A 57,671-nucleotide genomic window follows, 5' to 3' on the forward strand; every position below is an offset into this window, starting at 1 on the left:
GCTACGATCGTGTATTTCACCATGTCTCCTACAGCTACTTCTTCTTTTCCATTCGCATTCTCAACACTCTTATCTACTACTAGATGCGGAGTTGTTGGGTCTACTGGTGGAATTCCTGCCGTATCTGTTGCTTCTGTAGATCCTCCATCTGGAATATTTCCACCAATTACAGCTACGTTTTCTAATACTTTTCCTTCTGCTTCTGGTAATACTTGCGTTTCAAATGTTAATGTAACTTTTTCATTTCCTGCTAAGTCACCTATATTTACTTCAAGTTTACGTGTTGTAGGATCATATGCTGTTGATGCAATCGGAATTGGTACACCATTTGCTTGTGTTAACACAATATTAGTTGGTGCTCCTAACCCTTCTGGCAACGTATCTGTGATATATCCATTGGTTAATACTGATTCAGCCACTTCATTTGTTCCAACAATTGTATATTTTAATATATCGTCAACTTTGACTTCTTTTTTTCCATTAGTATTCTCTACACTTTTTTCTACCTTAGGTGCAGGATTAATTTTTACATTTGTTTTTGATACTTGAATTGGAGTCTGTTGATTCTGAACAATTGTAAAAGTTATTGGCGTAGAATCTAATTCATAACCGCTTGGTGCTTTAGTCTCTACTAATTGATAATTTCCTATTGCTAAATTATCAATTTTCAATTTCCCATTATTATCCGTTTTTAATCCCGATTGTAATACTTCCCCTGTTTCACTTTGTAAATCAAATATTGCACCTGCTAAAGGATTGTTAGTAAGTTTATCTGTTTTGAGTAATTCCACACTACCAGGTGTTAGAGTATAATAATAAGTTACTACTTGTGGTGTTAAAGCAAACGTCCCTGTATCAGTTGATTCATCGTAATTAGCAGGTATAGAAGATTTAACAGAATCGTACGTATACCCCATGCTAGTTACTTGTCCATTTAAATTTTTTAAATTATCTTTAGTTTTTCCAACTAGATCCGTAAATTCTTTTCCTGGTACAATTTCTTTATTAGTTGCTTTATCTACATACTTTGTCTGAATAACCCCAGATGGATTATAACTAAACGAATCAATTTTAAATTGTTGGAGATTATGTCTTGATCCCGTAGATGCTGTGATAAGAAATGCAAGTTCATTACTAGATGAGAAGTTAGAAACATTATCTTGCCAACTTTTCCCATCATAATTAATTGTCATAGTTCTTAAACTACCGTTATAACTAAAAGTAATTGGTTTAAAATTATTATTGGATGGTTCTGTAATCTGTTGTCCAGGTAATACTGTTTCAGTATATTTCTTTTCATCATTGTAACGCATAAACGCGCCAAAAGCTTTCCCATTTCCTATACTCGATCCAAAAGCAGGTGGATCAGTACTATTCCACCAAGTATCTGCTTTCCATCCAAAAGCTCCTTTTATTCCACCAATTCCAAGATCTCCACCCGCTAAACCGACAGTATTTATTCCTTGTGCATGAAACCCAAACCCTATGCCATCAGCTCCACCTTGAATTTGAGACTTGTCTCCTAAGTTGATTTCACCTTCCAAAGAAAAATCAGTATTCATATCTATTTTATTTTGCAAAGTTACATTTCCTACTTGAGCTACTGCATCTTCAGTCAGTGTAACAATTCCTGTTCCTTGATCATACTTCACTTGATTTCCATTTAACTTAAAGAAATCTAAAAAATTGTCTTTATTTACAGTAACCCCGCCAACAGCCTTGACTCCCGTAGATAGCCCTTGTAGAGTTTCTTCTTCACTATTTAAAGAGCTATTCGAATTACTTTCGGTCAAATTACTCTGATCAGACTCTCCATCAGATGAGTCATTACTAGCTTCAGTATTAGCTTCTTCAGTTGAACTCTCCGTAGCAGCACTATCGTTGCTTGAAGTGTCCGTTGTTACTGCTTTGGAATTAACAATTAAATCTGTTGATTTATAATCATGTCCCCCTCGTGTAACTCCTGCATAAAATTTTTGTGTTCCTACATTTTTTGAAGTTACTGCAATTTTTACATTTCGTTCAGCTTTTTCTTTTGACCATGAAACATACATCGTATTTGTACTTTCTTGATACCCAATTGTCACATCTTCACGATCTTTATTTAACTCTTTTGTTTTTTCTTCGTTATAACTGTAGTCTGTTCCTAACGGAACTTTAACCATTTCATCTGTTTCATTGCTATCTGCCAACTCAAACAAAACAGTTTCTCCAACTGTAGTTTCTGTAGGCTCTAAAGTTACTTTATTTTGTTCTTCATCAACGATACGCTTTAACGTAACTTCTGATACTTCTGTTGGTAAAGAATCCCCAATTGCTTTAAGAAACGATGTTTGACTCAAAATCATAACCGCTAAAGCAAAGACAGTAATTCCTTTTTTTAATGTATTTTTTTTCATTAGTCAACTTCCTATCTCTGTTTATATTATTCTCCAGAATCACTTTTGGGTTGAACAATAGGTGTTTTAGCTACATTGCTTTTTGCTTTGATTTCATTTTGTGTTCGATTTGTTGTTTGCTCAGTTGCAACTTTATCATCGGAAGAATTGGTTGCCGCATAGACTCCAAAAGAAACACCTAATAACACAACTAGACCTACGATGCCTGCCATTACTTTCATATTAATATTTTTTTTCATATTAACTCCTCCTTTATAATTTTGTTTTTCAACATGTTGTTTAGACACTCTTTTCACCTCCTTTCAATAAAAGCGCTTCTTCCCAATAATCAACAGCTTGAACTGTTTTAACTTCTGAAAAACGTTTAGTCACGATGCTAATTACTTCCTCCTCAGTCATTCCAGAAGGAAGAACAATCGTTTTGTTGATCTGTCTTAATCCAATTAAGTTATTCCCTTCCTTTTTCACTTCAAAAGACACATGATAAATATCAATATCTACCCAAAAGTCCTCTATTTTCATCCTAATCCCCTCCTATTTTCTAGTTATAATCATTTAGTTAATCTTGGTGAAAATAGTCATTTTATAACTTTGATTTTCTAAATAATCATAAGAACTATCTATTTTTTTTAGTTCAAAAATAATTTTATTATTTTCAATTGATAACGTTCCATTATTCACTACTGACTGACCATCTTGATTGTGTACTTCTACTTTTTTAATAGTTAACTTTTCATCCACCTGATCCACAATTTTGATACCTTCATTTTTTGGTAATGGATAGCCAAAATTTACAATCACATTCCATTTAACAAGTTGATCTAAGGATGTTACTTTTATAGCTTGTTGATTTTCAATGTTTTTTTCAATCGTCGTTTTCCCAATTTTTTCATAATTTTGATTTTCTTCATTAACTGAATCTAACTCAATCGCTCTCACTTTATGAATAGAACTAACTGATAGAAAACTTAAAAGAGAAATAAACAAGAGTCGTTTCAATAAACTTCTTGATTCTTTTTTTTTCCCCTTCTCACTCATTCGAATCATCAAAGTACCTTCTTTACTAAAAATTTATCTTACTATAAATAGAACTGGATTACTCATCAATCGATACCCTCTAGGTGATTGTTTTTCTATTAAATAATAGGTACCTGGAGCTAATTTTATTAACAGTTCCCCATTTTTTGATATCTTTAAATTTGTTTTAACAATTTTTCTTTGTTCATTTTCAACTTCAAAAACTGCATCGTTTAAAAGCATTCGACTCTCTTGATCTATTTTTTTAATCACAACTTCCTTTTCTTTAAAAAGACTATTCTGATTTTCAATAATCAAAGTTGGTGTTTCTGAATATAAAACAGTTTCGGTCCCCATAATTAATTGTGCTTGGTTCGTTATTTCTTGCATGCTAGAAACAGGATGCTCTTTCTTATCGTGGACTAATTTTAAATAGTCTTGCTTTTCATTCAAAAAAGAATGACTCATCAAGACAAGAAAAAGTGGAAAAAAAATCATAATGATTACACTAATTAAGCATCCTAATTTTTTCATTTTTATACTCTCCTTAATAGTAATCTATGGCTGATTTCTCCCCATACAACATGGTCCCTGTTAGAACGGCCATTCGTTTTCCAACTCTCGTTCGTTTTGATTTAGCTGATTGAACCTTAGGAGGTTTAACATAATTAACTAATTTATTTTGAATAGATTCAGTTAACTGTTCTTTTTGATTCGAAATGTAAAGGATGGATTGATTTTCATTTTCTACCACTAAAGCATTTTCACTAGTCCTAATTCTTGAATTTTTAGTTACAGATCCATCTATAAAAAGTTCGTTTGCAAAATGACTGATAAAAAAATTAGGCTGAACAATATCTTGGTATAAAAACAACCCTACTAGTAACGTTCCTATTCTTAAATAGTGCATCATAATTGCCCTCCTTTTACAGAAACAATAGCATCACCTAATATTGCCCAATCATCATCTGTAGGAGGATTTTTCCAAATAATTTGTTCTAATCGATTGTTCTCAATCATAAAATCTGAGACAAATAACTGAGTTTCATTATCTATTCTTTTTTGAATTACCACGTTTAACTGTTTAAAAGCACGAATATTTTCAGAAATATATTCTGTATAGCTATCTCCTCTAGAAAAATCAACACAAATATAAGTTTTGTCATTTAAAAGACTAATAGGGAGACATGAAATAAGCGCAAACATGTAATCGTAGTACAAACTTGCTTCATTTGTGCTATTTAAATGAATTATTTTTTCCAACTCATCCATCTTTAAAAGTTTACAAACCAATTTATGAAATTGTGGGTAAGCTTCTTTAAAATAGGTAATTTGATAATCTGTATTAAAGGTCAAAATAGTATGAAGAGCATAATATCTTTGGAAATGAATCATTGTAAAAGAACGTTTTAGTCTCTTTTTTAGTTTTATTTTGTTCCCCTTGGTAACAGTATCGTTGAATTTAATTTCCATGAATGTCTTTTTTACAAGTTGATTGCTTACTTTTTTTATTTCGTCATTTAGTTTTTTTACTATAAATTTATTCTTTAAAGACAAACATTCTTCACTTACTAAAAATAAAAAAATAGAATCAAGTTCATTTAATGCTTCTTTTCTTAATTCTCCTCCTGAGATAGAAAGCAGTATCTCACTAAATTCTTCTTTTTTCGAATCATATTTTTCGCTTAAACTGTCATCTAATAAGATAGATGGCTGATCAATTAAAAAATTTTTTCGTGAAATTCGAATACTTAAAATAGATAAAAATAGATCTACTTTTATTTTTTTTGTTAAGACTAAATCTAAATCAATTAGTTTTTCTAACTCTTTTTTCAACTTATTCTTTAGTTCTATAACTTTTTTTGGAAATGAAACCTTCGATCCATTAAAATAAAAATAATGCACTTCGAAGGCTACTTTCCTAAGTTGCTCTTCGTTTCCAACAAACATGCCATCTTTGATTGTAATGGAATAATTTTCCAATAACTTCGTCAACTGATTTCTCAATACATTTGTTTTACTTCGACTTATATAGTATTTATTTGAAAATTGACCTAACGAAACTCTTCCATAGAGCATTTCATTAAATAACAGAAAAATTTTTGATTTTTGGATATACATGAACCTTAAATGCCTGATAGTGGTTGCAGATATATACAAATCATTTAACTCCCCTTGAGAAAAAGACCTGATTTCTAATATTTCATATTCATCTGCCATATCTTCACTTAACTCTTGAATATATTTTGTTACCTTGAATTTAGAAATTCCTAACAATTCAACTAATAGTTCGACTGACGTATATTCTTCTCGTCTTGAATTTAGTATCTCTGCTATTTCTAACTTCACACTGTCATTTACCTCTAAAAAATCTTTTATTTTCAATTCCAGTTCTTACACCTCCTTATGAGTGGATTAAATTATGATTTCTATCAATTTATTTTAATTTTTTATTTACCATAAGTTTAATCTACAAAAATAGTGCATTCAATATGCTTTCAATGATTTTTGTTCTTTTTTTTCTCTATATTTTAAAAAAAATAAAACAACATTAAAAACACGATTGATTCACTAGTTTACATGTATTTATATAGCATTAATATAACAGGTTTCAATTAATTAAGAAAAAGATATGTCTTTTCTAAGAATTTCTTTATAAAATGAAAAATTCATTTACGTCACTGCCATTTTTTATTAGTTCAGTTTATATATATACAAAAAAAATCTCTAGAAAAAACTAGAGAAATTACATTGTATGGTAAAACATTAAAAGATATTCTATTTCTATTTGATAAAAAAAATACTTAATAACTAAAAATTTACAACTTCTTAACGATTTTTTGACACAATTGATGGCAGATTAAAGCTGGTTTAGTATGTACAAAAAGAGCTAGATTCGAAATCCAGCTCTTTTTGTCTACAGTTTGAAACTCCTTAATGGAATTTTTTTATAAGTCATTTTAGCTTTTTTTTATTTCCATTCAGTAATTTTTTCGATTGGCAAACGAACAGAAGCATAACCTTCTTCATTCGCTTTTCCTATTGACAATACCATCACCGGTACATAACGATTTGCATCTAATCCAAAAGCTTCAGCTAACTGATCTTCTTCAAAGCCACCGATTGGATTTGTATCGTACCCATATTTGCGGGCAACGAGCATTAACTGCATTGCGACAATTCCGCCATCCACTAATAAAATTTCTTTTAATTTATCATCTGAAATGGTATTGTAGTGATTCGTTAACGCTGCAATTTGACGGTCTTTTACTTCTTGGGGCATTAAACCACGTTCAACTGCGGTGCCGTAAATTTCTTCACCAAAATCAAAACAATCACGATCGCCAAAAATTAAAATCATCGCTGCTGATGTATCGTTTTGTAGAGTATTAAAACGGATAATTGGTTTTAACGTTTCTTTTCCTTCGTCACTTTCTACAACTACAAAGCGCCATGGTTGCATATTCACTGATGAGGGTGCTAAAGTTGCTTCTGTTAAGATTGCATTCATTTCTTCTTTTGATATTTTAACAGCAGGATCGTAATTTCGGATTGAACGGCGACCCGCTAAAATAGTATTAAAATCGTTCGTTAACATTTTTTCTGACACAATTTATTCCTTCTTTCAGTTTGGTTTTAATTCAGTTAGTAATGTAATGCTTAAAGGAGCAGCTAACCAGCTTGCTGCTTGTTGTTGAAATGTTTTAAAATGTTCACTTTGGTTGTGTGCCTCAATTGCAGCTTGATCTTCCCAAGTTTCTAACATCTTAAATTTATTTTCTTCACCTACAACTGCAACTAGCTCATATTGATGGTTTCCTGCTTCTTTTTTTGAAGCATTCACTAACAACTTAATCTCTTTTAAGAATTCAGCTTTTGCTTCTGGTTTTAGAGACATCTTTGCTTGGATATGAATCATTCTCACATTACTCCCTCGTTTATATTGTTCGATTTTTTTCGAACTAAAAGCATCATATCATAGTTTACTATTCATTTGCAAGTGACTAATTTTAAAGAATGAAATTTACTATCACTTTTTCCTAAAATATGATAAAGTGACTATATGAAAAATCAACCTAAAGCTATTGAACCCACTAAAGAGTCGGACTTACTTCATATTTTTCAAGCTTTGGGTGATCCCCTTCGATTAAATATTGTGATGTGCCTGTTAGATACAGATGGAAAGGGTTTGAAAAAAGAAGATTATCCAATTGCAAAATCAACGTTGTCACATCATATTAAAATTTTAAGAGAAGCTGGCTTGATTCATTGTGAAAAATCTGGAACTGCTCATTATTATTCTGTTCAAAAAGCAGAATTAAACAACAAATTCCCAGGTTTACTAGAATTGATTCGCCAAGAAAAAATAGGAAAGCATTGAAAAATTTTTCAATGCTTTTTTGTTTTATTTTTTACTTAAATGATGACATAAAAAAAGCACTGACAAAAGTCAGTGCTTCTTCGACAGTATTTATTTGCATAAATAGGTCCCGTGAATTCCACAAAACAGAGGGGTCCAAACATCTACATCTTGTAGTTGTACTCGAAGTACATATGCCCTGCCTTTGTTCAATCACTAGTCGCCGCAGCGAAATAACTAAAAGTTATCTGATTGAGTCAACTCATCGCATGTAAGTAATATACCATGTTCTGATTGTGATTACAAGCTTTCCTTTTCAATCTCATTCGATTGTTGCTCTACTGCTAAGGTTTTTACTAATTCAGCAAATCTAGGGTCTTCATTAAAAGGATGAATGTAATGAAACTCAATTCCTCCGTTTTCCATAAAATAACCATAATTTTCAGATTCTATTTCTTCAATTGTCTCTAGACAGTCTGAAACGAAGCCTGGTGTAATCACCATTACTCGTTTAATCCCTTTACTCGGCAATGCTTTTAAAGTCGCATCAGTTGCTGGCGTTAGCCATTCAGAAGGACCAAATTTCGATTGATAGGTTTCAATATAAGGAATTTCTCCCACCAACTGCATCACAGCTTTAGTGGTCTGTTGACATTTAATCGGATAATCATCGCCTTTTTCTACATAGGAAACCGGGATGCCATGATAGGAAAAGAGTAATTGGTCAATTTCGTGTTCTTTTAAAGCTTCTTTAATTTGGCTTGCTACTAATTGAATATACAGCGGATGATCACTATAATCACTTACAAAATGAATCGTCGGGATTTTCTGACTGTTCAAATAGTACTTTGCAATCGAGTCGTAAATTGAAGCCGTCGTTGTTGTTGAGTATTGTGGGTATAGTGGAATAACCGTCAAATCGGTTACGCCTTCTGCTTCCATTTCGGCTAAAACGCTTGGGATATCTGGATGGCTATAAGACATAGCAAAACGCACAACTTGATTTGGTACTAGATTTTGCAATAATTCTGCTTGAGCTTTGGTGTAAATAAGTAAGGGAGAGCCTGCTTCTCGCCATATTTCTTTATAAAGTAATGCCGACTTTTTAGGTCGTGTGTTTAAAATAATGCCATGTAAAAGCGGCAACCACAGCCAGCGTGGCGTGTCAATGACACGAGAATCCCCTAAGAAACGTTTCAAAAAGGCACGTACTTCTTTTTTTTCTGGTTTATCAGGTGTCCCCAAATTGGCAATCAAAATTCCTTTTTTATGGATAGGCTGTTCCATTTTCCCACTCCTTTTCTTTTAACTTTATTAAGTATATCACAATGTTTTTATTGTTCTCAAAAAAAGTCGTCGTTTAGAAACTAAACGACGACTGCTACTTTTTTATTGGTTTACAACAGTTTCTTCAATTGATGCTTTTTTCACTTTTTGTTTTTGAATGCCAATTCCTGTGAACCCACAGAAAACGGTAATCACTGGACAAAGCAAGCAGAAAAATGCAAATGGCAAGTAATCGACGGTTGGAATACTCAAAGCACCTGCAATAAATACCCCACTAACACTCCACGGAACAAGTGAATTAACGACAGCTCCCGCATCTTCTAACACTCTCGACATCGCTAATGGGTGCAACCCTGCGTCATCAAATGATTTTTTAAAGGCTTTACCTGGTAAGATAATCGACAGGTATTGTTCTCCAACTAACAGATTCACTCCAATACAAGAAAGTGCAGTTGCTAGAATTAATTTACCTGTTGAATTTAATGAAGTTGATAAAGGTTTCATTACTGAATCAATGACTTTAAATTCCACTAAAAGTCCACCTAATGCTAAGGCTAAAATAATAAGAGAGATGGACCACATCATACTTTGAACCCCTCCACGTGTTAGCAAAGCATCAATGCTAGCATCTCCCGTTTGAGAAACAAAGCCATCTTGTAAAATAGACGATAATTCACCAAACTTGGTCATTGGTTTTTCAATAAAGAGCATTACAACGGCTACAATGATGCTTAGAAGTAGTGTTGGAATTGCTGGGATTTTTCGCCACGAACAAATGAACATGACAAGAATTGGAATTAAGGCAAAGAAATTAACTGAAAAATTTTCTTTTAGAGTTTGAACAAGTTTCGTAATATCTGCTGTATCCGCATGCTGTTGACCATTTCCTAATATAAAGAATAAAACTAAGGCAATTAGCAATGCTGGAATTGTTGTCCACATTAGGTTTTTAATGTGACGGAATAAATCCACACCTGAAACAGCTGCTGATAAATTCGTACTGTCTGACAAAGGCGACATTTTATCGCCAAATACGGCTCCTGAAACAATTGCTCCTGCTACTAAGGCTGGATTAAAACCCATTGTTGTTCCCATTCCCAGTAAGGCAATTCCAACGGTTGATACGGTTGTAAAAGCACTCCCAATTGACGTTCCGACAATGGCACAAATAATAAAAACCGATGGGACAAAGATACTTGGATTTAAAATTTTAAACCCAAATACCATCATTGAAGGAATAATTCCTGCAGCAATCCAAACACCGATCAAAGCTCCAATTAAGATAAAGATAATCATTGGTACAAGACCAGTGGAGATCCCTTCTTGAATTCCTTTGTGGATATCATCCCAAGAATGTTTCTTGATTCTCCCCCATAAGATTAATAATCCAATGGATATAATTAAAGGCGTTTGAGGTGCCACGCCAAACTTAATGACACTTACCCCAATAATCAGTAAAATTAAAACCAGTATTCCTAATGCTTCTTTAAAACTTTTTTTTGTTTTCATCTTCTATCGCTCCTAAATAATTTTTTTGTGTTCTACTATGAATTATTTAGTCAAACGATAACTTGTTAATCCTCCATTGGTACATCTTAAACTTTCCATTTTACTAACCCCTTTCGTGAAACGCCCTTTATATTTTTTACTCGTTCCATTTTTTACGCTAAAAAGCCCCTGCTGTAATTTCTTACAACAGGGACGAATTTGATTATTCGCGGTACCACCCAGTTTAGAAATGAATAGATCATTTCTCGCTTCATTGGTGTAACGGACCTCTCCGTCTTTAGTTTCCTAAAGATGCTCCAAGTTTGTACTTCAAATAAAAATCCCGATTGGTTCGCAGCGTCCACCAATTTTCTGAACTAAGATTTAGATTCTACTGTAACTCTTCAACGCGTTAAAGTATTGATGTTGATAAATTGTATTTTAGCACGTTCCATTCTAAAGGTCAATTTATTTTAATTTCTTTTTTGTTAATGGGAGGCCTCCCCCTTAATTTAAAAGCTTTTCAGTTTCTTTATTTAATCAATTTGTTATACTTAAACGTATCTAGCCTATTCGTTAATGGAGGTGTAAAAATGGCAACTAACAAAAAAATACTGATTATTGGTGGAAGTGGTTTTTTAGGACAAGAACTCTGTCTTGCGGCATTAAAAAAAGGGTTTACGGTAGCTAGCCTTTCTAAACACGGCAAACCAACCCAGTTGTCAAAAGAGCTATCAGACGCGCCTATCGATTGGATTACTTGTGATCTTTTTGCTACCGATCAACTGGAATCGATTATCAATCAATACGATATCGTTATTCATCTTGTAGCTATTCTTAAAGAAAAACCTAAAAAAGGACTTACGTATCAAAAAATGATTTTAGATGCAGCAATGATTGTTGGAAATGCTAGTAAAAATACAGCAATTGAACGATTTGTTTTTTTATCTGCAAATGCTGGTAGCCCCTTTATCCCTAAAAAATACCTTGAAAATAAACGGCTTGCTGAAAATTACTTAAAACGTCTTCCTTTTCCGTTAACAGTCGTTAGACCGGGTCTTTTATACGGAAAAGGTCGCCCTTCTTCTTTAACTCTAGCAAATTTACTTTTTTTCTTGTTGAAAATCCCTCTGTTGAAACAGCTTTTCATTTCAATTAAACCAACTCCTGTAAAGGTTTGTGCAACGAAAATTATTGCTAGTTTGGATGAAGTTCCTAAAAAAGCTTATCGTGTCCTAAGCCTTGATGAATTACAAAGTAAACACTAAAACCCAACCAAAAGTTAGACAATTTTCTGACTTTTGGTTGGGTTTTAATTGTTTTTTTTGATGGTAACGGATTGAATCCCTTTGCCTAAATAGAGCGGTGTATCTTTTTCTTGATAGCCACTCAGTACATGATGAGCTATCAACACCTCTCTTGCACGGAATTGAATGGCTATGCCAACTCTTTTTTCTAAATCTGAACATTGGGTTGTTCCTACAAAATAATTAATGACTACTCCTTGATAAGCTGAAACGACTAAATTTCTAGGACTTGATTCCTCGTACAATGGTGTAGGTTGTGGATTAATAGATACTAAAAAGGTTCCTCTAATTCCTTTAGCCGTTTTTGAAGGTCTGTCGTCACCTTGATGATGGCCAATGTGTCTAAAGTTATATGAACGGTTATCTAACGACGAGTAATGCCCGATAATTTGAACATCGCTAGCAGCTGAGCTCTCTTCATGCGCTTTAATTTCAATCCCCCCAAAGCACGCTTCCGTGCGATTATTAACTAAGATTACATGACTTGAACCATCATCGATTTCAATGCCATTTGAATTAGAAAAGCCTTTTTGATGGGCTCTGCCACTTGGGTGGTGGAGATAGGAATTGCTGATAAGTAGATAGTCGCTGTGATGGGTTGTGATTCCATCATCGCCAAAACCAACCGCTTCAATTTCATCTGCCCAAATAAATTTGCTTCCTAATCTTGAACGGGTTCCATCTCCTCGATAACTATAGTAAGCAGCTGTTAAATCGACACCATGAAGTCCAGCGTTTAGTGCTTTGATGTTTTGAATCACGCCGTAAGTGACATGTGCAAAAGTTAAACAACTAGAGGTCGTTCCCCCTTTTGCAGTCGTTTTACTGTTTCCTAAACGTTCTACGTTCCAGTCTAATGTCATATTTTTGATGACAAGATGATGATTGCCTCGTAATCGATTTTTATTACGGACTACTCGTTCTCCAATTGGCGCATTAGGATGTAATTTGATAGTGGTTTGATCAACTCCACTTCCTACCAAGCTAGTATTGGAAGGCATTCTCAACTCTCTAGTTAGATATGTTCCTGGTGGAATGATAATTTTACGATTGCCTTTTTTTAAAGCTCGGCGAAAGGCTTTCGTTGAATCTGTCACGCCATCCCCTACGCCACCAAATTCTTCAATTGAGTACACTTTTTGTTTTAATTTTTGTTGTTTGATTTCCTCTTTTAAAATTTGAAACCACCATGGAACTAAAAAGCGAGATTCGCCAATCGCAACTGGAGGATCCGCTTTAAAGGGTGCATTTTTTTTGGTGACAAATGAGTAAGAAACGCTTTTTTTTAATGGGGATTCTACTAGCTTATTTTGTTGTAATTCTTGAAAGTATGCTTCCGTTTCTTTGACTGCTTGCAACTGTTTCGTACGTGTTTGATATGCTGGAAAATAGTTGGTTAGGAGTTCTTTGGTCTTTTCTCCTAAGTGCATTTCTTTTCTTCCCTTCTAATTTGATTTTTTCTTCTTGTTTTTTAAAATTAAGCATGCAATCACGATTAGTAAAACAATGATGATTCCACCCATTAGCCAGTACGTCCAAGGGGTTGATTTTTGAGCAATATGAACAGCTGAATCATTGTATTTTTTTGCCTCTTCGACTTTGATTTTAAAGTCCTTTTTTAAATGCCAATTTTGATTGCCATCTGTAGCTGTAATTTCAATGCGGTAATCGCCTGTTTTAAAAGCTTCATTTCCCCAAGAAACGCTGTAATTGAAATTTGAATTTGGTGCCATTCGTAAGCTTGTTTGTTTTTCCTCGTGAAGCAATTGATTGCTATCTGCTTCATAAACTTTAGCATCAACTGTTAAGTTACTAAGTAATGCGGCTTTTGGATTTTGAAGATTAGCTGTGACCACATTACGTCCTACTTTTTGAGTGGCTTTCACGTCATTTAAAACTAAATCAGGTAGTACCGTTTCTGGCGACTCTGCTAGCAAGACACCAATCGTATAAGAGAATTTATTTTCAATTTGAACATCGTCTTTACTTTTTTTTGTTTCTTGGTCCGTTTCTTTTTCTTTAAAGTATAAACCACCTAAGATAACACCATCAAATGATTTTTCTGGAATTTTTAATGTGACTGGTAACTGAAGGCTACTTTGTTTAGGGATCGTGATATCTGATTGAACGGAAGCTATTTTACTGAATGGAATCGCTAAACTTTTATCCAATTTTGGTTTTTCATTCGTGTATTCCACAATTCCATTATCGTTGGTAACTGCCGTATTTGCAACTGTTTGAACTGTTACATCGTTATCTGTTTCGTTTTTTAGTTCTACTTCTATTACTTGAGTCGTGCCTGGTACGACATTTAAATCAAAATAAGTATGAGTTTGATCTCGTTGATTTTCAGGTAAAATTGCTTTAACAGAAAAATTCATTTCATTTGCATCTGCTAGCTTTGGCATAACAATTATCATGCTTGCTATTAATAAAAATAAGTAGCTAAATCGTTTCATATCTAATCCTCTTTTCAATTAAATTAGTAAAAAAGCCAAAGGCAATCGTATCTTAAGCTGATTTATTCCCTTTGGCTAATTTTTTTAGTTTGGGCTATCTTCAAGGTTCCAAGTTAGTGTTGTTTTATATTGAACATTGGATACTTTCGAACTTGCCATCGGTATATTCAGTGAAACACCTGTCAAACCGCCTACGTTATCGGCGCCAAATGAAGAAGTCCACGTTCCAAAACCTTTATTCGCAACAGCAGTCATCACAGTTGAAGAGGCCGCTCCTGTTGGATCAAGATTAACAGCTGTCGTTGTTGGACTAAATAAAATCGGGACAACTGATAAGGGGGTTCCTGCACTTAAATGAAGCTGTGCATTGTCTAATGGTGTTGTGTTCGTATCGGTTGTTTTAAACTGACCATTTTGTTTCACAAGTAGTTTCCAGCCGGCATTGTTCCCACGCTTATCTGTTACTTGCACATAGTTTGGCACTTGTAAGGGTAAGCCTGTTGTTTTATCTACAACAGAATCTAGTTGAGCATAATAAATTTTATCCATATCATCAATCGTTGCTGTTCCAAAATGAAAATTAGAAACATAATCGATACTTAAGGGCCCAGCTGTTCCAGGTTCATGAGGATCAGATGGATTAGGAGTAACTGGAGCTCCTGGAATAAGTGGGTTGGTAGGATCTGTAATAGAAGTCTCTGCCTGGAAAATAATATCTGTATTCGAGTTCATCACTCCAGCAGTTGCAGCAAATACAGGAGCACCTCCAAGTGTTACTGTAGCAAAGGTAGCCAAACTAAAAATTACTGTTTTTGTCATTTTCATTTTTTATTCCTTCTCTCTTTTTTATTTTCCCCTTTGAGCCTTGCTTTGATTTTTTAAATCGGTGCGTCGGATAAATTCCATTCCAGTTTTCCTTGATAACTTTGACCCGATTTAACATTCGGATTCGGGCCTATTTTAAGTCGAATCCCCTCACCTTTTGGCCATTGGATTACTGTTGCATTATCGTCGGTTGATGTAGCGGTGTAAATTTCTTGGTTGCTTTGATTTAATGGAATATCTTGACCAGCCTTGCTATAAATTAACACTTGATTTAACACGTTGGCTCCAGCTGTTAGTGGTTGGGTTTCACGAACATATAAATGCCATTGGGCTTTTTGGACGCGTCCGTCGGCAACAGAAAGTGAATTTGTAACAGTCGTTGGATTGTAAATCTTTGTAGCAGTTGGAACCGATAATGTGCCGAAGCTAATTTGACTAGGGGCACTCACTAAGCGCAACGTTCCATCTCCAATTGGTAAAGTTGCAACTAGTGATTGCTGGGCAATCGCTGTTCCTCCTCCATTTGTTCCATTCACGAAAAAGCTATTTACTAAAGTGGTGTTGGCAACATTTGGCGCGATGGTTGCAGAATATTGAAGAGTAAGGGCCTCATTGGCGGTTACCAAATTATTTCCAGCAAGTAAATTTTGAAACTGATACGCTGAACCTGATGGGCTTGAACTTTGTGGAACGACTACTGGAGTACCTATTACAGTCGAAACACCAGTTGCGCTCACCTTACTAACTTGTGGATTTGTTAGATTGGTTACTCCGCTAGGAATCCAGTTTAGTAAAAGTTGATTATCCCAAATGGCGTTGCTATTTTGTAATTGGACTTTGATTGTGAAGCGTACTTTTTGGTTTGTGACAGCAGATATAGCTGGAATCCACGTCCCATCTTTTGACCATTTTTCAACAATTTGAGTTACAGCTAATTGGGGTGTTACAAAGGCAACCGTGCTTGAAACATTATTGCTACTCACTAAGATTTTATTAGCTGTTCGACTACTGATGCCTTGAATAACAACACTAACTTGATCACCTCCTTTCAATGGAGCTAAACCTGTCAAAGCGAATGTGCCATTTGCATTTAGGGGGACATTCGTCGTTTGATTATTTACGGTCACGGCAACTTGATACAAACCTGTGGTAACTGTTTGGATGGCGCTTCCTGTAATTTGAGTATTTCCGACTACGGGTGTGGTTAATGTTGGAACAACAATAGGCCATTTTACAGTTGCTATATTACTGAGGGTACTTTGATATTGATCAGTTCCTGTAATGGCTTTTGCATGGAGAATCGCCGTCACAGTATCACCATATTCATAGGCATTAGCTGCGTTTATTGAAAAATTTCCACTGCTGTCTACTAAAACACCTGTTGTAACAATGGGGGCATGACTACCGTCTGGCGCAGATAACGTAATATCAGCTGTATAGGTGTAGCCTGGGTCTTTTATTTGGTTAATCGTTCCTGTAATACTTTTATTTCCATGCTGCATCGTGTCGTTGATTACTGGGGGCTTGATTGCGAGTATTGGACAGGTTCCTAGTCCCATTGAAGGGGTGTTGATACTTCCTGCTTTTGTATTTCCTAAACCTACTGTTAAATTAATCCCTTGCGAGGCAGACGTCATCGTTCCTTTAATTGGATAGTTCGCACCATTTGCAGCTGGCGGAATAATAATCCCATTCTTATAAAGGGCGACCGTATCAATAGCCATATTTAAAGACCATTCAATTAATAAACCTAAGCTTAAACCTGTTTTTGGGAACGTGATTACTACTGCTGATAAGCTCTCATTGTAAGTTAAAGTAAATCCTTTATCCGTTGCTTGAATGGAGGCTGTACTCGTTCCACCTAAAATCGATTGAGTAGGATAAGTGACATTTCCAGTTAAATTTTTTAAAAATAAGGTTTGCTTAGCTGTATTTCCTGCTAATTGCGCTGCTATTTCAGGAGGAATTTGGACAGCTAGTATTGGAACCGTATTCAATCCAACTGCTACTAACGGAACATATTTATAATTAATCGTCGTTATCCCTTGTCCACAAGCTCCAGTTGTGTAACTTCCTGTTAATGTGCTTGTTCCAACATCAAGATCTAGTAAGCGAGGACTGATTTGATTGGTGCTTTTTTGGTTGCTTTCACTATTGACTGGTTCGTTTAAATCGGTTTCATCATTTTTTTCATTATTGGTAAGGTTAACTTGTGGTCCATTTATTGTTGAATTAGAGGAAATCGATGGGGCTGTTGAGTCAATTGGGCAACTTGAATCTGACGGGGTGGATAAGCTTGTTTCTTCGGTCTTTATTTCTTCATTTAAAGTAACTGCTTTCACCATATCTTGTAAATAAAAAATCACTAAAGTTAACATCATAAAAATAACAATATTAAACTTTTTATTATTCAAAATTATCGCCCCCTAAAAAATGAATTTACAGTTTATATAGGCTATTCAGTATTTCACTAGATAAATCGTATGTAACTTTTAATAACTTTCTCATGTTAATTTAAATTCATTCTAACCGAATTAAATTACTTTTGCATCTTTTATCCCTTGGTTTTATAATAAAAATTTATTCTATAAAAATATAGTTATTAAACCTAAATATATTGTTGTTCATTTAGTAAAAAAAATAAACTTACAAGTCAGCGACAATGTCATTGACTTTTAAATTTATTTTCATTTAGCTTATCTATCTAATTTTTTCATTATCTTTTCAACATCTTTCGATTCACTTGTTTTACCAATTAACATTTTCAACTGAGGTTGATTTTCAGTTAAAAGTAGTTTTTTGAAACCTCTACGAATGATAGCCTCATGATCAAATGCTAAAGCTGTCTTATTAGATTTTGTACTCGTTAAATCAATTGTAATTTTTTGTTCATTAAAACTCAGCAGTAACTGTTCATCTTTGATTGATACATTAAACCATTGGGCTTCTTTTGCATCATCTCCTGCGGTTGTAACAGGCATTGTTGGTAAGAGAGCTAAATAGCTAATAGTAATTGTCCAGCCACGAGGATCACGATTAGGTTGGCTAAATGAACCTATTTCATAAATAGCCTCTTTTGTTAATTCAATTCCAGTTTCTTCTTTAGTTTCTCTTAGACAAGTTGCTGTGGTCGCTTCTTGTTTGTCAACAAAACCTCCTGGCAATGCCCAACAATTTCTAAAAGGGTTGGCTATTCTTTTGATTAACAGCATTTTAAGTTGCTGCGCTTCTTTATCATAGCAAAGCATCACATTATCGACTGTAACAGAAGGTTTTTCATATTGAGGCAAGTCTTCATTGGCGTACCACTCTAAGAAATCAGCTTCTGGTGCCACTCGTTCATAGTAATATTTTTCTTCTGCTTTTGAGTTAAATTTCATCTCTAAACTTCCTTTCTTTGTATCCCTCTCTCTTTAGTTTACTATACTTTTAAGGAATGTAACTAGTAAATAAAAATAGCACATGATACAATTTTAACAATCCTATATTAAAGGAGTTCTTATCAATGAAAAAATTACTCACTTTTTTTATCCTACTTTTAATTTTTACAAGTGCTTGCACAGCTACTCCTAAAAAAAGTACCTTACCCAAACTAGCACTGGAAAATGAAATTCCAATCGTTGTCATTCATGGAAGTGGAGGCAATGAAGATTCATTTGATGCTTTTATTCAAAAATTAAACGACTTACCTGACCCTTCAACTGAAACATTAAAAGTAACAATTGATGGGGATGGTCAACTAGATTATCAAGGAACCCTCACCAAAGATGCTAAACATCCAATTGTATCTATTGGGTTTGAAGAAAATAATGCGCCTATCGAGGATTGGAGCAAAGGACTTCAAAAATTACTCACTCATTTGAAAAAAACGTATCAATTTCAGCAATTTGATGCGATTGGTTTTTCGAATGGCGGGTTAGCACTAACGGATTACGCTGAGGAGTATGACCAAAAAGAAGACGTTCCTCACTTACGCAAAATGGTTGTTTTAGGTGCTCCTTTTAATGAGCTAGACCCTGAGGACAATCAGGTGAATCTTGATTTTAAAGGGGTTCCTTTTCAAACAGATGAGTTGAAAACTTATATCCGTAATCGCTCAAAGTTAAATCCACAATTAGTTGTCCTTTCGATTGCAGGCGATGATGGAAGTGGTGAAAAAACCGATAGTATCGTTCCACTTGGCAGTGCTTTGTCGTCACGGTTGATTTTCCCAGAAAATGTCCATACTTATCTTGAAAAAATAACAACGGATACGCATATTGGATTGGTTGATAATCAAGAGGTTGTGGGGTGGGTACATCATTTTTTGACGGATAATCCTCCTTTAAACACAGAAAAAAAAGTTGAATTGGTTGGAAACTAAAAGAAAGACGTTACTATTTAAGTAACGTCTTTCTTTTACCTACTTATCCTATGCGGTCAAGAAGACTCGAACTTCCACCGGGAGAATCCCGACTGCCCCCTCAAGGCAGCGCGTCTGCCATTCCGCCATGACCGCAATTGCTTGTTTCTCTTTTTATTTTATAATAGGAATAAATCAAAGTCAATTTCTTTTAAAACAAAGCGCTTGAAGTCGTATAACTTCAAGCGCTTTTTGATTTATTTATTCTTTTTCAGTCCAAAACTTAAAACAAATCCAATCACAGCAATGACAAACATCAGTAAGAAGGCATTATGCCCTCCTTCAATCATCAATTGTTCTTTTGATAAATGGTTAGCTGAATCAGTTATTTTTTGTTGACTAGCTGTTAATAATCCTGCTACTAATGAGGTTCCAATCGCACCAGAGACTTGTTGTAAAGTATTGATAATCGCAGTTCCATCTGAATTGTACTTTTGTGGCAATTGATTCAAAGCATTCGTTTGAGAAGGAACATATACAAATGCTACACCAATCATTAGGAGCAAATACAAGCTGCCCATCAAAATCGTTGTTAATTGATTCGTAAATAGCACACATAACCCTGTAGCAACAGCTAATAGAAAGGCTCCAAATGAAATGACAACCCGTGGACCTGAATTGTCTAGAATTTTCCCAGCAATTGGTGCTAAAATCGCACTAATTGCTGCACCTGGTAACAGCATAAATCCTGCCACTGTCGCATTTACGCCAAACACACTTTCAGAAAAGGTCGGCAATAAAAAGGAATTTCCTAAAACAATCATCATCAATAAAAAGACTTGAGCCAATCCTAGTGTAAACATTGGAAACTTAAACACAGCTAAATTAATCAATGGGACATCAATTTTAAACTGACGGATTGAAAATAAGGCTAACCCAATCGCACCAATTCCCAAAGAACCCATAACGCCCAGATGCAGCCAGCCAGTTTCGCCTGCTAAGCTAAAGCCGTAAATAATCCCTGAAAAAGCAACGATTGATAAACCAATTGAAAGAAAATCTATCTTTTGTTTTTCAATTGTTGAAATTGATTGAATCGTTAAACTTCCGGCTACTAAGGCAATTACCAACAATGGCAGTAAAATAAGAAAAATCGATTGCCAGCCAATTGACGTTACCACAATCCCTCCATAAGTCGGTCCAATCGCAGGTGCAAAGCTCGTAACAAGTCCTGCAATTCCCATAATCACGCCCCGCTTATGCATTGGAATTAAAGCTAAAATTAAGTTAAACATTAAAGGCAAGGAAATACCTGTCCCAATCGCTTGAATCAGACGCCCCAATAATAACATCGGAAAACTCATTGCAAAGCCACAAATTATAGTTCCTACCGTGAAAATCACTACCGCAGCTTGAAATAAGCGCTTTGTGGGATAACGTTTCACCAACATTGGTGAAATAGGAACTAAAATAGCGACGACTAATAAATAGCCTGTTGTTAACCACTGAATCGTTGCACTGGTTACATTAAATTCTTTCATTAAGATTGGAAAAGCAACATTTAATGCCGTTTCCGAAACAATCCCCATAAAAGTCAACATCGCTGATGCGACAATCGCAATTAAGGTACTTACTTTAATTTTATCTGTTGTAGTTGTCATGATCCACCTCAATACTCTCGGCATACATATTGCCGTATTCTTCTTTTTGAAGCTCTTCTAAGCTTCCTTCTGGTTGTAAATTATAAATCATTCGATTAAAAAAATCGTTTAATTGGTTCACTTCATCTGGTGAAAAATCTTTAATCATCGTTTGTTCAATCTCATTGATGGTGCTTAACATTTGCTTAATAGTAAGCGTACCTTCTTTGGTCAATGTAATCACATTGTAGCGCAAATCCGTTTTAGACTGCTGTTTTTTTATTAGCTTCTTTTCTTCTAACCGTTTAATAGGATTGGTAATAGAAGACGTTGAAATTTTCAAATAATCGGCAATTTCCTTTTGTGTACAACTTTTTTTCATATAGATTACTTCTAATATAAAAGATTGTCCTACATGAATGCCTAATTCGTTTAGTTCCTTGTCGCCCTTAATCTTATGCAAACGATTGACTCGCTTTAGCTTCATATTGATATCAAAAGAATAATTTTCCATATCTTCCCTACTTTCTGTATCTAGTACTCTACTATATAGTACGCTAGTGTATTATATAAATAAAAGAAGGAAGTTGTCAAGTATTAAAAAAGTCTTTACGCATAACTAACGTAAAGACTTTCAGTTGTTGGCTTTTTACATTTCCACTCGTTCTCTTTTTAAAACTAATTTCCCCTTACATTGACCACACACATAACGTGCGGTATTAAAGCGTTTTTTTCGATAAAGCGAATTTTTGCACTGTTGGCACTGATACACCCAGTAAGCTTGCTTTTGATCCCTTGGTTTTAAGGACTGAACATAACGGCTGCCGCCAACTTGCTTTAGCAATCTTTTAAAATCAGCATCTTTATGCTGATAACCGCCACCACTTAAATGCAAATGATAGTGACACAGTTCATGCTTCACAACCCCAATAAATTCCTCCATACCAAAAGTTTCCAATACTTTTAAGTTAAAATCTAAATGATGGGTGTTTAAATGGTACCGTCCACCCGTTGTTTTTAAACGTGAATTAAAGGTTGCTTGATGATTAAAAGGTCGCTGAAAGTCGTTGATTGAAATACTTTCAACAAGTAGTTGCAATTCTTTTTGATTCATTTTAATCCAATCCTTTACCTATAAATGAAAATGTTCACCAACACACTCTTTGTCGGTGAACATCTTTAACTTATTTTTTTTCTGGAGGCAACATCGTTAAAGCGATTCGGCCTTTTTTCAAGTCAATTGAATCAACCCAGACTGTCACAACATCTCCTACAGCAACAGCATCTGTTGGGTGTTTAATAAATTTATTGCTTAGTTTAGAAATATGAACCATCCCATCTTGCTTAACTCCGATATCCACAAACGCTCCGAAATCCACAACGTTACGTACCGTTCCTTCAAGCTCCATTCCGGCTTTTAAGTCTTCCATAGTTAACACGTCTTTGCGCAATAATGGTGCTGGCAATTCATCACGTAAATCACGTCCTGGTCGAGATAAAGCATCGATCATGTCTTTTAAAGTTTCTTTTCCTAATTTAGTTTGTTCGCTAAGCTGATTCAACGACAATTGAGCCAATGCTTCTTTAGCCTTCAGACTACCAACATCTGCTAACGTCAAATCTGCTAACGCTAAAATTTCTTTTGCTTCTTTATACGTTTCAGGATGAATCCCTGTGTTGTCTAAGATATTCTTCCCATCCACAATCCGCATAAACCCAACGGCTTGTTCGTATGCTTTTGGTCCTAAACGAGGAACTTTTTTAAGAGCAGCACGACTATCAAAGCGGCCATTTTCATCACGGTACGCAACGACATTAGTCGCAGTTGTTTTATTTAAACCGGCTACATGTTGTAGCAGTGGCGCGCTTGCTGTATTTACGTTAACCCCTACTTGGTTAACAGCTGTTTCAACAACAAATTCAAGACGCTCTTCTAAACGTTTTTGCGAAACATCATGTTGATATTGTCCCACACCAACGGCTTTAGGATCGATTTTCACTAATTCTGCTAGTGGATCTTGTAGGCGACGGGCAATACTAACTGCACTTCTTTGTTCCACCTGTAGATCAGGAAATTCGCTACGTGCCAAATCACTTGCTGAATAAACAGAAGCCCCTGCTTCATTTACAATAACATAATAAACGTCGTCGTCGATTTCTTTTAAATTATCCACAACAAATTGTTCAGACTCACGACTAGCCGTTCCATTCCCTATTGCGATCATTTCAATGCCATATTTTTTAATCATTTCTTTAAACTTAACAGCCGCTTCTTTTCTTGGCTTTTCGCCAGCTGGCTTATGAGGATAAATCACATCAATAGCAATGACTTTTCCTGTTGGATCAATCACAGCTAACTTACAGCCTGTCCGGTAAGCGGGGTCAAGTCCTAAGACCATTTTGCCTTTTAAGGGTGCTTGTAATAACAGATTACGCAGGTTCTCACCAAAAATATGAATGGCTTGTTCGTCTGCGCGTTCTGTTAACTCGCCACGAATTTCTCGCTCAATTGATGGGCCAATAAAACGTTTGTAGCTATCTTCAAAAGCTGCTGTTACGTATGGAACTGCTGCTGAATCTTCGTTTTCAATAATTTCACGGCTTAGGTATTTAGTAATACGCTCTTCATCTACAACTAAATTCACTTTTAGAATGTCTTCTTTTTCACCACGATTAAAGGCTAAAATGCGATGTGATACCAATTTTGAAATTGGCTCTTGGAAGTCATAATACATTTCATAGACTTCTTTTTCATCTTTTTCTTTGTTTTTAACTGTTGTTTTAATGAAGCCATTTTTATTTGTAAAGCCACGAATCCATGTGCGGTATTTTGGTTCATCACTAATTTTTTCAGCTAAAATCTCATGGACACCTGCTAATGCTTCTTCTGGGGATGCAACTTCTTTTTCTGAATTTACATAACGAGAAGCTTCTGCTTTAATGTCAACACCTGTAGGGAATGTCATTAACCATTCAGCAAGTGGTTCTAGTCCTTTTTCTTTAGCAATGGTTGCCTTCGTGCGGCGCTTTTGTTTGTATGGACGATACAAATCTTCTACTAATTGCATCTTAGCTGCTGTTTCGATTGATTTTCTTAACTCAGGAGTTAATTTCCCTTGTTCTTCTATTATCCGCAAAACTTCGCCTTTTCTTTTTTCTAAGTTTTGTAAATAATGGTAACGATCTTCAATTTCACGAATTTGAACTTCATCTAAGCTCCCGGTCATCTCTTTACGGTAACGGGCAATAAAAGGAACGGTATTTCCTTCCTCTAGTAAATCTAAAACAGTTTTCATTTGTTTATCGCTATAAATTTTTAATTCTTTTTTTAGTAAGGTTAAAATTGTTGCATCATTATTTTCAGCCATTTTGTTCTTCCTCTCTTCTAAAATCCTTCTCTTATTTTAGCATAAATCCTAAAGCTTGTAACTTCTAGAATAAACCTACTAAAAAACCCCTCAATCATTATTGGCTGAGGGGCACTTGCTTAATTCAGTTTTAAAGACTCATCTTGCTTTGTAATGGTATATTTGAGAATAAACGGAGCGATGACAGTTGTTGCGATGATCACCACAATAATTGAAGAATAGAACTCTTCTGTTAATAGATTAGATTCTAAGCCTAATTTGGCTATAATCAATGCCATCTCACCTCGCGACACCATTCCTGCACCGATTACTGCGGCAGATTTCCAATTGAACCCTGTCACTCTTGCACCAATCGCGCCACCAAATTGTTTCGTTAAAACAGCTACGACTGTCAATAATAGAATGAAGAGCCATTGTTCACCAAAACCTGAAAAGTCCATATTTAATCCAATACTAACAAAGAAGACTGGAATAAACACCGCGTACCCAATGGGTTCGATTTTCTTTTCAATTTTGTGCTTGTAAGGTGTTTGCGAAATGGCGATTCCAGCAAAGAACGCGCCAATAATACTGCCCATTCCCATAAAATCAGCAAAGTAAGAGAAGGCTAAACAGATAATCAAAGCCATTGCTGTCTCTGCTTCAATCGTCAACATCTTAGATGAGATTTTCATTAACATTGGAACGACCCATCTTGCAAGAACAAAAATAACGATAAAGAAGATCACTTTTTTCATCAACATGAAGGGTAAAGGCTGGCTATCTCCACCACCTGTGTTAAACAAGCTCACCAATACGCCTAGAAGAATAACAACCACGATATCATCAACAACTGCAGCGCCTAAAATTGTTGCGCCTTCTTTTGAATCTACTTTGTTTAAATCCTTTAACACTTGAACGGAAATACTAACCGAGGTTGCACTAAACAATACCCCTAAGAAAATCGAGCTTTGAAATGCCATCCCAAAAAGTTCCCCCATCCCAAAACCAAATACCATTGGGAAAACAATGCCTAACAAAGCGACTGAAAGTGCGGGCTTCCAATATTTTCTTAATAATGCCAAATCACTCTCTAGTCCTGCAATAAACATTAAAATCACAACACCGATTTCCGCAAAATAATGGATAAACGCATCTGGTTGAATCCATCCTAAAATAGCAGGTCCTAGTATGATTCCTACTAATAGCTCTCCAATCACTGCAGGAACGCCAATTCGATTACATAAGTGACCTGCCACCTTTGTAAACACTAAAATCAAACACAATGACCCTAAAAATGCCATCTAACTACCTCTTTCTTTTCCTGTTTTTTGATAAGTTTTCACTTAATTGCTACGCCTATCTAGTATATCATCTTTAGTCTTGAAACTCACTAATTCTTCTTGCAGGCTATACCTTCTGGTTGCATTTTAGCGTTCTCCATCCCAAACGTACCCTTTATTTACCAAAACGATGTCTTCTACTAACTGCTTTTTATCAAAAACAACGCCATGTAATACACCGCCATAAACAGCTCCACCATCAATGCCTACTTTATGATCCTGTTGCCACAATGAAGTTGTTTCATTATCTCCATGAAGTGATGGCGTAATGGTATGACCAAATACAATCGTTTTCCCCGTTTTATTTTCGCCAGTATGAAACGGCTCGCGAATCCACATAAAGTCTCTTTCACTGGTTTTTTTCCAATCACTTTTGGCTAAGTCCACACCTGCATGAACGAAGACATAATCCTGCCATTCAAAATAAAGAGGCAAGCCATTTAAAAATTCAATTAATTCAGGGTAATGGCTTTTTACTAACATGCTGATTTCTGTAGGAGAATATTCCGCTTCTAATCCGGTATGAAGTAGACTTTCTAGCGTGCGCATTCCGCCGTTCAAGCAATAATTTTCATAACGTTCCTCAGGATCTGCTAAAAATCTAAGTAATAAATCTTCATGATTGCCTTTTAAGTAAATGGCATGTTTTTCTTCCACTAATTTTTTTCCCAACAAAAAACAGGCCTTTGGATTTTCTCCGCGATCGCCTAAATCTCCAATTAAAACCAATTGTTGCGTGGCTTCCTTCCAATGATTCAGCATTTCTTCAAAAAGTTGAATCTGTCCATGAATGTCTCCAATTGCTAAAACTTGTGTGTCCATCTTTAGTCCCCCTACTAACGCGCTTTTTTATTATTATACACTTATTATTTGGAAAACCAATATGAGAGGTCATTTAACGATTAAAAAAATAGTCAACAAATGACAATCTGTCACTTTTTATGTTAAAATAAGTCATTCACAAATAGCTTTTTATTAAGAGAGGATGAACTTAAATGAATTGGAAAAAAATACTTGGATTTTTAATTGTCATTGCAGCGGTAGTCTTTATCGGTTTCAGTGTCTTTGGTCCAAAAGAAAAAGCAAAAGTCAGTACCGTTTCAACCACAGAAGTCAAAGAAAAAACAGTTGTGGAAACCTTATCTACGACCGGAAAATTAGAGCCTATTGAAACACAAGAAGCCTACGGTCAAGGTGTCGTTTCAGAAGTCAATGTTGCTGTTGGCGATACCGTTGAAAAAGACGCTACTTTAGTCTCTTATCTTGATGGTACAAAATTAAAAGCAAACTTTGCTGGCACTGTAACAGCGCTAAATGTCAAAAAAGATGAAGCTGATTTAAGTGCTCAAACTGCTAAGCCTTCCGTTTCTCTTGCAGACTTAAGCAACTTAAAAGTCGCTATTTCACTTTCTAAATCAGATGCAAGTATTGTCAAAAAAGATCAAGTCGTAACGTTAAGAACCGGCAATGAAACCTTCAAGGGTCGTGTTTCTGCAATTGATCCAGTGGCAACCACCACAACTGGCGCTACTGGTTCAGATACTTCTTTAGGTGGCACAATTGTTTTTGATACGCCTCCTGCTGGTTTATTTGCTGGCTTTGAAATCGATGCAGATATTACAACCAACACTGCAGATAATGCCTTAACGATTCCTGTTGAAGCGTTATTGTACGACAAAGAAAATAAACCTTTTGTTTATACGATTAAAAAAGATCAAGCTAAAAAAGTGATGATTGAAACAGGAATTCAATCAGATAACCTTGTTCAAATCAATAAAGGCTTAACTAAAGGAGAAAAAGTAATTCTAACTCCTGACGACAGCATTAAAAATGGTACCAGTGTCACAGCTAAATAAAAGGAGTGAAGAAAGATGATTGATTTAAAAGATATCGTTAAAATCTACCGCACTGGTGGCGAAGAATTAACGGCCTTAAAAAAAATCTCCCTTCACATTCAAGAAGGCGAATTCACTGCAATCATGGGTCCTAGTGGTTCTGGTAAATCAACGATGATGAATATTTTAGGCTTACTTGATCGATTTGATAGTGGCGAATACATTTTGAATGGGGAAAATGTAACAGGATTAAGTGACAACCAAAGTGCCCACGTCCGCAATAAGGAAATCGGATTTGTCTTTCAATCCTTTAATCTAATGCCACGTATGACGATTTTAGAAAACGTGGAACTGCCAATGGTTTATGGTGGAATTCCTGCAAAAGAGCGTCGCGAACGGGCCTTAAAAGCATTGGATCGGGTGGGATTGAGTGATCGAGTAAAACACCGACCAAATGAAATCTCTGGTGGACAAAAGCAACGGGTGGCAATTGCTCGTGCGATTGTCAATAATCCAGCTGTTTTAATGGCAGACGAACCAACAGGTAATTTAGATTCAAAAACGACAATTGAAATTATGCGGATTTTCCAAGAGTTAAATGCAGAAGGAACGACCGTCGTTATGGTTACTCATGAACCTGAAGTTGCCATTTATACAAAACGGATTGTTTCTTTTAAAGATGGCGAAATCCAAGATGACAAAATTCAAGAGAACCAAGTCATTTTATAGGAAAGGAGGGTTTTCATGAATCTAAAAGAGAATTTCAAAATGGCTTTAGACAGTATTTTTGCAAATAAGATGCGCTCATTTTTAACAATGCTAGGCATTATTATTGGGATTGCTTCCGTTATCGCAATTCTAGCTGTAGGGAATGGTGCGACGAGTCAAATTACAGGAACATTCAATGATTTAGGTGCGTCTACAGTCTCTTTAAGCGTCAGCAATGAAGCTTCAAAAAGTGATTCTTTAAATGACAAAGATTTACAAGCATTAAAAACAAGTATCCCAACAATTGAAAGGATTTCACCTGATAAGACACTAAACGGTACTGCTTCTTCTACCTATGAGAAAAAGTCCGCTTTAGCAATCGGTGGAACGCCAGATTTGCAATACACAAACCAAATGATGGACAAAGGATTGGTGTATGGTCGCTACTTCAATCAAAATGAATACGAAGATGCCAAAAATGTCACCGTAGTTAGTGAAGATACTGCTGCTGCCCTTTTTAAAGGTCGTAAGGACGTCGTTGGGGAAAAAATTAATTTGGCAAGTGTTGGTGGAACTACCATTAGCTTGAAAATTATTGGTGTCACCAAAGGAACCTTTGCTAAAATGCAAGGCTCTTTTGACACAAGTAAAATGCCGGTCTATTTGGCAACACCTCTTACAACCATGGCAAAGCTCGATCCAACCGTTGCAGCGATCAATAGCGTTACCGTACAAGTTGCAAGTAAAGACGATATTGAGTCTGCCTCTAAACAAATGGTTCGACTTCTTGAAACAAGACATGATGCCGTTGGAAAAGATTTCTACACAGCCACAAACTTCTTACAAGCATTGGATCAAGTTGACTCTGTTTTAGGTTTATTTATCAATTTTATTGCTGCTGTTGCTGGTATTGCTTTGTTAGTAGGTGGTATTGGCGTCATGAATATTATGCTCGTTTCGGTAACGGAACGGACACGAGAAATTGGAACAAGAAAAGCTCTTGGTGCAACAACCAATACCATTCTATTCCAGTTTCTAATGGAATCTGTCATTCTTTCCTTAATTGGAGGAATTATCGGATTGATTTTAGGAATCCTCCTTGCAAATGGAGTGGCCAGTGCCTTGGATATTGTCCCAAGTATTACGTTGGGTTCAATTGTTATGGTCTTGCTCTTTTCTTCTGCAGTGGGTGTCTTCTTTGGAATCTACCCTGCTAGAAAAGCAGCACGTCTTGATCCGATTGAAGCCTTGCGTTACGAATAAGTTTTCAACTTAAAAAGGACGGTTCCAAACAAGATAATTACTCTTGTTTGGAACCGTCTTTTCATTTATTCAACTGTTTTCCCCATCGATTTCATCAATCGTTTCGTCCAATTAAAATCGGTTTTAGAAATGGTATCGTCACCAAATGTCTTCCCATCGCGATCAACACCGTAAACAAACATACCGCCTTTAGCACCATCTTTTGGGTTCCACATCGCATAGGAATAAGCTCTACTTGTTTCATACGGTTCAATCGTATCATCCCATTTGTTATGATCTTGTTCCTCTGGAAAAGAAATTCCAGGTAAAAATTGCTGTGGTGTAATGCTTTCCTTGTAACTTTCCCAAGTACGATCTAAACGCGCGATACTACCACCATAGGCTTGTAAAAACAAATAATCACAGTAAGGAGCAACCTTTTTAAACAAGGCGTGATTGGTTTGATTCGTATCGTAAATGAGGAGTTTTCCTGTAGCAGATTGTGGCCCTAATTTCGTAGACAAGGCTTTGAAAACACCTGTTGCCACTTCAATTTGCTCTGCTGTTAAGTTGGTTTCCATATCAACATCCAGTCCATCTAAATTCCATGGTGTCACATAAGTAGCAAGCAATTCCTCTGCATATTTTTCATAATCCGCAGTCGTTTGTTTTTTGCCATTTTGCGCTGGAACTTTTAAAAGCTCACTAATATCAATCGTTCTCACCAGCTTCGTTCCTCTTGCATGAAGCTCAGGGACATAAGTATTCTTTAAGGTATCCCAATACTTTTGCTGATCGGTTCCTGGTTTGACATAGTGAAAGACTGAAACAATATCTAATTCTTTAGGCAAATCAAGCATTGAGGTTACATTTTTATCTGGTAGATTAGAGTTTGCATCTGAAGGCATCGTTACGTCTCGCCAGGTGCGATAGTAAGCCATCATAATCGGTTCTTGATTCTCTTGCGTTCCTGCAGCTAAAGACGTTGTAGGGAGTAGTAAAAAACTAATGCAACCAATCATTAATGCAACCAACATTTTTTGTTTCTTTTTCATCAAAACACTCCTTTTATTTATTGACAACGCTTACATATTAAAATTTAACATACTGATTCTTAGAAGTAAAATCATATCTATCTTCTTTTATAAATAAAAAAGCTTCTATAAGATGGTCTCTTATAGAAGCTTCTTAGGACTACATGCTTGATTCAATAACTGCGTCTTTATCATTTAAAACGTCTGAATTAAATTCATTGATACGTTTTGAAGTGACAATACCCGCAACCATGCTATCACTAACGTTGATAGCTGTTCTTGCCATATCAATTAGTGGTTCAACTGAGATAACCAATCCTACGATAGCAATTGGTAAATTCAATGAGCCTAAAACGATTAATGAAGCAAATGTTGCTCCACCACCCACACCTGCTACACCAAATGAGCTGATTGTAACAACTGCTACGATTGTCAAAATGTATAATGGACTAAACACATCAATCCCAACTGTTGGTGCTACAATCGCTGCTAGCATTGCAGGATAGACACCCGCACATCCATTTTGACCAATTGATAAACCAAAACTGGCAGCAAAGTTAGCAGTGGCATCATCCACACCTAATGCTTTTGTTTGAGTTTCAATATTTAAAGGCATTGCTCCAGCACTTGATCTTGATGTAAAGGCAAAACCAAGAACAGTTGATGATTTTTTCAAATATTGTAATGGGTTCACTTTAACAAAAACTAAAATCAATAAGTGCATAATCAATACGATGGCCAATGCAAAGTAGGAAGCGGCAACGAATTTACCTAAATTCCAAATGGCTTTGACATCACTTGTTGCAGTTACTTTAATCATTAAAGCTAAGATTCCGTACGGTGTTAAACGTAAAACTAGCGTGACAATTCGCATCACGATTTTATATAAACTATTGATTAATTTCGCAAAAAATTCGCCTGTTTCAGGATCTTTCTTATTCACACCTAGATACGCAATTCCGATAAATGCAGAGAAAATGACAACTGCAATCGTACTTGTTGAGCGTGTGCCTGATAAATCAGAAAAGACATTTGTTGGAATAAAACTAACTACTTGTTCTGGAATTGTTAAATCTTTCACTGCTTCTTGTCTTTCAGCTAATGCTTCAATACGAGCAGTTTCTGCTTCTCCTTGGACAAAGGTTGCTCCGTCTAAATTGAAGACGAAAACACTAAAAATTCCAATTAACGCGGCAACGGCGGTCGTTGCTAATAGCGTTCCAATTACGGTAAAACTAATTTTACCTAATTTTTTAGAAACTTCTAACTTAGTGAATGCTCCGACAATCGAAACAAATACTAATGGCATAATCAACATTTGAAGCAAGCTGACATACCCATTTCCTACAATGCTCACCCAACTAATTGCTTGAGTGGTTACATCATTTTGTGCCCCAAAAATAACTTGAATAATGGCACCAAATACAATACCTACAGCTAGTGCGGTAAAGACACGCGTTGAAAATTTTACGTGTTTCTTTTGCATCCAATAGAAGCCGTAAAGTGCGGCAGCAAAGAATACCAAGATAAGAATAATACTAATAAGATTTGTCATGGATAAATCCTCCCTTTAGTTGTCCACTTCCTATGACGGGGAAATGGATGATATATCATAAGATTAAAGGTCCCAGACAAGCCACACATAAATGCAACTGTCCTACTACTGAGAATTAAACTCAATTAGCAGTGATTGTTAAATTTTACATTAAAAAAGTAAGTAACGCAATAAAAATGCAACACTAATTGTTAATAATTAAAAAAAAAGTGCATTTTTAGAAGAAAACAGTTATTTTATCCAAAAAAAACAGCTTTCAAATTTATTTTTTGAAAGCTGTTTTCTTTTCATTTTTTTTTATTTTAACTACTAAAGATCCTATGCCAATTAATAAGACAACAATAATTCCTACTAATAAATAAATCCATTTAACATTAAATGGTTCTTTTTCTACATCAAATGCAGCTTGGTTAAATCGTTTAGCTTCGTCTCTTTTGATAGTCAACTCTTTTTTCAATTGCCACTCATTGTGATCAATATCGCTTACTTCAAGTTCCACTACATATTCTCCAGCTTTTAATTCTTGATTTTCTAAAGATACGGCATAATCAAAGGAAGAATAAGGTGCCATTGAAAGATTTTCTTCCGTGGATTCGTACAACACGTTACTTGTTCCTTTTTCAATTACCTTTGACTTGATGGCTAATTTTCTTACAATTGTCGCTTCTTGATTAGCGATTTTTGCTAGAATTGAAGTATGATTTGATTCGTCCACCCCAGCACGAACACTTTTTAGCGCTAGTTTGGGTTTTAATAGTTGATCGCTTTCAGAAAGCTTCACCCCTACCACGTAAGAAAAATCATTACTGATTGTTACTTTATTTTCTGATTTATCCGTGTTTCCTGCTTCGATTTGATGGACATAAAAAGCTCCTAAGACTGCACCTGGTAAAAAGTCAGCCGGCATTTTTAATTGAAACATCACGTTTTTTTCTTCATGTGGTGCTAAGGTTACAAGTTGTTTTTCAGACAGCATCGAGACTAAGGTGTGCGCTTTTTCTGTTTCTAACTTTGGTGTTTCTTGACTGTAATCAATCACTCCTAAATTATTGGTAAAAGCATTATGTGGCGCAACTTCTACTTGAATCGTCTCATCTAATTGATTTGTTATTTTCAAGCCAATTTCTTCAGCTTGCCCAGCTTCCATGTGCAAGTCAAAATAAGATAGCTCTTTGTGACGCTGATTTTCTGGTAAAATGGGTTGAACCGTTATGGATATTCCTTCACTTGCATATGCGGTTTGTCCCATTAGTGGCAACATTAAGAACGCTATAAATAGACTAAGTCGTTTTTTCATAATGGATCCTTTCTATCAAAATAGAGGGACCAAGATCCCTCTGCTTTGTCTGGCTTTTTTTATCTAAATGTATCTTCTTTCTCAGGTGTTGCTTGTAATGTCCAGTGGATTACACCATTAAGCGCACCTTTTTTCAATTCTTTTGGATTTTCTTTGAAACGTAGTTGTAACTCACTGATTTCAAAATCTTTTGAATTAAATGGCAATACTTTTTCTTCATCATTTGTTAAAGAAAATTCTTTTAAATCTGTTCCTTTTTCAAAGTTAATTTGCGCACTTGGAATCGTTTCGTCTGCTGCATTTTTCATTTCGTAGCTTGATACAACTAATGACCATTGACCTGTTTCACCACGTAAATCTACTACTTGACCTTTTATTGATGATAGTGCATCTGTATCTTCGATTGTCACTTGATTTTTATCATTAACGGCTAATTTCGTATCGCCAAAGGCAACATCTCCGATTTTAGCTGTTAAGCTTCCGCCTGCTACGTTCCCTGTTACCTTTGAAGTATTATCTGTATTAACGATTGCCTCATTTCCAGCTGCAAAAGTTGTTGTTGCAAGTGTACTAACGCCTCCAAGTAAAATTACTGAGCTAACTACTAATTTTTTCATTTCTCATCTTCCTTTTCTTTTAAATTTTATTATATATTAAGCTAACGTGGGTCGTCAGCCGTTATAACGTTGTTTAATTGCCACGTAATCGTGCCTTTATAAGCACCTGATCGAGTAGCTTTTGTGAGTATCCCAACTAAATCATTGCCTTCATCAGTTTGCTTTGATTTAAAGGCAATTGTTGAAGTGTGATCTTTTGAGGAAACTGTACCGGTGATTGGCTTGCCATCTAACAAGGAAAGTTTAATAGCTTTGTTTCCACTTCCACCAGTAATCGGCTCGAGTTCACCTGTAACTGCTAGTGACCAATTAGGATTATCTGTTGTGTTGATGACTTGGACTGTAAAAGGTTTAGCTGGATAAAGTCGTTGCCCCTTAGTTTCTAAAATTGAGGAATCAGCTTTGGCTTCAAAAAAAATATCATTAGGTACGAGGACCTTCAACTCAGCTGCAGGTTTAATGGCAATATATGACATGCCCAATTCGATAGACTTATCATCATTCACTTCGTTGTTTCCACTGACAAATGATTTAAATTCGACTATTTGTTCTTTGATTGTTTTATCAATTTTAGCCTCTACTTTAATTTGATAGGATTCTCCTTTTGCAATAGAATCAATAGCGACATAAACTGCTTTTTCTTCTGGTTTGAGATTTTCTTTAAAAGGAGATTCAAGAATTTCCTTATTTTTTGTCACATCTGCTTGCTGATAAGAAAGCTGAATGTGTTGTTGATCTTCTTCGTTAGAGTAAGCTACATCTCCACTACTATTCATCAACGCAATCAATTGGCCTTTACTATCTAGTAATTCCACTTTTTCGTAGTTGATTTCTTTTGATTTAGGTGGCAATAAAAATTGAACTTGTCGCCATTCACCATTTTCGGTTGTCGCTTTTTTAGTGAAATCTTCTACATTTGTTAATTGATTTCCAATTTCAAAATTCAAGTTGGCACTTTCACCTGCAATAACCTCTTCTTCTGGGGTACTAAAAGAAATGTAGGGCTTAGGATTGTCTAAAATTTCCCCTTCGCTTCCTAGCGATTTTTGCTTCACTTCAATCGTCTCATTCTTAAATTTCGACTCGTTGATAACGTCAACAAGCATTTTATTAAGCCCACTGTCTTTAACCGTTACATCAAATTCAAGTAGAAAAATTTGATTTTTTTTCAAAGGTAAATCGTTAATAGCAATTCGATCTGTGCTGATTAAAAGAGACTTTCCAATGTCTTGTTTATCAACTGTTGCTTTAACAGAATCTTTATCTAGTTGTAATTCTACTGGAATTTCATTAATAAAACGTCCTGCTAGATTAGCAATCTTAAGATTTTCAAAGAAAATTTTGTAGTGAAGCTTATCGCCTACATGAATGGCATTAATAAAGCTTGATTGATTTTTAAGCGTGGCATCAAAAATATACTTATCTCCGGATTTTACAATTGTAAATTCTTTTTCAACCACTTTAGAGGAATGGTCTTCCTCGTCTTGAGCAACAAAATAGAGCGTATGTTTGCCGGTACTTAATTTTTTTGAGGTTAAATACTGATTAAGATCATTTTTTTTAATTGTGACATTTTGAATCTGATGGGAAGCCGTGTCAACATTAACCGAGGTCCCTTCCTTCTCTTCATCAACCCAGTAGTGAAGTGCTACTTTGCTACTATCTTCATCCACCACAGTACCGCTAATATCTGTTGGGAAAAATTCCCCATTCAATACGGAAGAAGGAATATCCTCCAAAATCAACTTCGGTGGCTTTGGTTCTCCTAAGTTGATTTTATAACTAAAAGTACGGCTACTTTTTGGCTTTAAAGTTTCAGCATTCCAACGGAAACCAACAGCCGAATCATCGTAATGCTTGATAAGTTCACTTGGTTTTCCTTCAACATTTTCAGCACCATGAATGGTGGTCCAGATTCCCCATGGTTTACTAAAAAAATCAGATGGTGTCGTCGCCCAAACTAAAAATTTTCTCCCTGGTCCTGCATTCCATTGATTTGGTCCATCCTTATCTAAAACATGAAACATGACTTTATAAGGATCGCTTTCAATATACATCCCTTTTTTATTTCCAATATAATTGACATCTACTCCATCTTTCCCATTTAAATCGGTATCGGTTAATTCTGAATAACCAATTTTTAATGGTGTAAGGTCGATAATCGGCTTATCCACGCGTTTGTATTCTACTTCTTTTTTTACATTTCCCATTGCATCTGCAGTTAATGTTACTTTTACAAGAACGTGGTAAGTCCATACATCAACGACAACTTTGTTGGAAACTGTGAATTCACCGTATCCTCGAATGGACTCTCCTTTTTTTGATACAAATTGTAACTTCACATCATCTAGCTCTTTGTAATCTGACTCTTCTTGAAAGTAATATGAACGCACGGAACGATTTGAACCCGTATTGATATTATGTCGATAACTTAATTTATGTCCAGCAGCATCTGTTGAAAATAAATCAGTCAAAAAAATGTCTGAGCCATTGGCAAAACCATAAGACAGTCTTTGGTTATCAGAAATCGACTTCACTAAGTAGTTGTTCTCTTCATTAGATTGCCAACCTTCTTTTTTGATATCCTCTTCATAGAGTTCTTGTACTGTTTGAGACTGTTTGTAAAGGTCTTTCGTTTCCGGCATGTCAGTGTTTGGCTCGGTTTCATCAATCACTTCCACCGCAGATTCTGTTAATTGCTCTGACTCTTTTAGTACTGCCGATGATTCGCCTGATTCTTCAGCAGAATCTTTTTGTTCTAGTGTTGTAGATTCTACACTAGACTCTTTTTCTGGTTCCTTATTAACAAGCTTCAAGGTTTGGACTTGATTATTTTGTTTGATTTCGATTTCTCCACTTTCTACTGTTTGAGGATTGAAAAATAGTCGTACCTCTTTAACTGTATTGTTTATCTGAAAATCGACTGTTCGTTGGTTTTCTTGATCCGTAATAATTACATCAGGATTTTTTAATTTCGTTGTTTCTAAATCAAGCGCCACTTGATTTAGAAATTGAATTGTCATGGTTGAAGCCTCTCCAACCATCTTCACACTAATGTACGGTTGATTTTTTTCGTTATAAGACAAAGATACATCTTGAATGTCAGTTGCCTTGATTTCTGAGGAGAACATTGTTAAAATAACGAAGATATTAAGTACGATGAAACAACATAATCTTTTTTTATTCATGGGTCAACTCCTTACACTCTTGATTTCTTAAACAGTATAATTCAACTCTTATACTTGCTCAATCTATTTAGTTATTCTCTTTTTTTTAATTTTTTTATTTTTTACATAACGAATTAAATAACAAATAATCAAAAAATAGTTAGGAGTATCTACTATGTTTCTACAAAATTTTATTAAAAAAAATGAAGCTACTAAAATTAATTTGTATTACAGCCTGACTTTTTCTCAAAACAATGACATCGCCTCTCTTCAAAAAAAAGAAGCCTTATCAAAAGCTTCTGTGTTAAGACAACTTCAAAATTTAATCAATGATCTAGAACAAATTGGTTTTGAATTTGTATTGGATTTTCAGGAAGAATGCCTCTTCTTAACTCCTAAACAACAGTATCAAATCTCTTCTGTTTCGATTGTTAATACTTTGTTCGTTCACTATCTAAACCTTTCTTCTAGCTATCAATTCATGCAACTATTTTTTGAAAGAAAAGACTATGCTTTAGTGGATATTTCAACGAAATTAACTCTTTCAAACCCTTATATTTACCAACTTATCCCCATAATTAATGAAAAAATCAACCAGTTCCATTTAACTTTAACGATTCAAAATAAATTTGTTTCTCTGGTTGGTCGAGAAAGTGATATTTTCATGTTCCGTTATTTAATGACCTTAGCTCTTCATTCTCTATCTGCTCATTCAACCAGTCAAACAATTAAATACCATAATTTTTCAGTGGATGAAATGATACAAAATTTACAGTTAGATTCCGACCAAATTCAATTAGATGAAAATGTATACCTAAGCTGCCTCTTTGATACACTTATTTATTCAGATATTGATTCAAAAAAAATTGAGGCTGAATTTAAAGATTCTGCTATTTTAAAATTAGTTCAGCAATTGCCTGTTGCTAAAGATTCTTCTGTTTTAAGAACCTTTATTCGGTGCTGTTTACGCATCTTTATCCCTAGTTTAGATTCCCATTCTAGTCGAACTCAAAATGGAGATAAGTTACTACTTTCGGTTAATTTACCGCTAGTTGATTTGGCAAAAGATATGGTTCAGCATGTAACAAATTCGTTTCATATCCAGCAGTTACAGCCAAATTCAGATCTTTTTAAACAATGGTTTTATATCTTAGTCATTCATCTGTATGCAATGGACTATTTTCAATATGACTTTAAAGAAGTTTACCTTCATAGTAAAGATGAAGCATCTACACAGGATTCTGTTCGTGAAAAAGTCATCACTTGCTATGATTCTTTTCAAACGGACAACCTTGTTTGGACAGCTGAAAAAAAAGAAACGTATCGCTATACGCTAGTCAATACGCTCTACTTGATTATTGAATCTCAAAGCAATACAAATGTGAGTATTTATCTTAACTTTAATGGAAATATTGTCTTTGAAAAGACTCTCGTTTACAAACTGGTTTCAATTTTTAATGAATCGGTTCTTACCTTTACAACCAACTCAAATCATGCCGATTTGATTATTTCTGATTATATGATCTTTTCAACGAAGAAAGACGCGTCCTTTTTCTTATTGGACCAATCTGACGGAACAAAACAATTTTATCAACTGTATTCGTTGATTTTGTATCTTCTTGAAAAAAACCAGCGGTAGTTTAATTATGTATCAAAAAATCCAGCTAAATCAACTGATTTAACTGGATTTTTTTAACTTATTTTTTCATAATTCCTAATACAATACTTTCAATACCAAATAGTAGGAAATAAAAACCGACTAGGAACGATAGCGTTAAGCCAGCCGTAATTGGATTAAATAGTAAGCTAATCCCAATCACAACACCTAGTAAATTAATGATAAAGCTAAACCAATAAGCGCCATTTCCTAAAGCTCTTGTGCGGTTTACATTTAACAAGCCAGATACGGAATCAATAATAAACCAAAATGCAAAGGTATAAGCTAATACTGAAACAGCTAGTCCCATATTAAAGAGAAAAACAATTCCGACAATAATTTCTAAAATCCCAATCACTAAAGCTAGGGTCGCATTTTGTCCAGTGACTTTCTTTAAATCTGAATAGCCAATAATAGCAATAATCCCTCTAAAAATAGCAGCTAGTCCAAATAAAATAGCAAAACTTAACAGTGTCGCAACAGGACTAATAAATGCGAAATAGGCTGCAATGAGAAAAATAATCCCAACAATAATTTCGCTCCATTTGATCATTGTACGTTGATTTTTCATTCGTAACATCTCCTTCTTCTAATTTTATGATAGCAGACATCAAATCTCCCTTCAAATGATTGCACTTGTGTCAATAAAAATATAACACTATTCAAATAGCCCTGATGAGTTAGTATATTAGCTACTAGCTTATCAGGGCTGTTTTTAAATTATTGTTTGACTTTAGTAGGTCGTTTTAAAATAACTAAACTAGTAACCAATAAAACAAGAGCAACAAATCCAATCTTCATTTGTTTAGCTTCTCCTGTTTGTGGAAACTTTTTCGCTTCATTCATTTTTGTCGTTACAGACTTACCTTTACTGATTTTTTGATTTTCTTTAAATGGTTGATTCTCTATTTTATCTGAAACGGTTGGTTTTGGATTTGGATTTGGTTCGACTGTAGGTGGCACTGGATTTTCTGGATCAATTGGTAAAGGGAGTGGTGGAACAATCGCTTCTTCAGTCGGTTGGACTCGAACTTTAACTGTAACTGGGTCTGCCTTTTGGCCTCGTTCATTAACTGCATTCAATTGAACTTCATACTCTCCTACTTTTCCAAAATCAACTGCAGATAAAAAATCACTTGTGACAGGACTGCCATCACTGGTTTTTCCAGCGATTTCACTTAAAAAATCAGCTTCAGTTTTTTCTGTGTATTGATCATATGTGATAGTTGGTTCTGCTGTAATAATTGGCTTTGGCAATACTGTTACATCTACCGTTACAGACGGGGCAACTAGTCCTGCTGCATTTTTTGCGTTTAAAGTCACGAGATAATTCCCTGGTTTCGAAAAATCAACGACTGTTGCAAAATTACTTGTAATCGGACTGTTATCGTCTGTTTTAGCATGGACATCGGTTAGAAATTGAGCTTCATCGACTGCCTCATTTTCTAAATAAGAATAGGTAGGATCAGCAGTCAACTGAATACTATGGCGAATATCAAAATATTGAAAATACGTTCCTGAAGAAATAACATAGCTCATACCAGGTGGTGTTGGATACGAACCTGTCGGATTATCATAACGTGCATTGTAATGTAACTCATTTAAATCATCAAAAGCTGCACGGTCAACGCCGTTAACGGTAATTCCCATTGAATCAATTGCTAATCTTGAATTATCTACTTGGGTACCATTAAATTCTAAATACGTATTGCTTGATGAGGTGGACATTGAAAAAGGTGCTTGAAATCCATCAAAACTTGTTAGGCGATTCGTCATAATTGTAAAAGGAATAAATAAAGTCTGTGTTTCTTCATTAAAAGTTAAATCTGTACTGTTGATAGACTGATGAGGATCTTGTCTCCCAGTATTTTGACCAAAAGCCGCCAAATTTTTTAGACTAGGAAAGCGACTGATTGATTGAAAATCATTGATTCCATCAAATTGAACAAATAGTGTGTCTAACAATGGTAGTGAAGCTAATGCGCTGATATCCGTAATGCGCATATTATTTTGAAGATAGAAATATCTTAAGACTGGCAAATGATTAAATTTTTGAAAAATAGTATTATCAACAAGTGTACTCGTAATTGATAAGGATTGTAGATTCACTAATTGATGAAGATCTGGAATCAATTCATTTGTTACATTTCCACCACTTAGTGTCATGTAGCTTAGATTTGTCAGTCCAACAATTGGTGTTAAATCAGTTACTTGAGTATTTTGTAATATAAAGGTTTCTAAATTTGTTGCATATTCTAGTCCTGTTAAATCAGTAATTGTAGTACTTGATAAATTAACCGATTTAATTGTAGCTAACTGCTCTCTTGTAATTTCCGCATCACTACTTTGTTTTAGAAGACTGTTTAAATAACCTTTTAAAATAACATCTGGAATCAATACTGATTCACTCATTTTTTGCGTAGGCTCTGATATTGGTTTCGGTTGTACTTCTTCTGCTAAAACACTAAAACCAGTGTTTAGTGAAACTGTACACAATAGTGCCCCCACTATTATTTTTTTTAACATATTAGTAGCTCCCCCCTTGGTTTATACTAATTTATCATCTTAACTTTTAAATGTGAATTGTTATTTATTTTTAATGATTTTATTATTTAACTATCGTCATATTTTAATCACAAATGAAATAACCGTTTCTGAAAACTTCTCTTATTCTAGCAAAAAAGCCTACTGTTTAATAACAGTAGGCCTCATTTTATTCTTTTTAAATTTCAACTAAAATATTTTTTACCAATCCTTTGAAGGATTCTTTTACTCGCTGTGTCGTTTCAACAACTTCTTCATGATTCAACGTTGCTTGCATACCTGCAGCTAAATTAGTGATACAAGAAATTCCAATCACTTTCATTCCGCCGTGACGCGCAACAATTACTTCTGGAACAGTCGACATGCCGACTGCATCTGCACCAATAACGCGTGCAAATCGAATTTCAGCAGGCGTTTCGTATGTTGGACCCGTAAAGCCCATATACACACCCTCTTTTAAATTCAAGTCCATTTTTTTAGCAACATCGCGAACGATTTGTTGGTATTTACGGTCGTACCCTTCACTCATATCTGTAAAACGAGGTCCCATTGATGCATCATTTGGTCCAATTAATGGATTTACACCTGTGAAATTGATGTGATCGGTTATCAACATTAATTCACCCGGTTCAAAGGTTTCATTTAAACCACCCGCTGCATTGGTAACAATTACTGTTTCAACGCCTAATGCTTTCATTACGCGAACTGGGAAAGTAACGGTTTCTAGCGAATAGCCTTCATAATAGTGGAAGCGTCCTTGCATTGCTAAGACTTGTTTACCACCTAATGTACCATAAACCAACTGGCCTTTGTGTCCTTCAACTGTTGAAACTGGGAAATTAGGGATATTATCGTAAGGAATAGCAGTCGCTTGCTCCACTTCATCACCTAATTCGCCTAAGCCAGAACCTAAAATCAGCCCGACTTCAACTTTAGCTACTCCTGCTTCTTGAATAAATGCTACTGCCTCATCAATTTTAGCTTGCAACGTTTTTGTCATTTTGTAGTTGTCCCCTTTATGTTGTTCTATTTTAAATCAGATAAGAAACTTACGCCGTTTTCTGTACCTTTAACACCAAAGTTTTCAGCAACGGTTTTCGAAATATCAGCATAATGACCTTGTTTCAAAGCACCATGTCCTGTCATTTTTGGTGAATAAGCTAATAGTGGAACATATTCTCTCGTATGGTCTGTTCCTGGGAAGCTTGGGTCATTTCCGTGATCTGCTGTAATCAATAATAAATCATCTTCTTCCATCGCTGCTAAAATTTCTGGCAAACGACCGTCGAACTCTTCAATCGCTTTGGCATACCCTTCAACATCGCGACGATGACCAAATAGTGCGTCAAAATCAACTAAGTTTAAGAAGCTTAAGCCAGTAAATTCTTTGTTCATGATGGTTAGCAATTGATCCACGCCATCCATGTTGCTCTTTGTACGAACCATTTCGGTCATTCCAACGCCATTAAAAATATCGTTGATTTTACCAATGGCAATCACGTCTTTACCGGTTTCTTTTAATTGTTCCAAGACGGTTTCGCCAAATGGACTTAAGGCATAGTCATGTCGATTGCTCGTTCTTTGGAAATTACCTGGAGTTCCAACAAATGGACGCGCAATAATGCGGCCAATCATGTAGGGATCGTCTAATGTAATGTCACGAACATACTGACAAATTTTGTATAGCTCTTCTAATGGAATAATGTCTTCATGGGCTGCAATTTGTAACACTGGGTCAGCGGATGTATAAACAATTAAATCTCCAGTTTCCATTTGTTGTGGCCCAAAATCGTCAATGACAGCCGTTCCGCTATAAGGTTTATTACAAACCACTTTACGACCTGAAAAAGCTTCGATTTTATCTAATAAATCTTGTGGAAAACCATTTGGAAAGACTCTAAAAGGCGTTTTGATATCTAAGCCCATAATTTCCCAATGGCCTGTCATTGTATCTTTTCCAACAGAAATTTCTTCTAATTTTGTGTAATAGCCAAGATTTTCTTTGACTTCTTTTACGCCTTTTAATGGACGAATATTTCCTAACCCTAATTTTTCTAGATTTGGAATATCTAATCCTGCGATATCAGCAATGTGCCCTAATGTATCGCTGCCTTTATCTCCAAAAGCTTCTGCGTCTGGTGCTTCCCCAATTCCAACTGAATCCATCACGACTAAATGTACACGTTTAAACATTTTCATCAATCCCTTCGTATTTTATTCACTCACTTTATTTTACCACGTCACCACTAAATTGCACGCTTTTAAATTAGTGCATTTAAAACTAAATACATTAAAAATAACGCTGAAATTCCATAAAGAATTGGATGAATCTCTGATTTTTTTCCGCTTACCAATTTTACGATTGGGTAAAAGACAAATCCAGCTGCCATCCCATCTGCAATGCTTGATGTTAATGGAATTAATACGACAATCAAGAAGGCTGGAAACCACTCTGTAAAATCGTCAAATTGAATGTGTTGTAAATTCTTCATCATTAATGCGCCTGTAATTAAAATTACTGGGGCAATCGCTGCTTGTGGCACATAAGATAACAACGGAATGAAAAAGAGGGTTGCTAAAAAAAGAGTTCCTGAAACAATCGTTGTTAAGCCTGTTTTACCACCTTCTTCAATACCAGAAGCACTTTCAGCTGCTGCAATGGTTGGGCTTGTTCCAAAAATACCTGATAGGAAAGTTGTCACTGCACTCATTCTAAAAGCTTTCTTAAAATCCACGGTACTCGCTTCTTCCATTAAACCTTGAAGCAATCCCATTGATTCAAAGACTAGAATCATCGTTAACGAAAAAACACCCATCATGAATTTTAACGAGAATAGCCCAGAAAAATCGCCTTGTCCCATAATTGAAGGATAATCAACAATATTCATCAAGGAAAAACTGCCTTCACCAGCATCTTGAATTTTAAAAAGTACCCCTAAAATCGTCGTTGCTAAAATGCCAATAAACATCCCACCTTGTACATTGCGAATTACAAGTATCAAGGTTAAAATTAAGCCAAAAATAGCTAACATCGCGTGTGGATTAGCTAAGTCTCCTAATGCCACTAAACTTTTATCGCCAGCTACAATCAACTGCCCCTTTTCTAAACCAATCATGACTAAAAACAACCCTATTCCGCAAGTAATACCGTGCTTCAACGTATCTGGCACTGCTCGCGACAAGACATCACTGGCTTTTGAAAAAGCAATCACACAATAGATCAAACTGGAAACCATCATCACGCCGATTGCTTCTTGCCAACGCAAGCCCAAAGTTCCTACTAACGTATACGTGAAAAAAGCATTCACTCCCATACCGGGGGTTAAAATAATCGGTGCATTTGCAAAAATCCCCATCAAGTAACACCCAATTGCCGAGATAAAGATTGTGGCAAAAACACTTAGTTCAGCAGGTATTCCAGCATCCTTTAAAATAACCGAATTGACGATTACGATATAGGAAATAGCGAAAAAGGAAGTCAGCCCTGCAATAATCTCCGTTTTAGCGGTCGTCTTTTTTTCTTTTAACTTAAATAAATTCATAGTGTCCCTCACTCAACTTATTCTGTTATGATTTGATGAATCAAAGTTGGTTCTGCAACTTTTTCTTTTGTAATAAAAATGTTCTCATAAATTTTTGCTTTCACATCATCGATTGCTTGACTATTCGCATAAACCGTCACCAATGGTTCACCCGCAGTAACAGAATCGCCAACTTTTTTATGCAACATTAAGCCGACTGAATAGTCAATGGTATCTTCTTTTGTTCGACGACCGGCGCCTAGAAGCATTGCGGCAATCCCTAATTGATCGGCTACCATTTCTGAAATATAGCCACTTTCTTTGGAAGGTAATTCAATCACAAATTCTGCTTGTGGCAAGTTTTCTGGGCGATCTACAATTGACTCATCGCCGCCTTGATTGCGAATCATTTCTTTAAACTTAGTGGTTGCGGCTCCAGATTGGATGGCTTCTTTTAAAAGTTCACGAGCTTCTTCTAATGTATCTGCTTGTTTAGCAAGAACAACCATCTGGCTTCCTAATACATAAACCATTTCCATTAAATCTGCTGGACCTTCACCTTTTAACGCATCGATTGCTTCTTTGACTTCAAGGGAATTTCCGATTGCTAACCCTAATGGTTGAGACATATCTGAAATGATAGCCATTGTTTGACGATTTGCTAATTTCCCAATTTGAACCATTGTTTTTGCAAGGCGTTCCGCATCTTTTTCATTTTTCATAAATGCACCGTCTCCAGTAGTGACATCTAAAACGATTGCATCGGCTCCTGCTGCAATTTTTTTACTCATAATTGAACTAGCAATCAAGGCGATTGAATCAACGGTTCCAGTCACATCTCTTAATCCGTATAATTTTTTATCTGCCGGTGCTAGGTCACCTGATTGTCCGACAACAGCAACTTGATTGCGGTTGACTAATTGAATAAATTCATCATTTGAAATTTCAACATTGAAGCCTTTGATTGCCTCTAATTTATCAATCGTACCTCCCGTGTGTCCTAAACCACGACCTGACATTTTGGCAACAGGAACCCCAACAGCTGCTACTAAAGGTGCTAATACAAGGGTCGTTGTATCCCCAACGCCACCAGTTGAATGTTTGTCTACTTTGATGCCATGAATAGCGGATAAATCAATCTGCTCACCAGATTCTACCATTGCCATTGTTAAATCAGTAATTTCTTGGTTCGTCATATCCTTAAAATAAATCGCCATTGCCAGAGCACTCATTTGATAATCTGGTACTGTGCCATTTGTGTAACCTGTAATGACGAAGTTTATCTCTGCTTTTGTAAGTTCTTGACCGTCTCTTTTTTTCTCGATAATGTCTACCATTCTCATTTTTTTAATCTCCTTTAAGTATAATTAGAAACAAGTAAAACGTTTTACTTAACTGACTAAAAGCTAATATCTTATCTTCTTAAGTTCTCCTTTCAAAAAAAGGAAAACGCTAACAAGTTGATACTAGCATTTAATTTAAAAAGAATCAAGTTTTTTGGTGCTATTTTTAAGAACCAGCTGAGTATCAAAATACTTGTTTGGTACCTTCTCTTTTGGGTTGTTGATATGATCAATTAAAAACTTAGCCGCAAAATAGCCAATTTCAAAAATTGGTTGCGCAACTGTCGTTAATGAGGGAACTAAATAATCGGTAATTTCTAAGCCATCGTAACCAATTACTGAAATGTCCTTTGGAATTTGTTTTCCGGCTTCATTAATTGCACGATAAGCTCCAATTGCCATTTGGTCATTTCCACAAAAAAGAGCGGTAATATTTTGTTGTAAGAGTTGTTGTGCCCCTTCGTACCCGCCTTTAATTGTTAAATTCTTACTGACAATCCATTCCTCTTGAAAAGGAATCTGATAATCTTCTAAACATTTTTTATATCCGTAAAAACGATCGGTAATTTCATAAAAACTGGTTTCATTGCTTAACATTCCGATTTCACGATGACCTAAGTTCACTAAATGTTCAACAGCCTCGTAGGCTCCTTGAAATTCATTCGTAATCAATTGCCCCTCGTCACGTTTATTAATACCGCGGTCAATTAGAATATGAGGGATTTTATTGCTGCCGTCTTCGTTTTTTAACTTTGGCAAATGAATGGGATTTGGACTTGCTAGAATGATGCCTTCGACTGATCGATGGAGTAACTCTTCTATATAAAGATTTTCTTTTTCAGAGCTGTGATTGGAATTACACAGAATAATCATAAAACCAAGTTCATTTAAATGTTTTTCTACCCCTTCAATGACTTTTGAAAAAAAGAGATCGGTGATATCTGGAACTACCATCCCAATGGTCTTTGTTTGCTTGCTCACCATATTCTGGGCAAAATAATCTGCTTTGTAATCAAGCTCCTTCACAACCGCCAAGACTTTTTGACGTGTTTCTGGGCTAAAGCGATCGCCTTTTTTATTTAAAATTTGTGATACCGTTGTAATCGAAACACCTGCTAAACGAGCAACATCTTTAATTGTCATCTTCATTTTTTAGTTTAACCTCCATTGATGGAACCGGTTATGTAACGGTTTACATTTATTATAGCACAAGTCTTTTGATTTAGAATATTCTTCATGTGTTATTTAAAAAATGATTCCTAGACAAATGGGATATATTGGCTTATTCTTGAGGTAGTTTCCGATATGTACAAATGGATAGGAGTTGGAAAGTATGAGCATTTTAAGCTTGAGTATGAATAAACGAAGAGCTGTTGGCTATGCAAAGTCAATTACTTTGTGTAGCTTTAAAAATTAAGTCGTTGACTTTGCTTCCTAAATTTCAATTTAAAGGAGCAAACGATGAACTATATCAATGCAACAAAAGTGTTGCCAAAAGAACTTATTAATGAGATTCAACAGTATATTACAGGTGATTATCTTTATATTCCAGTTAAAAATAAACGTCAACCTTGGGGGGCTAAAACTGGAAGTAAGTCCTTGTTAATGAAGAGAAATCAGCAGATTTACACTGCTTTTCTAGCTGGGACTTCTATCAAAAAGCTGGCAAAGCAATTCTTTTTATCTGAATCGAGTATTCGTAAGATTTTAACTTCTTTTGAGAACTAAAGTGGATTTTTCGTTTCGGTATCGTCTTTTCTTTTTACTTTAAATTATTATTTGATACACTTATTGAAAGAAATTTATTTTTATGAAGAAAAGAGGAATAAAAATGAAAGAAAACAAATACGATCAAGCCGCTTTTTTCCAACAGTATCGTCAAATGAACCGTTCAAAAGAGGGGTTAGCTGGCGCTGGGGAATGGCATGAATTAGAAAAAATGCTGCCTGATTTCAAAGACAAACGTGTTCTTGATTTAGGCTGTGGCTTTGGCTGGCATTGTATTTATGCTGTGGAACATGGCGCTAGCGATGTGATAGGAATTGATTTATCTGAAAACATGTTAGCAGAGGCTAAAAAGAAAAACGATTCTCCTAAAATTCATTATCTCCATCAAGCAATTGAAGATTACGATTATCCAAAAGCGGCTTTTGATTGTGTGATTAGCTCACTCGCTTTTCATTATTTAGCAGATTTTGATGCGATTTGTAAAAAAATCAATCACACGTTAAAACCTGATGGAACCTTTGTTTTCTCAGTGGAGCATCCTGTTTTTACAGCTTGCGGTACACAGGATTGGTATACAAATGATGCTGGTGAAACTCTTCATTGGCCAGTAGATCGCTATTTTATCGAAGGCAAGCGGGTGAGCCATTTCTTAGGCGAGGACGTGACGAAGTACCACAAAACGTTAACAACCTATTTGAACAGCCTGTTAAAAAATGGATTCGACATTACGTCAATCGTTGAGCCTGAACCTGCTCCTGAATTATTGGCGACTATTCCAGAGATGCAAGACGAGCTTAGAAGACCGATGATGCTATTAGTTTCAGCTAGAAAAAAATAAAACTACCAAAAAAAGTCATTCAAAAACGAAACGTTTGTTGAGTGACTTTTTTGGTAATTATAAAATCGGTGTAAAAAGACTAGCCAATTGTTCTTTTAATTTTTGGATTAACGAACGTTGCTTCATCGCTTCAAGGTTGTTTAAATAACTATTTTCAAGATCTTCAATGTAATTTGCTTTCATTTTATCAAGAGCTGGTGACGCTTCATAAATAAAGGACATCATTTCGTGATTTAACCGAAAGCTTCGAATATCAAAATTCGCAGTTCCAATGGCGCCTCGCTTGCCATCAATCAAGAGCATTTTCCCATGAATAAAGGAATCATCTCGATAGGAATAAACTTCTGCTCCAGCTTCTAAAAGTGTTTCAATATAGGCATTACTTCCATGGAAAGACAAGGCCATATCCGCTTTTCCTGGAATCAAGATTTTAACATCAACGCCACTCATCGCTGTTCTTCTTAACACAGCTAATGATTCGTCGTCAGGAACTAAATAAGGCGACGTTATCCACACCGATTCATCTGCAGAATCAATCATATCAAGCATGGCATCTCGAACCAATTTTTCTTGATCGTAAGGTCCACCATAGACCACTTGTACCCACTCGTTTCCCACCGCTTCTGGTTGGAAATAATGTTGAATCCCTTCGGCTTTAATAAATGGATTAGCAGCTTCTTTGCGATTTTCCATATAAACCCAGTCATAAAGAAAGGCTTCCTGAAGCTCAATCACACTATTGCCCTCGATCATCAAATGGGTATCGCGCCAAAATTTAAATCGATCTACTTTACCTAGATACTCATTGCCGACATTTAAACCGCCTGTAAAACCAATTTGACCGTCAATGACAATAATTTTACGATGGTTTCTAAGATTGGCTGTTCGTGAAATCCAAATTGAAAAAATAGGATCATAGGCATAAAACTCAATCCCTGCCTGTTTCATCGGAGTAAGAAAAACTGTGTTTAACTTTTTAGAACCAAATCCATCATAAAGGAACCGAACTTCCACACCTTCTCTAGCTTTTTGAATCAACAAATCCCTTATTTCAGTACCTAACTCATCGCTTTTGTAAATATAATATTGAATATGAATATGGTGTTTTGCTTGCTTGATTGCCCTTTTAATTGCTGAAAAGGTTTCATCACCGTCTGTTAAGAGGGTTAATCGATTGCCATTTAAAGCTTTGATTCCAGTTAAGGATTCGATTCGTTGAGAGGTTTTTGGTACAACCAGTTCTTCTAATTGATCTGATAAATGATGAATTCGTTGAATCAATTTTTCTCGCTCTTTTTTTTGAGCTGTCGTAAATAGTCGATTTTGTGGATTTCTTCCAAAGAAAAAATAACAAATAACACCAAAAATGGGAAGAATGAAGATAATAGCAATCCAAGCAACCTTAGAATTGGTACTTCGACTATCAAATAACAGCAATCGCAATGCAATATAAATGCCAACAAGTTCAGTGATTAAGCTAGCACCAATAAAAAGACTGCTTGATAAGATAATCAAATAACGACCTATTAGAATGATTAATCCTGCAATCACACATAATTGAATTATTTTTTTCATAGAATCTCCTTTTTTTATTGTGGCTTATGTTATGCTTTATTATACTGGAAAATCCTAAAAAAAGAGTTTCCACCTAAAGAGTCTTCTACCAAGCTTTGTTTAAGTAACCTTACGAAAGGAGTTTTTAAGATGATGATTATTCCTTCTGGTAAACCCAAGATTTGGGACAAAGAACCAGAAATTGGTGCCGTTGAAAGTCAATTTGCCTATACAGGAACTTTTCACCGTCTAGCTAAAGCCTATGCGTTAGAATTTGATCCACATTATCTCATATTATCTCCTTATTATGGTTTTTTAAGACCCTCTACTGTTATTCCACACACTTACGATACGCGCTTTACTTTAAAAGGAATAACAGCCGAAACGATACAACTAGAAAGTCTTCAAAAACAATGGCAGGAACTTGCTGTTTCCGAGACAACGATCACTGTCTTAGGTGGAAAAAAGTTTCAACCTTTACTCAGTCAAATTCTGCCTTCAGGCACGACACTTTTATTTCCACTCGATTCACTTGGTGGAATTGGTGTAATGCAGCAACACTTAAAAACGGCTGTCGCGAAACATACCCCACTGCCATATAGAAAAAAAATCATTATCTAATTTTCTCAACATACAAATAGAGGCAACCAATCAACAATAAAATAAGGAGCACAAATTTCAGCATATCTAGTCGTTTCATCGACGAAGCTGTAGGCAAACTAGCTTTAAAATGCGGATTCACTTTCTTTGTTTCAAAATCAGCACTAGCAGACAGTGGACTATTAGCTGGCAAATGAAAAAGTACTAAAATAAAATACCCTACCGCGCTGCTTACTAAAAAAGGAAACTGAAAAAAGAGCAACAGAAGTTCAGCTATTACTAACGGCGATCCAATCAATAAAATAATCTCTATCCCTACACGTTTTGTCATTTTATCCCCCCTATATAATAAAAAACGATTAGCATTCAAATGAAATGCTAATCGTTTTCTCATTATACCATTAAAACAGCAATTACTGCTAAAATAGCTGGTAAGCCTTGCTTTAATAAAATTTGCTTGCTGGCTGTAAAGTATCCATAAACAGCTGCCACAATCACACAACTTAAAAAGAATAACTGAATACTAACAGCGCTAACTGGATTCGCAAAGAATAATCCCCAGAGTAATCCTGCTGCTAAAAAACCATTATACAAGCCTTGATTGGCCATCAGGGTTTTAACACTTTCTTGTTTTAAAAATGCTTCATCTAAACCAAATGTTTTCTGAGCCGTCTTACTTGTTGAAAAAAACATTTCCAATCCTAAAATATAAAAATGTTCTACCGCTACAAGTAATACTAAAATAAACGCAACAATTTCCATTTACAGTCTCCTTTTATTGTTCAAATTTAATGACGATTTTACCGACTGCATGATGCGTTTCACTTAATGCATGGGCATCGTAAATGCCTTGTTGTGAAAATAAGAACGTCGCACCAATAACGGATTTCACTTTTCCAGCTTCCATCAAATCAGCAATTTGAGACAATTGTTCCCCATCTGGTTTTAACCAAATATTATGAAAAGCCACGTCATGTTCTTTACTTAAAGCAGGATCGGTTTCTCCAACGATTGAGACCATGCGCCCTGTGTGGGGTTTCAAAACTTTGAAGCTATTTTTTTGAATGTCGCCACCCATTGTGTCAAAAACAACATCTACGTCTTTTAAGATATCCACAAAATTTTCAGTATGATAATCGATGACTTGATCGGCGCCTAAACTTAAAAGTAAGGCTTTATTTTTTTCGCTGGCAGTTGTAATGACTTTTGCACCTTTATTTTTGGCTAATTGAATGGCATACGTTCCAACACCACCGGCTCCAGCATGAATCAACACGGTTTCACCTGCTTTTAAATCTCCATAATCAAACAATGCTTGCCACGCTGTTAAGCCTGCTAATGGCACTGCACCAGCTTCTTCAAAGGTCACATTTTCCGGGATTTTTGCTACTAAATAATCGTCTACTGCTGTATATTCTGCATACGTACCAAAACGAGTTGTTTCTGGACGAGCAAATACCTTGTCGCCTACTTTCCAATCCGTTACGTCGCTTCCCACTTCACTGATAACCCCCGCAACGTCCCAACCTAAGATAATCGGAAATTCCCAATCCATCATTTGTTTCAAATACCCTTCACGTAGTTTCCAATCAATTGGATTAATTGACGTTGCCATTTCTTTAACAATCACTTGATGTGCTGTTGGTTTTGGCATTGGCACATCCATTTCTTTTAGTTGATCTTTTCCACCATAGTTTTCAATTACGACTGCTTTCATTTTTATCATCCTCCTTAGTTATTTTAACGCTGTTTATTGATAGTTTATTTAAGGTTATCCACAGCTGTTCTAATTCATCCTCAGAAATATTGGCAAACAGTTGCGCTTCGTACTTATCTTTTTCTGTAATCATCGTTTTTAGTTCTTTTCGACCTTTTTCAGTTAAGGATATTCGTCGGAAGCGTTTGTTAGTAGGATCGACTACTCGTTGAATGAATTGATCTGTTTCTAATTTTTTTAAATGTCTAGTAACACTCGCTGCATCAATAGCTAATTTTTTTTGAATGTCCTGTTGACAAAGGTTTGGCGTTCCGTAAATAAAAAATAAAATCTCTAGCTTCGTGAAGCTAATGCCTGTTTCTTCTTCAAAATGAACGTTCATTTCTTTGTATACAGTGTTCATTCTGTAAAATAATAAGGACTTGTGACTGCAGTTTTCTGTCATTAGCTACTCCCTTCGACTTCAATACTTGACCCATCAACTATGATACTCTATTTGGATTCATTATACAAAATATTTGCTTTCAAAATAGAAAAACTAGATTAAAAAAAGAGTTTGTGGAAAATTAGAGTTATACACAATAGTTATGCACAAGCATGTGCATAACTAACTATTTTTTTAGTTAAATGCCTTGTTTTCAACTTTTTTTATCCACAGCTTTTCCACAGTGTGCATAATAATAGAAAACACCTCCGTTTTCCTTCATTTTACATGAATTCAACGAGAGGTGTTTTGGAGTTTTAAGATTAGTTTCAGATTTTCTACATTTTTTTAGCGCATTGTTACAAATTCTTCTGATCCAGTCGGATGAATTGCGACAGTATTATCAAAGTCAGCTTTTGTAGCCCCCATCTTAATTGCTACTGCGAATCCTTGAATCATTTCATCCACACCATAACCAATACCGTGGAGTCCGACTACTTTTTCTTCTTTCCCAACACAAACTAGTTTCATTCGACATAATTGACGATGACTTGTGACTGCTGTATACATTGAGGTAAAAGAAGATTGATAAATTTTAACCTCGTCACCAAATTGTTCCCTTGCTTCTGGTTCTGTTAAGCCTACAGTTCCAATAGGTGGGTGGCTAAATACTACCGTTGGGATGTTGTGATAGTCAAGGTGTTCATCTGGCTTGTTATTAAATAAGCGCTCAGATAAACGACGTCCAGCTGCTACAGCTACAGGAGTCAACTCAACGCGACCTGTAATGTCTCCAACTGCATAAATACCTTTGACTGTTGTATTTTGATAATCGTCGACTTTAATGTAGCCTTTTTCATTCACTTCAACAGATGTATTTTCTAATTTCAATGTTTCGGTTACGGGCGTCCGTCCAATGGCCCATATTAGGGTGTTCACCGTTTCTTTTGTTCCATTTTCAAAAGTGATGGTCAGAGTGTCATCTGCATTTTTTTCCACAGATTTTGGAATCGCGTTCGTGTGTAGCGTTGGCCCATCTTGTTTCATTGCTTCCACTAGCCCTTCTACCACTAGTGGATCAAAGTTTCTAAGTGGGGTTTCTTTACGAACGAAGAGATGCGTTTCAGAACCTAGTCCATTTAATACTCCGGCTAATTCAACTGCGATGTAACCCGCACCAATCACTGCTACTTTTTTTGGCAACGAGCGTAGTGCAAAGAATCCATTAGAATCAATGCCGTATTCTGCTCCTGGAATTGATGGGATTGTCGGTTTTCCACCTGTTGCAATTAAAATATGATCGGCTGTTAATTGTTCGCCGTTCACTTCAATCGTTTTCTCATCAATAAAGGTTGCATACCCTTTGATAAGGTCAACCTTGTTATTATCTAAGCCTCTTTGATAGGATTGGTGAATACGGTCAATGTAGCTTTCACGACTGTCAACTAATTTTTGAAAATTAAATTCGGTTACATCTACTGAAAATCCGTAGTCCGGTGCATATAAGTGCATCGCTTCGTTTAATTGGGCGCCATGCCACATTACTTTTTTGGGAACACACCCTACATTTACACAGGTTCCGCCTAATTCTTTTGGTTCTATTAAGGCACATTTCATGCCATAGCTTGCTGCTCGATTGATAGAAGCAATCCCGCCACTTCCTCCACCAATTGCGATATAATCGTATTTTTTTGTCATTTGAAAACCTCCGTAAATTGTCTTTAGCTCACCTTCTAGTATAAAGAGTCTCTTACAAAATGTAAATTGATTGAACTACACTCACATAAAAAAAGAAAATGACCGTTAGTCATTTTCTTGATTTTACTTGGGTTTATGAGTTGATTTAGGTCTAGTTGATTTAGTTTGACGTGAATTTTCATTTTTTTTAACGGATGTTGTAGGTCTTTTTTTTCTAGTTTGACTATTTGCATTAGCTGCCTTTTGTTTTCTGACTGCGTGTGCCTTACGACGTTTGCGTTCTTGTTCACGTTTCTTCTTTTGATTTGCTTTGTAACGTTTAATGAAATAGAGGAGTACGATTAGTAAGATAAGGAATACGCTACCACCAATGATGTAATAAAGCGTATTGTCTTTTTCAAGATCGCTTGCTGTTGCATTTAGTTTTTTTGCAGTTTCTCGGTCAATGGTAAATTCTTTTTCAAAAGACCATTTTTTGTCTGCTGGATCAGATTTAGCGTTGATTACAATGCGATAGTTTCCAGCTTTATACGCTTGATTTCCCAGACCCACTCCGAAATTGAAATTTGAATTGGGCGCCATTCGTAGATTTTTTTTATGTTCTTCAAATAAAGGCTCTTTGCCTTTTTCTGTATAAATTTTCGCAGCTATTTCCAATTCTTCAATTGGGGTCGCTTTTGTATTTGATAGGTTTGTTTTGATGGTATTTGTTCCCATCACTTGTCCTGCAAAAACCTTGTTTAGTTTCATTTCTGGCACAACTATGGTTTCATTCTCAACTAGAACAACACCGATATTATACGTTAAGACATTTTTTATTTTCATACCTGTCTCGTTTTTCTTTTCAGCATCGTCTTTTGTTTCTTTTAATTTTACGTTAATGCCGCCTGCAATCATGCCTTCGTATTCTTCCGTTGGCATTTTTAACTTTATTTTAACAGATGTTTCGCTGTTAGCAGGTACGGTCACGTCTTTGTCTGTGGTTGCAATTGATGTAAAGGGATGAACTAATGAAGAATCCACTTTTTTTACATCGTCTGGATAGGCAATAATGCCATTGTCATTTGTAATAGCAGGAGTGAGGGTTACTTCAACCTTTTGATCTTCATTAGAGCTGTTTCCTAATTTTAATTCAATTTCTTGTTCGTCTCCTGGCTCCATTTTTAAATAGAAGTAAGAAACTTGCTTGTTAAACTGATTTTCTGGTAACACGGCATTTACAGATATTGGCATCCCTGTTTCTGCTTCTACAGGTTTTGATAAAACTATGAGCATGACTATGGCCATTGCTGTCATCAAAGAAAAAATGTTTGATTTTTTCATTTTTTAATCGCTCCCTTAAGTATCCTCTTGCTTCGTTAATTTTATTTTTAAATGAGGAAAGATTCGGGTTCATAAAAACCCGAATCTCATTTTTTTTGTTAAATAGAATCTGCTAATACCCAATTTAAAGTTGCTGTATAGGTTTCGCCATCCACTTTGATATCGTTGGCGGGTACATGTAATGTAATGCCGTCATTTTTTTGACTGGCTTCGTATTCTGTTGTTTTAGAGTATCCTGTCGTGAAAACATTTGACGTTTTTGTTGAGTTTGTATTTTGTCCACTGTTTACTTTTAAAATCTCAACAGATGTTTTGCCATCTGTATTGATTTTAGCACTATCTGTAAATCCAGTAACGCGTTTTGCTGTTTCTGTTGGGGATAGTTCATCATAAACATTGTTCGTCACAGTTTGTTGATCTAGCGTGATGTACGTATTTTCTAGTTTAGGATTACTTGCTGTTGCAGGTGTAAATACGCTACCGGTAACAGATAATGACCAGGTTGCCGTCATCGAGCCACGAGCATCATCGATTTGAACAAAATGAGGCATGTATTTTTCAGTACTCGCTTCTGTATATTTTTGCATCGCTGGATGAAACTCTTTACTTGATGAAGAAATGTCTTGAATGCCAAAATGGATATCTGGAACATGAGTAATTCTTAAGTTTCCTTTTGTATGTCCTCCACCTTCTGGAGTAATTTTGTCGTCTGGTGTACCTGGTTTAACCACGTCCACTTCATCTGGATTTGGGTTCACTCTAAAAATAACATCACTCGTTGTTTGCACTTCGCTTGCTAAAACTGCTGGGCTACTCGCTGCCAAGATTCCTACACTTGCAAGTCCTAACATAATTGCTTTTTTCATTTGTTTACTCCCCCTGTTGGATTGATTCTTTTTTAAGTAAAACAAGTATATCGATACCTGTTTTACTTAGTTGTCGCTTTCTTATAATGCTGAAGACAAGGTCCATGTCAAGGTACTTGTGTATTGAACATCAATCGTAACCGTATCTGATAATGGTTTTTCTAGGACAATCCCAGCATTTTTTCCTTTTGTATTTTCTGCATTTGGAGCTTCATAATTTGGCAATGATGCTAATGTGTAGTCTTTATTGAAAACCAATGATGTTTTAGAGCCAGATGTATGTTTTCCAGCTTTTGTTTTAAGAACTTCTTTAGCTGTTCCATCATTTGAAATGTCTAATGCACCTGAAAATGCTTCGATACGATCACTTGTATCGGGTGTGGTTAAAAAATCGTATACATTGTTAAAGCTACTTTTTTCTTTAATTGAAATTTTAGTATTTGGTAACTTTTCTCCTGTTTGAGCAGCAAAGACCGTTCCTGCTACGGTTACTTTCCAATCACCATCTACGCCACGTTCATCGGTTACTTGTATAAAGTTCGGTGAATATAGATTGGTTGAGGTTCCCTCTTTTGTTTCAACTAATTTT

At 35.6% G+C, this 57,671-nt stretch carries 53 protein-coding genes, 1 tRNA gene and 1 other annotated feature (1 of these 55 cut by a window edge); of the genes, 10 read left to right on the top strand and 44 right to left on the bottom strand.

Features of this window, described 5'->3' with window-relative positions:
• The 9 genes from AC07SW_RS07950 to AC07SW_RS07990 form a co-directional block, all read right to left on the bottom strand.
• A partial coding sequence (locus AC07SW_RS07950; protein WP_494632606.1) for a lectin-like domain-containing protein occupies nucleotides 1-2,399 on the bottom strand: 2,399 nt, incomplete at its 3' end.
• Between the two features lie 26 nt (nucleotides 2,400-2,425).
• On the bottom strand, nucleotides 2,426-2,638 hold the full coding sequence (locus AC07SW_RS07955; RefSeq protein ID WP_494632608.1) for a hypothetical protein: 213 nt from the start codon (nucleotides 2,636-2,638) through the stop codon (nucleotides 2,426-2,428).
• Between the two features lie 40 nt (nucleotides 2,639-2,678).
• A complete protein-coding gene (locus AC07SW_RS07960) occupies nucleotides 2,679-2,921 on the bottom strand; it encodes a hypothetical protein (protein ID WP_494632609.1) in 243 nt (80 codons plus the stop codon).
• A gap of 33 nt (nucleotides 2,922-2,954) precedes the next feature.
• Nucleotides 2,955-3,446, bottom strand: coding sequence for a hypothetical protein (locus AC07SW_RS07965; RefSeq protein ID WP_494632610.1), 492 nt, complete (start codon nucleotides 3,444-3,446; stop codon nucleotides 2,955-2,957).
• A 24-nt stretch (nucleotides 3,447-3,470) separates the two neighbouring features.
• On the bottom strand, nucleotides 3,471-3,950 hold the full coding sequence (locus tag AC07SW_RS07970; RefSeq protein WP_494632612.1) for an MSCRAMM family protein: 480 nt from the start codon (nucleotides 3,948-3,950) through the stop codon (nucleotides 3,471-3,473).
• Between the two features lie 13 nt (nucleotides 3,951-3,963).
• Entirely contained in the window at nucleotides 3,964-4,329 is a 366-nt protein-coding gene (locus tag AC07SW_RS07975; RefSeq protein WP_494632613.1) for a hypothetical protein, read from the bottom strand.
• Complete coding sequence (locus AC07SW_RS07980; protein ID WP_494632614.1) at nucleotides 4,326-5,801, bottom strand: helix-turn-helix domain-containing protein; 1,476 nt, start codon at nucleotides 5,799-5,801, stop codon at nucleotides 4,326-4,328. The genes AC07SW_RS07975 and AC07SW_RS07980 overlap by 4 nt, the downstream gene beginning before the upstream one ends.
• Nucleotides 5,802-6,387: 586 nt before the next feature.
• Complete coding sequence (locus tag AC07SW_RS07985; RefSeq protein WP_201785258.1) at nucleotides 6,388-7,014, bottom strand: nitroreductase family protein; 627 nt, start codon at nucleotides 7,012-7,014, stop codon at nucleotides 6,388-6,390.
• A 27-nt stretch (nucleotides 7,015-7,041) separates the two neighbouring features.
• Nucleotides 7,042-7,335 carry a putative quinol monooxygenase gene (locus AC07SW_RS07990; protein ID WP_494632615.1) on the bottom strand — a complete coding sequence of 98 codons (294 nt, stop codon included), beginning with the start codon at nucleotides 7,333-7,335 and terminating at the stop codon, nucleotides 7,042-7,044.
• A 144-nt stretch (nucleotides 7,336-7,479) separates the two neighbouring features.
• On the opposite strand from AC07SW_RS07990, the gene AC07SW_RS07995 reads away from it, so the two are divergent.
• Nucleotides 7,480-7,797: an ArsR/SmtB family transcription factor gene (locus tag AC07SW_RS07995; RefSeq protein WP_494632616.1), complete on the top strand. Its 318-nt coding sequence runs from the start codon at nucleotides 7,480-7,482 to the stop codon at nucleotides 7,795-7,797.
• Between the two features lie 279 nt (nucleotides 7,798-8,076).
• On the opposite strand, the gene hemH is transcribed toward AC07SW_RS07995, so the two are convergent.
• Nucleotides 8,077-9,063 (bottom strand): ferrochelatase, encoded by a 987-nt coding sequence (hemH, locus tag AC07SW_RS08000; RefSeq protein WP_494632618.1) that lies wholly within the window; start codon nucleotides 9,061-9,063, stop codon nucleotides 8,077-8,079.
• A 102-nt stretch (nucleotides 9,064-9,165) separates the two neighbouring features.
• A complete protein-coding gene (gene nhaC, locus AC07SW_RS08005) occupies nucleotides 9,166-10,572 on the bottom strand; it encodes a Na+/H+ antiporter NhaC (protein WP_034568415.1) in 1,407 nt (468 codons plus the stop codon).
• A gap of 185 nt (nucleotides 10,573-10,757) precedes the next feature.
• Nucleotides 10,758-10,968: a binding site (T-box leader), on the bottom strand.
• A 176-nt stretch (nucleotides 10,969-11,144) separates the two neighbouring features.
• Here nhaC and AC07SW_RS08010 point away from each other — a divergent pair.
• Nucleotides 11,145-11,819: an NAD-dependent epimerase/dehydratase family protein gene (locus AC07SW_RS08010; RefSeq protein WP_494632619.1), complete on the top strand. Its 675-nt coding sequence runs from the start codon at nucleotides 11,145-11,147 to the stop codon at nucleotides 11,817-11,819.
• Between the two features lie 44 nt (nucleotides 11,820-11,863).
• On the opposite strand, the gene AC07SW_RS08015 is transcribed toward AC07SW_RS08010, so the two are convergent.
• From AC07SW_RS08015 to AC07SW_RS08035, 5 genes are all read right to left on the bottom strand, one after another.
• Nucleotides 11,864-13,288, bottom strand: a complete 1,425-nt coding sequence (locus AC07SW_RS08015) for a glycosyl hydrolase family 28-related protein (RefSeq protein WP_494632620.1) — start codon at nucleotides 13,286-13,288, stop codon at nucleotides 11,864-11,866.
• 15 nt (nucleotides 13,289-13,303) lie between these two features.
• On the bottom strand, nucleotides 13,304-14,317 hold the full coding sequence (locus tag AC07SW_RS08020) for a WxLIP family cell surface protein (protein ID WP_494632621.1): 1,014 nt from the start codon (nucleotides 14,315-14,317) through the stop codon (nucleotides 13,304-13,306).
• Nucleotides 14,318-14,401: 84 nt separating this feature from the next.
• A complete protein-coding gene (locus AC07SW_RS08025; protein WP_135018148.1) occupies nucleotides 14,402-15,142 on the bottom strand; it encodes a WxL domain-containing protein in 741 nt (246 codons plus the stop codon).
• A gap of 53 nt (nucleotides 15,143-15,195) precedes the next feature.
• Nucleotides 15,196-17,556 carry a WxL domain-containing protein gene (locus AC07SW_RS08030; protein ID WP_494632623.1) on the bottom strand — a complete coding sequence of 787 codons (2,361 nt, stop codon included), beginning with the start codon at nucleotides 17,554-17,556 and terminating at the stop codon, nucleotides 15,196-15,198.
• Between the two features lie 282 nt (nucleotides 17,557-17,838).
• On the bottom strand, nucleotides 17,839-18,522 hold the full coding sequence (locus AC07SW_RS08035; RefSeq protein WP_119908429.1) for an NUDIX domain-containing protein: 684 nt from the start codon (nucleotides 18,520-18,522) through the stop codon (nucleotides 17,839-17,841).
• Nucleotides 18,523-18,647: 125 nt separating this feature from the next.
• On the opposite strand from AC07SW_RS08035, the gene AC07SW_RS08040 reads away from it, so the two are divergent.
• Nucleotides 18,648-19,505: an alpha/beta hydrolase gene (locus tag AC07SW_RS08040; protein WP_494632624.1), complete on the top strand. Its 858-nt coding sequence runs from the start codon at nucleotides 18,648-18,650 to the stop codon at nucleotides 19,503-19,505.
• A gap of 51 nt (nucleotides 19,506-19,556) precedes the next feature.
• On the opposite strand, the gene AC07SW_RS08045 is transcribed toward AC07SW_RS08040, so the two are convergent.
• The 7 genes from AC07SW_RS08045 to AC07SW_RS08075 all read right to left on the bottom strand — a co-directional run bounded on the left by AC07SW_RS08045 (nucleotide 19,557) and on the right by AC07SW_RS08075 (nucleotide 26,636).
• Nucleotides 19,557-19,640 (bottom strand) — tRNA-Leu (locus tag AC07SW_RS08045).
• Between the two features lie 101 nt (nucleotides 19,641-19,741).
• Entirely contained in the window at nucleotides 19,742-21,145 is a 1,404-nt protein-coding gene (locus AC07SW_RS08050; protein WP_485400960.1) for an MDR family MFS transporter, read from the bottom strand.
• The gene (locus AC07SW_RS08055) at nucleotides 21,126-21,638 is read right to left on the bottom strand and encodes a MarR family winged helix-turn-helix transcriptional regulator (RefSeq protein WP_485400959.1); all 513 of its coding nucleotides are present in this window, start codon (nucleotides 21,636-21,638) and stop codon (nucleotides 21,126-21,128) included. The genes AC07SW_RS08050 and AC07SW_RS08055 overlap by 20 nt, the downstream gene beginning before the upstream one ends.
• A 135-nt stretch (nucleotides 21,639-21,773) precedes the next feature.
• The gene (locus tag AC07SW_RS08060; protein WP_494632625.1) at nucleotides 21,774-22,238 is read right to left on the bottom strand and encodes a SprT family protein; all 465 of its coding nucleotides are present in this window, start codon (nucleotides 22,236-22,238) and stop codon (nucleotides 21,774-21,776) included.
• Nucleotides 22,239-22,308: 70 nt separating this feature from the next.
• Nucleotides 22,309-24,492 (bottom strand): Tex family protein, encoded by a 2,184-nt coding sequence (locus AC07SW_RS08065; protein ID WP_494632627.1) that lies wholly within the window; start codon nucleotides 24,490-24,492, stop codon nucleotides 22,309-22,311.
• 119 nt (nucleotides 24,493-24,611) lie between these two features.
• A complete protein-coding gene (locus AC07SW_RS08070; protein ID WP_135023007.1) occupies nucleotides 24,612-25,775 on the bottom strand; it encodes a cation:proton antiporter in 1,164 nt (387 codons plus the stop codon).
• Between the two features lie 126 nt (nucleotides 25,776-25,901).
• A complete protein-coding gene (locus AC07SW_RS08075) occupies nucleotides 25,902-26,636 on the bottom strand; it encodes a metallophosphoesterase (protein WP_135023008.1) in 735 nt (244 codons plus the stop codon).
• Between the two features lie 173 nt (nucleotides 26,637-26,809).
• On the opposite strand from AC07SW_RS08075, the gene AC07SW_RS08080 reads away from it, so the two are divergent.
• The 3 genes from AC07SW_RS08080 to AC07SW_RS08090 are packed head-to-tail and all read left to right on the top strand — an operon-like array spanning nucleotide 26,810 to nucleotide 29,620.
• A complete protein-coding gene (locus AC07SW_RS08080) occupies nucleotides 26,810-27,670 on the top strand; it encodes an efflux RND transporter periplasmic adaptor subunit (RefSeq protein WP_034568397.1) in 861 nt (286 codons plus the stop codon).
• Between the two features lie 15 nt (nucleotides 27,671-27,685).
• Entirely contained in the window at nucleotides 27,686-28,378 is a 693-nt protein-coding gene (locus AC07SW_RS08085; protein ID WP_034568395.1) for an ABC transporter ATP-binding protein, read from the top strand.
• A 15-nt stretch (nucleotides 28,379-28,393) separates the two neighbouring features.
• A complete protein-coding gene (locus tag AC07SW_RS08090; RefSeq protein ID WP_074401679.1) occupies nucleotides 28,394-29,620 on the top strand; it encodes an ABC transporter permease in 1,227 nt (408 codons plus the stop codon).
• A gap of 65 nt (nucleotides 29,621-29,685) precedes the next feature.
• On the opposite strand, the gene AC07SW_RS08095 is transcribed toward AC07SW_RS08090, so the two are convergent.
• The 5 genes from AC07SW_RS08095 to AC07SW_RS08115 all read right to left on the bottom strand — a co-directional run bounded on the left by AC07SW_RS08095 (nucleotide 29,686) and on the right by AC07SW_RS08115 (nucleotide 37,290).
• Nucleotides 29,686-30,654, bottom strand: coding sequence for an endo-beta-N-acetylglucosaminidase (locus AC07SW_RS08095; RefSeq protein ID WP_494632629.1), 969 nt, complete (start codon nucleotides 30,652-30,654; stop codon nucleotides 29,686-29,688).
• A 139-nt stretch (nucleotides 30,655-30,793) separates the two neighbouring features.
• Nucleotides 30,794-32,188 (bottom strand): L-cystine transporter, encoded by a 1,395-nt coding sequence (locus AC07SW_RS08100; protein WP_034568389.1) that lies wholly within the window; start codon nucleotides 32,186-32,188, stop codon nucleotides 30,794-30,796.
• 262 nt (nucleotides 32,189-32,450) lie between these two features.
• A complete protein-coding gene (locus AC07SW_RS08105; RefSeq protein ID WP_494632630.1) occupies nucleotides 32,451-33,485 on the bottom strand; it encodes a WxLIP family cell surface protein in 1,035 nt (344 codons plus the stop codon).
• Nucleotides 33,486-33,544: 59 nt separating this feature from the next.
• The gene (locus AC07SW_RS08110; RefSeq protein WP_034568387.1) at nucleotides 33,545-34,102 is read right to left on the bottom strand and encodes a WxL domain-containing protein; all 558 of its coding nucleotides are present in this window, start codon (nucleotides 34,100-34,102) and stop codon (nucleotides 33,545-33,547) included.
• A gap of 41 nt (nucleotides 34,103-34,143) precedes the next feature.
• Complete coding sequence (locus tag AC07SW_RS08115) at nucleotides 34,144-37,290, bottom strand: hypothetical protein (RefSeq protein WP_494632631.1); 3,147 nt, start codon at nucleotides 37,288-37,290, stop codon at nucleotides 34,144-34,146.
• A 154-nt stretch (nucleotides 37,291-37,444) separates the two neighbouring features.
• Here AC07SW_RS08115 and AC07SW_RS08120 point away from each other — a divergent pair, with 154 nt between their 5' ends.
• A complete protein-coding gene (locus tag AC07SW_RS08120) occupies nucleotides 37,445-38,908 on the top strand; it encodes a helix-turn-helix domain-containing protein (RefSeq protein ID WP_119908443.1) in 1,464 nt (487 codons plus the stop codon).
• Nucleotides 38,909-38,966: 58 nt separating this feature from the next.
• On the opposite strand, the gene AC07SW_RS08125 is transcribed toward AC07SW_RS08120, so the two are convergent.
• From AC07SW_RS08125 to AC07SW_RS08155, 7 genes are all read right to left on the bottom strand, one after another.
• A complete protein-coding gene (locus AC07SW_RS08125; RefSeq protein ID WP_034568381.1) occupies nucleotides 38,967-39,497 on the bottom strand; it encodes an HdeD family acid-resistance protein in 531 nt (176 codons plus the stop codon).
• Nucleotides 39,498-39,646: 149 nt separating this feature from the next.
• Nucleotides 39,647-41,452 carry a LapB repeat-containing protein gene (locus tag AC07SW_RS08130; RefSeq protein WP_311908686.1) on the bottom strand — a complete coding sequence of 602 codons (1,806 nt, stop codon included), beginning with the start codon at nucleotides 41,450-41,452 and terminating at the stop codon, nucleotides 39,647-39,649.
• Between the two features lie 196 nt (nucleotides 41,453-41,648).
• Nucleotides 41,649-42,470, bottom strand: a complete 822-nt coding sequence (locus AC07SW_RS08135) for a purine-nucleoside phosphorylase (protein ID WP_135018165.1) — start codon at nucleotides 42,468-42,470, stop codon at nucleotides 41,649-41,651.
• A 26-nt stretch (nucleotides 42,471-42,496) separates the two neighbouring features.
• A complete protein-coding gene (deoB, locus tag AC07SW_RS08140; RefSeq protein ID WP_034568379.1) occupies nucleotides 42,497-43,663 on the bottom strand; it encodes a phosphopentomutase in 1,167 nt (388 codons plus the stop codon).
• Nucleotides 43,664-43,731: 68 nt separating this feature from the next.
• Nucleotides 43,732-45,012 (bottom strand): NCS2 family permease, encoded by a 1,281-nt coding sequence (locus AC07SW_RS08145; protein ID WP_135018166.1) that lies wholly within the window; start codon nucleotides 45,010-45,012, stop codon nucleotides 43,732-43,734.
• A 17-nt stretch (nucleotides 45,013-45,029) separates the two neighbouring features.
• Entirely contained in the window at nucleotides 45,030-46,334 is a 1,305-nt protein-coding gene (locus tag AC07SW_RS08150; protein WP_494632634.1) for a pyrimidine-nucleoside phosphorylase, read from the bottom strand.
• 135 nt (nucleotides 46,335-46,469) lie between these two features.
• Nucleotides 46,470-47,483 (bottom strand): LacI family DNA-binding transcriptional regulator, encoded by a 1,014-nt coding sequence (locus tag AC07SW_RS08155; RefSeq protein ID WP_034568374.1) that lies wholly within the window; start codon nucleotides 47,481-47,483, stop codon nucleotides 46,470-46,472.
• Between the two features lie 312 nt (nucleotides 47,484-47,795).
• Here AC07SW_RS08155 and AC07SW_RS08160 point away from each other — a divergent pair, with 312 nt between their 5' ends.
• Nucleotides 47,796-48,062: a CD3324 family protein gene (locus AC07SW_RS08160; RefSeq protein ID WP_034568372.1), complete on the top strand. Its 267-nt coding sequence runs from the start codon at nucleotides 47,796-47,798 to the stop codon at nucleotides 48,060-48,062.
• A gap of 103 nt (nucleotides 48,063-48,165) precedes the next feature.
• On the top strand, nucleotides 48,166-48,900 hold the full coding sequence (locus AC07SW_RS08165) for a class I SAM-dependent methyltransferase (protein WP_494632635.1): 735 nt from the start codon (nucleotides 48,166-48,168) through the stop codon (nucleotides 48,898-48,900).
• A 57-nt stretch (nucleotides 48,901-48,957) separates the two neighbouring features.
• On the opposite strand, the gene cls is transcribed toward AC07SW_RS08165, so the two are convergent.
• Nucleotides 48,958-50,475, bottom strand: a complete 1,518-nt coding sequence (cls, locus tag AC07SW_RS08170; RefSeq protein ID WP_494632636.1) for a cardiolipin synthase — start codon at nucleotides 50,473-50,475, stop codon at nucleotides 48,958-48,960.
• 129 nt (nucleotides 50,476-50,604) lie between these two features.
• Here cls and AC07SW_RS08175 point away from each other — a divergent pair, with 129 nt between their 5' ends.
• A complete protein-coding gene (locus AC07SW_RS08175; RefSeq protein ID WP_034568368.1) occupies nucleotides 50,605-51,075 on the top strand; it encodes a DUF6884 domain-containing protein in 471 nt (156 codons plus the stop codon).
• Here AC07SW_RS08175 and AC07SW_RS08180 read toward each other — a convergent pair.
• The 8 genes from AC07SW_RS08180 to AC07SW_RS08215 all read right to left on the bottom strand — a co-directional run.
• Entirely contained in the window at nucleotides 51,068-51,385 is a 318-nt protein-coding gene (locus AC07SW_RS08180) for a hypothetical protein (RefSeq protein ID WP_119908451.1), read from the bottom strand. The genes AC07SW_RS08175 and AC07SW_RS08180 overlap by 8 nt on opposite strands.
• A gap of 62 nt (nucleotides 51,386-51,447) precedes the next feature.
• A complete protein-coding gene (locus AC07SW_RS08185) occupies nucleotides 51,448-51,816 on the bottom strand; it encodes a DUF1304 domain-containing protein (RefSeq protein WP_119908452.1) in 369 nt (122 codons plus the stop codon).
• A 13-nt stretch (nucleotides 51,817-51,829) separates the two neighbouring features.
• On the bottom strand, nucleotides 51,830-52,771 hold the full coding sequence (locus AC07SW_RS08190; RefSeq protein WP_494632638.1) for an NADP-dependent oxidoreductase: 942 nt from the start codon (nucleotides 52,769-52,771) through the stop codon (nucleotides 51,830-51,832).
• Nucleotides 52,752-53,216: a MarR family winged helix-turn-helix transcriptional regulator gene (locus tag AC07SW_RS08195; protein WP_034568363.1), complete on the bottom strand. Its 465-nt coding sequence runs from the start codon at nucleotides 53,214-53,216 to the stop codon at nucleotides 52,752-52,754. The genes AC07SW_RS08190 and AC07SW_RS08195 overlap by 20 nt, the downstream gene beginning before the upstream one ends.
• A gap of 327 nt (nucleotides 53,217-53,543) precedes the next feature.
• Nucleotides 53,544-54,893 carry a glutathione-disulfide reductase gene (gorA, locus tag AC07SW_RS08200; RefSeq protein ID WP_494632639.1) on the bottom strand — a complete coding sequence of 450 codons (1,350 nt, stop codon included), beginning with the start codon at nucleotides 54,891-54,893 and terminating at the stop codon, nucleotides 53,544-53,546.
• A gap of 123 nt (nucleotides 54,894-55,016) precedes the next feature.
• The gene (locus tag AC07SW_RS08205) at nucleotides 55,017-56,216 is read right to left on the bottom strand and encodes a WxLIP family cell surface protein (RefSeq protein ID WP_238328665.1); all 1,200 of its coding nucleotides are present in this window, start codon (nucleotides 56,214-56,216) and stop codon (nucleotides 55,017-55,019) included.
• Nucleotides 56,217-56,314: 98 nt separating this feature from the next.
• Nucleotides 56,315-57,082, bottom strand: a complete 768-nt coding sequence (locus AC07SW_RS08210) for a WxL domain-containing protein (RefSeq protein ID WP_135020983.1) — start codon at nucleotides 57,080-57,082, stop codon at nucleotides 56,315-56,317.
• A gap of 81 nt (nucleotides 57,083-57,163) precedes the next feature.
• On the bottom strand, nucleotides 57,164-57,671 hold the 3' portion of the coding sequence (locus tag AC07SW_RS08215; protein WP_119908456.1) for a WxL domain-containing protein. 299 nt of this gene lie beyond the right edge of the window; the window shows 508 of its 807 coding nt (coding positions 300-807); the start codon falls outside the window, past its right edge; its stop codon occupies nucleotides 57,164-57,166.

This window comes from Carnobacterium sp. GW821-FHT04C06, from assembly GCF_059420345.1.

What these genes read in the sequence shown, in the direction of transcription:
- AC07SW_RS08210 (WP_135020983.1), bottom strand. Translation starts at nt 57,082, where the DNA reads ATGAAAAAAGCAATTATGTTAGGACTTGCAAGTGTAGGAATCTTGGCA.
- gorA (WP_494632639.1), bottom strand. Translation starts at nt 54,893, where the DNA reads ATGACAAAAAAATACGATTATATCGCAATTGGTGGAGGAAGTGGCGGG.
- AC07SW_RS08130 (WP_311908686.1), bottom strand. Translation starts at nt 41,452, where the DNA reads ATGTTAAAAAAAATAATAGTGGGGGCACTATTGTGTACAGTTTCACTA.
- deoB (WP_034568379.1), bottom strand. Translation starts at nt 43,663, where the DNA reads ATGTTTAAACGTGTACATTTAGTCGTGATGGATTCAGTTGGAATTGGG.
- AC07SW_RS08085 (WP_034568395.1), top strand. Translation starts at nt 27,686, where the DNA reads ATGATTGATTTAAAAGATATCGTTAAAATCTACCGCACTGGTGGCGAA.
- AC07SW_RS08020 (WP_494632621.1), bottom strand. Translation starts at nt 14,317, where the DNA reads ATGAAACGATTTAGCTACTTATTTTTATTAATAGCAAGCATGATAATT.
- AC07SW_RS08060 (WP_494632625.1), bottom strand. Translation starts at nt 22,238, where the DNA reads ATGAATCAAAAAGAATTGCAACTACTTGTTGAAAGTATTTCAATCAAC.
- AC07SW_RS08065 (WP_494632627.1), bottom strand. Translation starts at nt 24,492, where the DNA reads ATGGCTGAAAATAATGATGCAACAATTTTAACCTTACTAAAAAAAGAA.
- AC07SW_RS08040 (WP_494632624.1), top strand. Translation starts at nt 18,648, where the DNA reads ATGAAAAAATTACTCACTTTTTTTATCCTACTTTTAATTTTTACAAGT.
- AC07SW_RS08090 (WP_074401679.1), top strand. Translation starts at nt 28,394, where the DNA reads ATGAATCTAAAAGAGAATTTCAAAATGGCTTTAGACAGTATTTTTGCA.
- AC07SW_RS08125 (WP_034568381.1), bottom strand. Translation starts at nt 39,497, where the DNA reads ATGAAAAATCAACGTACAATGATCAAATGGAGCGAAATTATTGTTGGG.
- AC07SW_RS08070 (WP_135023007.1), bottom strand. Translation starts at nt 25,775, where the DNA reads ATGGCATTTTTAGGGTCATTGTGTTTGATTTTAGTGTTTACAAAGGTG.
- AC07SW_RS08035 (WP_119908429.1), bottom strand. Translation starts at nt 18,522, where the DNA reads ATGAAATTTAACTCAAAAGCAGAAGAAAAATATTACTATGAACGAGTG.
- AC07SW_RS08165 (WP_494632635.1), top strand. Translation starts at nt 48,166, where the DNA reads ATGAAAGAAAACAAATACGATCAAGCCGCTTTTTTCCAACAGTATCGT.
- AC07SW_RS08055 (WP_485400959.1), bottom strand. Translation starts at nt 21,638, where the DNA reads ATGGAAAATTATTCTTTTGATATCAATATGAAGCTAAAGCGAGTCAAT.
- AC07SW_RS08175 (WP_034568368.1), top strand. Translation starts at nt 50,605, where the DNA reads ATGATGATTATTCCTTCTGGTAAACCCAAGATTTGGGACAAAGAACCA.
- AC07SW_RS08190 (WP_494632638.1), bottom strand. Translation starts at nt 52,771, where the DNA reads ATGAAAGCAGTCGTAATTGAAAACTATGGTGGAAAAGATCAACTAAAA.
- AC07SW_RS08080 (WP_034568397.1), top strand. Translation starts at nt 26,810, where the DNA reads ATGAATTGGAAAAAAATACTTGGATTTTTAATTGTCATTGCAGCGGTA.
- AC07SW_RS08115 (WP_494632631.1), bottom strand. Translation starts at nt 37,290, where the DNA reads ATGAATAAAAAAAGATTATGTTGTTTCATCGTACTTAATATCTTCGTT.
- hemH (WP_494632618.1), bottom strand. Translation starts at nt 9,063, where the DNA reads ATGGAACAGCCTATCCATAAAAAAGGAATTTTGATTGCCAATTTGGGG.
- AC07SW_RS08205 (WP_238328665.1), bottom strand. Translation starts at nt 56,216, where the DNA reads ATGAAAAAATCAAACATTTTTTCTTTGATGACAGCAATGGCCATAGTC.
- AC07SW_RS08180 (WP_119908451.1), bottom strand. Translation starts at nt 51,385, where the DNA reads ATGACAAAACGTGTAGGGATAGAGATTATTTTATTGATTGGATCGCCG.
- AC07SW_RS07990 (WP_494632615.1), bottom strand. Translation starts at nt 7,335, where the DNA reads ATGATTCATATCCAAGCAAAGATGTCTCTAAAACCAGAAGCAAAAGCT.
- AC07SW_RS08050 (WP_485400960.1), bottom strand. Translation starts at nt 21,145, where the DNA reads ATGACAACTACAACAGATAAAATTAAAGTAAGTACCTTAATTGCGATT.
- AC07SW_RS08100 (WP_034568389.1), bottom strand. Translation starts at nt 32,188, where the DNA reads ATGACAAATCTTATTAGTATTATTCTTATCTTGGTATTCTTTGCTGCC.
- AC07SW_RS08185 (WP_119908452.1), bottom strand. Translation starts at nt 51,816, where the DNA reads ATGGAAATTGTTGCGTTTATTTTAGTATTACTTGTAGCGGTAGAACAT.
- AC07SW_RS08015 (WP_494632620.1), bottom strand. Translation starts at nt 13,288, where the DNA reads ATGCACTTAGGAGAAAAGACCAAAGAACTCCTAACCAACTATTTTCCA.
- AC07SW_RS07960 (WP_494632609.1), bottom strand. Translation starts at nt 2,921, where the DNA reads ATGAAAATAGAGGACTTTTGGGTAGATATTGATATTTATCATGTGTCT.
- AC07SW_RS07965 (WP_494632610.1), bottom strand. Translation starts at nt 3,446, where the DNA reads ATGATTCGAATGAGTGAGAAGGGGAAAAAAAAAGAATCAAGAAGTTTA.
- AC07SW_RS08150 (WP_494632634.1), bottom strand. Translation starts at nt 46,334, where the DNA reads ATGAGAATGGTAGACATTATCGAGAAAAAAAGAGACGGTCAAGAACTT.
- AC07SW_RS08160 (WP_034568372.1), top strand. Translation starts at nt 47,796, where the DNA reads ATGAACTATATCAATGCAACAAAAGTGTTGCCAAAAGAACTTATTAAT.
- AC07SW_RS08010 (WP_494632619.1), top strand. Translation starts at nt 11,145, where the DNA reads ATGGCAACTAACAAAAAAATACTGATTATTGGTGGAAGTGGTTTTTTA.
- AC07SW_RS07985 (WP_201785258.1), bottom strand. Translation starts at nt 7,014, where the DNA reads ATGTTAACGAACGATTTTAATACTATTTTAGCGGGTCGCCGTTCAATC.
- AC07SW_RS08110 (WP_034568387.1), bottom strand. Translation starts at nt 34,102, where the DNA reads ATGAAAAAATTAGTAGTTAGCTCAGTAATTTTACTTGGAGGCGTTAGT.
- AC07SW_RS07955 (WP_494632608.1), bottom strand. Translation starts at nt 2,638, where the DNA reads ATGAAAAAAAATATTAATATGAAAGTAATGGCAGGCATCGTAGGTCTA.
- AC07SW_RS07975 (WP_494632613.1), bottom strand. Translation starts at nt 4,329, where the DNA reads ATGATGCACTATTTAAGAATAGGAACGTTACTAGTAGGGTTGTTTTTA.
- AC07SW_RS07995 (WP_494632616.1), top strand. Translation starts at nt 7,480, where the DNA reads ATGAAAAATCAACCTAAAGCTATTGAACCCACTAAAGAGTCGGACTTA.
- AC07SW_RS08025 (WP_135018148.1), bottom strand. Translation starts at nt 15,142, where the DNA reads ATGAAAATGACAAAAACAGTAATTTTTAGTTTGGCTACCTTTGCTACA.
- AC07SW_RS08105 (WP_494632630.1), bottom strand. Translation starts at nt 33,485, where the DNA reads ATGAAAAAACGACTTAGTCTATTTATAGCGTTCTTAATGTTGCCACTA.
- cls (WP_494632636.1), bottom strand. Translation starts at nt 50,475, where the DNA reads ATGAAAAAAATAATTCAATTATGTGTGATTGCAGGATTAATCATTCTA.
- AC07SW_RS08155 (WP_034568374.1), bottom strand. Translation starts at nt 47,483, where the DNA reads ATGAAGATGACAATTAAAGATGTTGCTCGTTTAGCAGGTGTTTCGATT.
- AC07SW_RS08120 (WP_119908443.1), top strand. Translation starts at nt 37,445, where the DNA reads ATGTTTCTACAAAATTTTATTAAAAAAAATGAAGCTACTAAAATTAAT.
- AC07SW_RS08195 (WP_034568363.1), bottom strand. Translation starts at nt 53,216, where the DNA reads ATGACAGAAAACTGCAGTCACAAGTCCTTATTATTTTACAGAATGAAC.
- AC07SW_RS07970 (WP_494632612.1), bottom strand. Translation starts at nt 3,950, where the DNA reads ATGAAAAAATTAGGATGCTTAATTAGTGTAATCATTATGATTTTTTTT.
- AC07SW_RS08135 (WP_135018165.1), bottom strand. Translation starts at nt 42,470, where the DNA reads ATGACAAAAACGTTGCAAGCTAAAATTGATGAGGCAGTAGCATTTATT.
- AC07SW_RS08095 (WP_494632629.1), bottom strand. Translation starts at nt 30,654, where the DNA reads ATGAAAAAGAAACAAAAAATGTTGGTTGCATTAATGATTGGTTGCATT.
- nhaC (WP_034568415.1), bottom strand. Translation starts at nt 10,572, where the DNA reads ATGAAAACAAAAAAAAGTTTTAAAGAAGCATTAGGAATACTGGTTTTA.
- AC07SW_RS08145 (WP_135018166.1), bottom strand. Translation starts at nt 45,012, where the DNA reads ATGAATTTATTTAAGTTAAAAGAAAAAAAGACGACCGCTAAAACGGAG.
- AC07SW_RS08075 (WP_135023008.1), bottom strand. Translation starts at nt 26,636, where the DNA reads ATGGACACACAAGTTTTAGCAATTGGAGACATTCATGGACAGATTCAA.